The organism is Lactiplantibacillus paraxiangfangensis, from assembly GCF_036246185.1.
Lineage (GTDB): Bacteria > Bacillota > Bacilli > Lactobacillales > Lactobacillaceae > Lactiplantibacillus > Lactiplantibacillus paraxiangfangensis.
Genome location: NZ_BTPW01000011.1, coordinates 1 through 57,671, shown reverse-complemented (window position 1 = coordinate 57,671; position 57,671 = coordinate 1). Strand labels below are relative to the sequence as shown.

The following is a 57,671-nucleotide window of genomic DNA, read 5'->3' as shown; positions in this document are numbered from 1 at the left end:
CTCGACGTTGGGGTTACAAACAAAGCCTGACCTACAGACAATTACAAAAAATCAAAGATGAATGGCATGATACCGACTATGAAATTGCTGATGATTTGGGCCTACAATTAGATTACCTTCATGAAGTCGGCCACACTTATGGGTTACACTTTAAACATGTAAAATAAGAATTATGGGGATTACTACTTTGGGGAAATAAATTTTTTGGAGGATGAAACAATGTCGAAGAAGATTAAAGGTGAAGATGGGAAAGTTTATGTACAGAAAAAGCCATTTTATAAACGAGTATGGTTTTGGATTTTAGTCGTAATCGTTGTTATTGGTTTCGCCAGTTCAATGGGTGGCTCGGGTTCATCCGATTCATCAGACGACTCATCAGCAACTTCCAGTAAGAAAATATCAAAATCAAAGGAATCGAGTAAGAAGCCCAAGACATCTGCACAAAATTTAGCCGCACTTGCAAAAGCAGATACCTATGCTAAAACCATGGATATGTCTGAAAAGGCTGTATACGATCAGCTCACATCAGATGCCGGTGAAGGGTTTTCAAAATCTGCAGCAAAGTATGCCATGGACCATTTAAATGGAGTTAACTGGAATAAAAATGCATTAAAAAAAGCTGAAAGCTATCAAAAAGACCAATCGATGTCCACTAATGCCATTAAAGAGCAACTCACTTCCGAAGCCGGCGAACAATTTACCACAGCACAAGCACAATACGCCGTTGACCACTTGAGTAAATAAGATGATATCAATGATATTAGCATGGATTTTAGTTATCTTTGGAATAGCTTACTGGATTCTAAACAAGTTTGTTAAATTTATGACAATGGGTCACGTTACTCTTAAAGACTTAATCAGGGCAGGCTTGTGGTCAATTATCGCCCTGTTCATCTGGAGAAAACTACATCCAAATGAACCTGTTCCAGACCGCTTTAAAAATAGTACCGAGAAGCTCAAAAAATTACTTGACGATAAAATGAACGGAGGTAATTAACATGGGATTATTTTCAAAGAAAGCAGACTTTATCACTGCCGGTCAAATCCCAGATGGATATGAAATCATCGATGTTGTACTTGGGACGAGCAATTACAACGCAGCCTTTACTAGAAGCAAGGTAGAAATTCGTAAAGGAATAATGGAAGCAAAGAAAGAGCTACTTGATGAAGCCCATAAACTCGGTGGCACGGCAGTTGCCAACTTGCACATTTCTTACAATAACGATGAGGGATATAAAACAGTTCTCGTCTATGGCGATGCCATAAAAAAAATCTAAAAATAAACGCCCAATTCGGGCTTTTATTTATAGCTCAAAAAGAACATACGTTTGCACAACTAACAAAACGGAGGAACACAACATGACAGAAAACAGTTTAAACGATTGGGACCCAGCTAAAATGGCACAACCAACGGAGTTTATGGATTACGGTGAATTTATGCTCCGGTTGAAAAAGGACTTGGGAGAAACTAGCCCCAACTTCTGGATTTTTGATATGCAGACACCACACAACGAAGACGAATATCAGGAAAGTCTGCGAATTGTAAAGATGCTATACAGAATGTCTGATAGCACTAACAAATGAAAGGAGGCCTTATTTAATGGATTTCAATAATCGCTTTGAAGTTGCCCAACATCTTAAATCAGACTTGGGTTATGCCGACTATGGATTTCTAAATACAGATATCCCCTTCCCAAGTGATGAAGAAAGTTATCAACACTTTATTCACAGTCTTCAGTTTATTGATGCAGGAATTATGGACTACGAACGTAAAAGAAAGGAATGATCTAAATGAGAAAATGGACGCCGCTTAAGCGTCACCCCGGCATTTTTACTTATGAGACTCAAAAAGGTAAACGATTCGGGGTCAGACGAGCATATACCGATTCACACCATAAATATAGAAACTGGAGCAAATCAGGATTTACCAATTGGCGTGAGGCTGACATTGAGCTTAAAAAATTTGAGGTTACCTTGAGCACCGGTGAACTTACAGAGTCAATGTCGAATAGAATCACACTTCAAAATTACTTTGATAAATTGATAAAACGCAACGTTGCTTTAAAGATGTGGCGCCCTGCCACTGTAACCCAAAAACAGAACTACTGGAACAACCAGCTGAAACCTATATTTGGTAAACAACTAATCAATGAGATCACTCGCCAAAGTTATCAGAATTTTATTGATCAGATGATTAAAGATGGCTACGCCAAAAACACTATAATAACCACTAACTCCGTTATGCAAATCATCATGAACGACGCTGCCAGAAATGATGTCATAGCTAAAAATAAATTAAGCAGCATCTCCATCGATGGTGGTAAATCTCCTGTTTCAAAATCGCTTAGTGAAAAAGACTATAAAAAGATCATGGATAAAGCCCCGGAAGTGTTAAATAAATACCAATACTGTTTAGTATCTTTGCTCACTCTTGGTGAACGCCGTGAAGAACTAATGGGACTCCAATTCAAGTCTTTCAAATTCCAGCAATGGAATGACGAAGAAATTTGTGCCATTACCTTTTTAAAAGGCCGCACGAACGCTGAACCAGAAGGTGGCAATCTTAAAAATGATGCGAGCTATCGAACTATTTATGTACGTGGAGATATGGCAAATATCTGTAAATATGTGATAACTTACAGTCGAAATATTTATGCTAAGACACACCGAGAATGTACTGATGAAAGCTTCTTATTTGTTAACGAGAAGACTGGAATGCCCATGGGGGTCCAGCAAGCCAATAAGATTCTTAAAAAAGTTGGCGATGCCGTTAAGGTTCACGTTACCCCGCATATTTTTCGGCATTACTTTGCAACCATGGCGTTAACTAACGGACAGGTAGCAACGGACGTCATGCACTGGTTGGGTCACTCATCACTACAAATGACACAAAATTATACTCGTGAAAATGTGCGTGGTGCACTTAATGTTTTCAACGGAATGGAGCCAACTTTACTGGGAGAAAAAAAGGATGAAGGATAGAGTTTGTGAAAATTCGGGTACCGATTATCTTGTACCCGAATCAGTACCCGAATTTGGTCCGTATATATCGGAATCAATCGAAATTGAAAGCACAAAAAAAGACCAAACGCCCCGTCATTACAACGGTTTGTTTGGTCTGATGTCGTTCCTTTAAGTAGATGACTACTTAAGGGTAACAACACCACCAACTTCTTCAAGTTTAGCCTTGATATCGTTGGCTTCGTCTTCTGAAACGCCTTCCTTAACAACTGAAGGTACGTTGTCAACAAGACCCTTAGCGTCTTTTAAGCCAAGACCAGTGATGTCGCGAACGGCCTTAATAGCCTTAACTTTTTGGTCGCCAGATTCAGTTAATTCAACATCGTATGAATCCTTTGCAGCGGCAGCGTCGCCACCAGCAGCGCCAGCAACAGCAACTGGTGCTGAAGCTGAGACATCGAATTCTTCTTCGATAGCCTTAACTAAGTCGTTTAAATCTGAAATTGATGCTTCTTTTAATGAAGCAATAATACTATCTTTATCAAAAGCCATTTTGTGTTCCTCCATTATAGGTGAGATTATTTTTTGTATTTTTTAACACCAACGACAGCCTAAGCTGCGTCTTCGTCGCCCTTTTCAGCAACAGCCTTAACAGCGTATGCCACGTTACGAACAGGTGCTTGTAACAAGTTAGCGATCGTAGCCAATAATTCTTCACGTGATGGCAACGTAGCGTATTCTTGAACTTCTTCAAGACTAGCAACTTTACCTTCGATGATACCACCCTTTAATTGAAGGGCATCGGCAGTCTTCGCGAAGTTAGCCAAAATCTTAGCTGGTGCAACTGGGTCTTCTTCAGAGAAGGCAACGGCAGTAGGACCGGCAAAGACAGGTTTCAAGTCAGGATAGCCAGCTTCGTCAGCAACACGCACCATGATCTTGTTCTTGATAACGCGCATCTTAACGCCAGCTTCGCGTAATTGCTTACGCAAATCCGTAACTTGTTCAACCGTCAAACCACGGTAGTCAACTACGATGGCTGATACTGAACTATTTAAAAGTTCAGTGACTTCTTTAACTTCTTGTGCTTTTACAGCAACAGTTTCTTTACTCAACAGATTCACCTCCCAGAATTTTGGTTCAGGGATTAATAAAAAAATCCCTATGTCCACCAAGACATAGAGAAAAACAATGTCCTCGGCAGGTAGATTGAGGCCATTTGGCCACCTGAGTCTTAGGTAGAGATATTACTTAACCTCTAGTAATCTATCACAGATCACCTACAGGGTCAATTGTTTTCAGAAAATTAATCCTTAAAATGATGCTAAGTCAACACGTACCGCTGGGGTAAACGTTGAAGTAACAACTAAGTTTTGGATGAAAGTCCCACGTACTGAGGCTGGACGAGCTTTAACGATGACGTCTTCAATGGTCTTGAAGTTGCCAACTAACTTGTCAGTATCAAATGATACCTTGCCAACAGGAACGTGGACGTTACCGTCACGGTCAGTCCGGTAAGTCACCTTACCAGCTTTTGAATCGTTAACGGCTTTAGCAACGTCCATCGTAACCGTACCAGTCTTAGGGTTAGGCATTAATCCCTTAGGACCAAGAACCCGACCTAAACGACCAACTTGGGCCATCATGTCTGGAGTTGCGATTGCGACATCAAAGTCTAACCAACCGTCTTGGATCTTCTGAACTAAATCAGCTTCACCAACAAAGTCAGCACCGGCTTCTTCAGCTTCTTTGGCTTTGTCGCCCTTTGCAAAAACGATAACTGTTTGATCTTTACCAGTACCGTTAGGAAGGACAACCGCACCACGAAGTTGTTGGTCGGCTTGCTTTGTATCAACGTTTAATTTGAAGGCAACTTCAACAGTTGCATCAAACTTTGCGAAATCCATTTTTTTAACCAAGTCTACCGCTTCCGTTACATCGTAAGCTTTGTCACGATCAACGAGCTTAGCGGCGTCTTGGTATTGTTTACTTTTCTTTGCCATCTAAGTGTTTTCCTCCTTGCAAATGTGGTTCAAACGGAGATTTCCTCCCACTTGACACATTCATTTTGATGAAGTGTCCGACGTACTCATCAGTATTGAATTAGCCTTCGACAGTGAATCCCATACTACGAGCAGTACCTTCGATCATGCGCATAGCTGCTTCAACATCAGCTGCGTTTAGATCTTGCATTTTAGTTTCGGCGATTTGCTTAACTTGATCTTTGGTTACAGTTGCAACCTTTTTCGTGTTAGGTTCACCGGAACCACTTTCAACACCGGCAGCTTTCTTTAAAAGAACGGCAGCAGGTGGGGTCTTAGTGATGAAGTCGAATGAACGATCTTCGTACACCGTGATCACAACGGGAATGATCATACCTGCTTGATCAGCAGTACGAGCATTAAAGTCCTTTGTGAATCCCATGATATTGATACCTGCTTGACCTAAAGCTGGGCCAACTGGCGGAGCAGGTGTTGCTTTGCCCGCAGGAATTTGTAATTTAACAACGTTAGCTACTTTTTTAGCCACGAGACATTCCTCCTTAGTCCGTGATGTGGTAAATGGAGCTGAGTTTTTGCTCCTCCCACGTGAACGTGCATACGTGACGCACAAATGTCATTGTAGCATATCTACTTTTCACCAGCAACATTTTTTTGTGCGTCCGGATACAGAAATTGAACAATTTGTCGATCAACCTCGTAGTTTTCGTGCAACCGCGAGTGCCGCGCATTTTTTCCGTGCACAACATATTCTTGGTACTGGTTAATAGCTGGGCGCAATAAGAACCGTAATGATAGCGCACTATTTAGTGCGACCGCCCCATCACTTTGCACCGCGTCACCAATATTACCCGCGATATTTAAATACGAAATCGTATTGGGTAACCGTTGTAACGTGCGCAAAAAGTAATTATAAACGGGGGTCGTTTTAGTGGGCCCATTTTTCGTTAGCGGGTGATTTTCAATCGGATAAGTATTCTGACCGACCTCGCTATCGTTAAAGGGCGCACCAATTGTGACGACCTTGCGCACTTCCGGCAGATTCACGAGTTTGGCCGCCGTTGTTAAATACTGAAACAACACGACCCCACCCATTGAATGCGCCACTAAGTTCATCGTTTGAACGTGCTCGTGTGCGATCAAATATTGAACGACCGCTAAAACACCCTCTGCTTGTTGACGAACGGCCACTCGCGGCGTCGCAAAGATCAATTGCACCATCGGCCGGTACGGATCTAAATGACCCGTGACGTGCGGCTGATTGTGGCGATCAATCATGACGACTAACGACTTATTGGCGATACCACTGGACACGAACCGTTGTAGCATCCCGCCAAACGAAAACCGATTGCCCGCATAACCAGGAATAAACAACGTGACCGCACTGTCATCCGCACAACTAGTTGCGGGTGCGTGGGTCAGGTGCTGCGGCCGACCATACTGCCAAAACTTGAGACCGATGCGGGCCACAATTCCAATAATTAAAACGCCGATGATGATCAAAATCATTTCTGCCAAAGTGGCCCACCAGCTTACTTAAATAATTTTATCCGTCGAACTACTTAATTTCGTCGACTTGGTCAAAATCTAATTCAGTACTCGTTTCACGTCCGAACATGTTGATGTTGACCTTTAACTTCATCTTTTCGTTGTCGATTTCCGTAATTTCACCAGACAAGCCAGAGAAGGCACCGTCGATGATCGTAACTTGTTCGCCAACTTGAACATTCAATTCGGTATGGCGTGCGCTCATCCCTAATTGATGCAAGATTTGTTCTGCTTCTTCAGGTAATAGTGGCGTTGGCTTACTCCCTTGACCATGTGACCCTAAGAACCCAGTAACACCAGGCGTGTTCCGCACGATGTACCAAGCTTGGTCGGTCATGACCATTTCAACTAAGACGTAGCCGGGGAAAACCTTCTTCATTTCAACTTTATCTTTACCGTTCTTAACTTCGTGAGCTTCTTCTTCTGGGACAACGACCCGGAAGATGTTATCTTCCATGCCCATTGATTGCACTCGTGATTCCAAGTTAGAACTAACTTTGTTTTCGTAACCAGCGTAAGTATGTAAGACATACCACTTTTTTTCAACAGATTCGACCATGATTGAACTCCTTTAAGGCTTGTTTTGGGTAAAATAAAAAAACTTCGTCAACACGAAGTTTTCTCTCAATAAGGACATTATACCAAATTTTCGGTTAAAAAACCATTAATGTAATGTGGTTAACGTCTGTAGTAACATCTGAATGATCCAGTCAAACAAAGCGAAGAAAGCCACGAAGAACAGTGACGTTGAAATAACCGTCCACGAGTCCCGCCGGTTTTCCCGCCAAGTTGGCCAGGTCACTTTTTTCATTTCATGACCAACTAGACCAAAGAACTTAAACAAGCGCATGTTTTAACCCCCTACCGCGTTTCACGATGAAGTGTGTGTTTACCACAATATTTACAAAATTTCTTAACTTCTAAGCGGTTAGTCCGATTCGGATTGGCGTCGACCGTATAGTTTCGCGAACCACAAACGGTACATGCCAGTGCAACTTTTTTCTGAGCCATCGACAAAACCTCCATAATAATTCAAGCTTAACATTAGCATGGAATTTTTTGAATGTCAATTTCATGTCTGGCTTAGTAACAATCGCCGCAACTTCCGTCGACACCGATCCGCCGCGTTCGTGACTGGCGCAAGCTCCACTTGAAGCATTACCGCGATCCCTTGGGGCGTCATCCCCGTCAGCATCGCTGCAAAGACCTGTGCTTCAAAGTGTGAACAGACCCGTGCAAATTCAACGAGTTGCTCATGAACATAGACCACGTCTACGGCGGACAAGGTGGTTACGAGGACGTTACTTAGCCCGTCCTCTTCCTCCGTGTCCAACGAAACAACCTCCTGCTCAGGACGCCGCTTCTTAGCCTGCGAACGACGAATCAAATCGATGACCTGGTTGCTCAGTAATAGCCGATAAAACGCGCCAAAACTGCACGGTTGCGCGGCATCATACTGCTTAGCTGCGCGATGAATGGCAATGCGCGCCTCTTGCAGCCAATCCTCATCATCAAAATTACGAATGAAATACTGGCGCCTTAACTTTAAAACCACTGGCAAATATTGATCAGCTAACTGGATAATACTCCGATCATCACCTTGTGCTGCTAACGCAATTAATTGCTGCTCGTTCAAATGGCTTTCCTCGTTTCTGTAATTTTCAGAAACCGCACCCCATTGAATCTGTAAACCCAATATACATGGGCCTTTTGAGCAGCACAAGCGAACAAACGTTTTTATTTCATACTAGAAATTAGTTCACCAATTAATTAATTTAAAGTTATCAATCTAGCCATTAAAACTAACGTGCTGACACCCCATAATTCTATTTATGATGATGTTTAACGTGCTCACGTTCTAGTCGTTCACGGTACTGATTCAATTTCGACAATTGATCGTCATCCCACGGTGATTTACGGACCGCACCCAAATCCTGTGTTCTAACGGCAGTGTGGCGAACTTCCTTCAGCTCATCGTGAACCCGTTTGCGAAGTTCTAAGGCCGGCACACGCAGGGCACCTTCCGAAAAGATGACCCACTGTTCCGCCTGGTCACTAGTCGCAACCGTCACTTGTAGCACGCGGGACTGTTTATCCGCCGCGTACTTTTCAATATAGCTGTCAGCCGTCTGGTCCTTGCTGGTCCATACAATCTCTAAATCAGCTTGCCGATAACTCTTCGAATTGCCCGGAACGTACATGGCATCAAAAATCAGGCTAATATTTAGACCCGTAATTTTTTTATACTCCGTTAAAACGTTGATCAGTTCATCCCGCGCTTCGGGTAACCGACCAGCTTGTTTTAACCGGGCAAGTTCCGGCCAATTACCAATCATATTATATGCATCTACAATCAATAATTGTTGTTTCATCACTATTTTCCAAGTGGGTGGCGCGACGTGTAGCCTTGATAAATCAAGAGACTAGCGGCCACACTCGCATTCAAACTCTGAACATGCCCAATCATTGGAATCGTTAGCATTTCATCCACACTCTTCTTGAGTAATGGTGAAATTCCTTTACCTTCATTCCCGATAATCAGTCCAACTGCACCAGACGCATCCCACTGGCGGTAATCAGTCCCATTCATATCCGTCCCAAAGATCCATAGGCCGGCTTCTTGTAACTGTTTAACCGTCTGCACAAGGTTGGTGACCCGGGCCACCTTCACATGCTCAATGGCACCGGTCGACGTTTTGGCCACCGTACTGGTTAAGCCAACGGCCCGGCGCTTAGGAATGATAATCCCGTGGGCACCCGCAGCGTCCGCTGTCCGCATGATTGATCCTAAGTTATGGGGATCTTCGATATTATCAAGGATTAGGAAAAACGGGGCTTCATTTCTTTCCTTTGCGACGGCAAATAAATCGTCAATCGTCGCGTATTCAAACGCCGCGACCCCGACAGCGACCCCCTGATGGTTCGCGTTATCGGTTAAACGATCAAGCTTTTGCTTCGGCACGTACTGCACGATTAAGTTCCGCTTCTTCGCAATCTTTGCAATATCGTTTAAAACGTCGGCCTGTAGCCCACTTTGAATGAAAACTTTATTGATTTGTTGGTCGCTCTTAATTGCGGCCATGGCTGAGTGACGCCCAATGACGAAGTCCCCATTTTCTGGCGTTTGGTTCTGTTCATTATTTGACACTTGAAATCCTCCCTTCATCAACTTGCTGAATGCACCAGTTGGCGAGTTCCGCAATTCGTTCCGTCTGTTGCGTTAACTGCAAGTAACCAAAGACCGCTTCAAACCCGGTTGAAATCCGGTAAGTTAAAACGTCGGTGTGTTTTGCAGACGTATGGCTCTTAGCGTTGCGTCCGCGTTTGAAGACGTCATCTTCAACTGGCGTCAAAACGTCGTCTGTTTGCATCAACGCAATTAAGGCTGCTTGGGCCTTGGCAGAAACGTAGTGGGTCGCATGGTGGTGCAATTTTGTGGGTTTTGTAAACCCAATTTCAATCAAATGTTGGCGAATAAACGGTTCGTACACCGCGTCACCTAAGTACGCGAGGGCGATGCCGTTTAATTGCTGATAATCAACTTGCATATTATTCCTTTCTAAACCGAACCCCTTGGGGCGTATCTTCTAAAATAACCCCTTGGGCTTTTAAATCGTCTCGGATCTGGTCAGCCTTAGCAAAGTCCTTAGCTTGCCGTGCCGCCTCACGGTCATCGATCAATGCTTGAATATCCGCATCGGCGAGTTCGTTACTTGGCGCTTCAAAGGTTACTCCGAAGACCCCTGCCAGGTGCGCCAAAGCATCCCGCAAAGCAGTTACAGTGTCCGCCTGAACGGTCGTTTGAGCTGCGTAGACGTTTGCTAACTTAGCTAATTCGTAGACGGCCGTAATCCCATTTTGCACGTTAAAGTCGTCATCCATGGCGGTCACGAAGTCACCCTTTAAGCCTTGAAGTTGTGCCATCACGTCAGCATCCGTCCCCGCTTCAGCGTCGCTTAGCCGGAAATTCAAGTTACGATAAGCGTTTTGCAACTTACTTAAGTTGTTCGCCGCTTCGTCCAAGTTGCCTTGCGTGTATTGAATTGGCCGCCGGTACTGCGTCGTCGCCATGAAAAAGCGCAAAATCTGAGGATCGATTTTTTTAATGATATCATGAACGGTCACAAAGTTGCCTAAGGACTTACTCATCTTTTCATTATCATCGCCAACCGTCACAAAACCATTATGCAACCAGTAGTTAGCAAACTTTTGACCGGTCTTCGCTTCACTTTGTGCAATTTCATTTTCATGGTGTGGAAATTCCAAGTCTTGACCACCGCCATGAATATCGAACGTGTCGCCCAAGTACTTAGTGGACATGACGGAGCATTCGATATGCCAACCCGGACGTCCCTTACCCCAAGGCGAGTCCCAAGAAATTTCACCCGGCTTAGCGGCTTTCCACAAAGCAAAGTCGATTGGATCTTCTTTACGGTTCGTTTCCTCATCCGCCGTATGTTGACTCGCGCCGACTTCAAGGTCATCGATGCGTTGGTCGGATAACTGACCGTAGTTTTTAAACTTCCGGGTCCGGTAGTAGACGTCCCCTTCAGATTCATAAGCGTAACCTTTATCAATCAATTCTTGAACAAAACTAATAATTTCAGGAATATTTTCCGATGCACGGGGATGGGCGGTTGCTGGTTCAATATTGACCGCAGCCGTGTCTTCCATAAAAGCCTTGATAAAACGGTCGGCCACTTCAGGCACCGTTGTATGGTCTTCAGCCGCACGTTTGATTAACTTATCATCAACATCGGTGAAGTTTGAAACGTAATCAACGTGGTAGCCTGAATATTCAAAGTAGCGCCGAATGGTATCAAACGCAATGGCGGAGCGGGCATTGCCGATATGAATATAGTTATAAACGGTTGGCCCACAGACGTACATTTTAACGACCCCGGGGGTCAGTGGTTTGAATGGTTCCTTTTGACGCGTCAGCGTATTAAAAACATTTAACATGCAGTGGCACTCCTTTCCAGTTCACAATTGCTTTGTTGCTAGTTTACCATGTTCTACCCGTGGGTGAAATTCTTAGTCGGATTAAAGTTAGTCTAAATGGCACATTCCATCGGCCAGCCTTCAACAACGCAATAAAAAACGCCCCCGCACTACGGAGACTCCGCAGCGCCAAAGACGTTTATACGCAAATTGTTATTTAGCGAGTTCCGAGATCATCGCATCAAGATGCTTCATCGTCGTTTCGCGACCTAATAATTCGATGGTTTCTGGTAATTCAGGACCATGCATTTCATGAGAAACGGCAATCCGAATCGGCATGTAAAGTTGACGACCCTTGATCTTAGTATCTTTTTGAATGCTCTTAATCGTCTTTTGAATTTCAGTTGCTTCAAAGACATCGATATCTTCAACGCGTTTCCGGAATTCCTTTAAAACGATTGGCGCAGTTTCATTATCAAGTTCCGCCTTGGCTTCATCGTTAATGTCAGCTGGACCGTTAAAGAACAAGTCAGCTAAGTCGACGATTTGACCCGTGTAACTCATTTGGTTCTTGTAAAGTGAAACTAACGTCCGGGTCCATTCGATTTGACTCATGTCAGGACGTTTTGGTAACCGACCGGCTTTGATCAATTGACGAATTGACATCGCAAAGACTTCGTTTTCGTCAGCCTTCTTGATGTATTGGTTGTTGACCCATTCCAACTTCTTGCCATCAAATGAGGCTGGTGACTTGCTCAAACGCTTTTCATCGTACATCTTGATGAATTCACGCTTCGTGAACAATTCACTTTCACCAACTGGTGACCACCCTAATAGGATGATGAAGTTGAGCATCGCTTCTGGTAAGTAACCCAATTCACGGTATTGTTCGATAAATTGGAGCACCGTTTCGTCACGTTTACTTAATTTCTTACCGGTTTCGGTATTGATAATTAAGCTCATGTGGCCAAACTTAGGTGCTTCCCAACCAAAGGCTTCGTAAATCATTAATTGTTTAGGCGTGTTGGCAACGTGATCATCACCACGGAAAACGTGGCTGATTTGCATCATGTGATCATCAACCACAACGGCAAAGTTATACGTTGGCATCCCGTCACGTTTCTTAATGACGAAGTCACCACCGACCGTCTTGGATTCAAAGGAGACGTTTCCTTTAACCATGTCATCCCAAGCGTAAGTTTTACCTTCTGGGACGTGGAAACGAATAACAGGCTTTAATCCCGCCGCTTTAGCAGCGGCAATCTTAGCTTGTTTTTCTTCTTCGGTCATGCCAGCAAATTCGTACACGTAATGTGGCATTTCTTTGTTGGCTTTTTGGACGTCACGCTGAGCTTTTAATTCGTCTTCCGTCATGTAAGACTCATAAGCTTTGCCTTCATCGATCAATTGTTGAATCAACGGATCGTAAATGGACTTCCGTTCAGATTGACGGTAGGGACCGTAGTCGCCACCAATATCTGGACCTTCGTCCCAATCCATGCCTAACCATTTCAGGTTATCCATTTGACTCTTTTCACCATCAGCGACGTTCCGCTTTAAATCGGTGTCTTCGATTCGAAGAATAAACTTCCCTTTATTATGCCGGGCAAATAAATAGTTAAACAATGCTGTCCGGGCATTACCAATGTGTAAATGGCCAGTTGGACTTGGTGCGTAACGCACACGAATCTTGCTCTTTGCCAATGTGATTAACGCCTCTTTCATTATTTTTATCACTTACTGTGACGATATAAAACCAGTAACGCCCCGCTTCAATAACCGAGACGTCATCCGGTCCACTTGCTTATCCAGTTTACCATGTTTACCGCTAAAAATTAAGTTTCCGCCTTGATTTTCCCACGATAAACTAATCAATCTTAGTGGCGATTATTATGGTTGTTTCCACCGCTTTGCGGATTGTCGTTATTGTGGCTGCTGCGATTATTACTATGTTTATTGCCAGTATGACCGCTCTCGTTTTCGGTATGGTCCGAAATACCACGATTGGCATGTGCTAGCCGTGCAAAGATCATCCGGCCCGCATCCGTCTGCAACGCACTCGTCACAATGACATCCACTTTTTCGTTGATGTAGAATTTTCCATCTTCAACCACGACCATGGTCCCGTCATCAAGGTAACCAACCCCTTGTTGCCGCTCGCTACCGTTCTTAACCACCATGACGTTCATTTCTTCACCAGGAATAACCCGTGGCTTCAAGGACTTAGCCAATTGATTGATGTTTAAGACTTGAACGTTTTGGAATTCGATCACTTTGTTTAAGTTGTAATCGTTCGTGACGATCACACCGTTGACTTTTTTAGCCAACTGGATGAGCTTACTATCCACTTCTGGAATGTCTTCAAAGTCACCCTCGTACATTTCAACGGGGATAATATTTTCATTTTGAAGCTTGTTTAAAATATCTAGGCCCCGGCGACCCCGGACCCGCTTAATACTATCCGCAGAATCCGCAATGTACTGTAATTCGTACAGGACAAAGTTAGGCACCAGCAACGTGCCTTCCAAAAAGCCCGTCTTGACGATGTCGTAAATTCGACCATCAATCAAAATGTTGGTATCCAAAATCTTGTAATGGTGATAGTTTTTGTCCGGCTGAGCATCCGTAATTTCCGGGTCGGCTTCCTTCTCACGCCGCCGAAAATTAAAGACTTTCCGCCATTCATCGATTCGTGTCGTACCGACCCGGGCACCGATATAGCCAAAAAATAGCATCAAAATAATTGGGATGACCGTGTTCAATAAGAATAACGGACTGCGATTGAATAATTGCGAAATCAGAACCGCGATCAGTAACCCAATAATAAAACCGATACTTCCAAATAATAACGTCATTGGATTTTGCTTCGACAGATTTTTTTCAACCCGGTCCACTAGCCGCACCGCGGCATTCGCTAAGAATAGCGACAGAACCCATAAAACTAACGCTCCCAACACAAAGTTGGTTAAGATGTTATTCACTAGTACGTTTGGTTGCGCCCAAATCGTGTCCCATAAAAACGGCAGGTAAGTTAATCCTAACGTCCCACCGACAACGATAAACACGAGTCGCACCGTTAACTTCTTCATCGCGACGACTCCTTTATAAATTAGTTTGGCTGTTGTAATGCTAACTGTAAGGCTTCCTTCAAGGTCGAAACCCCAATGACATTAATTCCCTTTGGAATATCCCAGCCTTGCAGATTATTCTTCGGGATAAAGATTCGTTCAAAACCAAGTTTGGCCGCTTCACCGACCCGTTGTTCGATCCGGTTAACACGCCGAATTTCACCAGTCAACCCAACTTCACCGACAAAACAATCGGTAGGACGGGTCTGCTGATCACGGTAACTCGAAGCGACGCTGACAGCAATCGCCAAATCAATTGCGGGTTCATCAAGTTTGACCCCGCCGGCCGCCTTCAAATAGGCATCCTGATTTTGTAACATCAAGCTGGCCCGTTTTTCAAGCACGGCCATCAGTAACGACACCCGGTTATGGTCCAAACCACTGGCGGTCCGCTTGGCATTACCAAAGACCGTCGGCGTCACTAACGCCTGAACTTCAACTAAAATTGGGCGCGTCCCTTCCATCGAAACCACGATGGCTGATCCGGTCGCATCTTTTAGCCGTTCTTCCAAGAAAATTTCCGACGGGTTAGCGACTTCGTATAAGCCACCCGTCCGCATTTCAAAGATACCAAGTTCATTAGTAGACCCAAACCGGTTTTTTACGGCCCGCAAGATCCGGTAAGTATGGTGCAAGTCACCTTCAAAGTAGAGCACGGTATCCACCATGTGTTCCAAAATCTTGGGTCCGGCAATAGCGCCACCCTTAGTCACGTGTCCAACAATAAAAATTGTAATTCCGTTCGTTTTTGCAATTTGTAAAAGTTCCGCCGTGATCTCACGAATTTGTGACACCGATCCAATCGCGGAATCCACGTCCGGTTCCTGCATGGTTTGAACTGAATCAATAACCACAAACTCTGGCTTCATTGATTCAATCGTTGCCCGGATATTTGACATATCCGTTTCCGGGTAAAGGTAAAAGTCTTCACTATCGACTGCCAACCGGTCGGCCCGCATCTTAACTTGGGACGCACTTTCTTCACCGGTCACGTACAGTACCGAGCCACCCGTTTCAGCGAGTTGCCCTGAGACTTGTAACAGTAAGGTTGACTTCCCGATGCCGGGGTCCCCACCAATTAAAACTAGGGAGCCTGGCACGACACCGCCACCCAAGACCCGGTTAAACTCTTGAAGCTTCGTCTTGACGCGTGGCGTTTTCGTTAAAGAAACTTCCTTTAACCGTTGGGGCTTCGCCGACTTACCGGCAAAACTGACCCGCGACTTGCGGTCCGGCTTTTTATCAAAGTGTTCTTCAACCAACGTGTTCCACTCGCCACAGTTGGGACAACGCCCAAGATAACGTGGGGTCGAATACCCACAATTAGAACAAACAAACTGGGTCTTCACTTTTGCCACTAAAATTGGCCTCCCATCCGTGCACCGTTTCGGCGCTTAATCGACATTCAATGTACATCACTTTATTTTACCATTATTAACCATTAAAGCCGGTAAATCGCATCAGTTTAATGGATTTTTATCTATTACTACCGCTTCGCCAGACAAAAACAGTGAACCACAGGACCAGTTCCGCCTGATTAGCTGCTTCGCCAGACAGAATTGGTGTGCTTATGAGGGAAAGTTTAGTCTGGAATCTCACTTAAAAACCTCAAAAGACGCCTCTTCAAGTCGTTCCGTAATGTAACCTGACCTAAAATTGACTGAAAAATCTCACTTAGCTGAAAGGCGACCATGATGAAACCCGCTGTGAGGGTGGCGTTAAACGGCGAATTTCCGTTTTACACCACCGACGTCTTGAGAGGCATGCTTTTTGGCTCTCAAGCGAGGCCCAAGACCGCTTTTTGGCTTGGACCGGTCGCCACAGCAGGTGCAATCATGGTCGCCCGAAGCGGAAAGTAACCTCTACTTGTTCGTTGACCCAAAACCACCGGAACGGGTGGTTGTGACGTCGGCTTCGTTATCGGCTGTCAGGTAGTGGGTAAAGATGCCTTGCGCAATGCGTTCACCCTTTTTGATGTGGACGTCGCGAATGCCCATGTTGATCAATTGGACGTAGATGGCCCCTTCATTTTTAGCGTTGTTATAGTAGTCCGCATCGATTACGCCAATCCCATTTGGTAAAATCAGGTTGCGCTTCAACGGGTTGCTGGAGCGGTTCGCCATCAACAAATATTCGCCGTCATTCATGTAGGCCTTAATCCCCGTTGGAACTAAAAATGGCTTTAACGTCTTTGCGGCGGCGTCTAAGTCCGCTTCGGAACTTTTTTCGCCGTGGTGTAGCTGCCACAAAATCTTAATGAAGTTCAGTTTCCAAATCGATGGTAACGTAAAGTCTTCCGCTGCCTCAAAGTCGTATCCAGCCGCTTGCTTCGTTGTCCGATAAGGGACGTGTAATCCTTGGTCAGTGTATGCGCTCACAATCTCAAATCCTCGGGCCATTTTAATTCCTACTTTCAAGTTTAATATGTGACCACATTTTACCACACTTCTACCAGTGGATTCGTTGACAAAATAGGCATTTACCGGTTTAATTAGCTTTAGTTATAAAACCCTTTACAAGGTGGTGACAGCAATGGAATTCACGCGTGAACCGCACCGATTTTTCTTCAACGACGATCAGGGAAAATTAGCTGGTGAAATTACTTTTCCAGCCATCAACGATGATCAGACTTGGGTCATTGAACACACCTTTGTGCGCGACGACTTTGGTCATCAAGGTCTCGCTGCTCAACTGACCGAAGCCGTCATTGACGCTGCACGGGCTGAACACAAACAAATTCAGCCCCTCTGTACCTATGCCAAGGCTTACTTTGATCGTCACCCCGAAGCACAGGATATCTTAGTCACTAAGTCTTAAATAAAGGAGCACGTCTACTAATGAATCAGCAGGATCAATTAAAACAGCTAGTTGGCCAAAAAGCTGTTGAATATATTAAAGATGGCATGCAAGTTGGACTCGGTACCGGTTCAACCGTTAAATTTATGGTCGACGCCCTCGGTGAACGTGTTAAAAACGAACACCTTAACATTGTCGGCGTCTCAACTTCCGAACGGACCGAAGCCCAAGCTAAAAGTTTAGGGATTCCAATGAAGTCCGTCGATGAAGTCGACCACCTCGATTTAACCATTGACGGTGCCGACGAAATCTCCGCTGACTATCAAGGGGTCAAGGGTGGCGGGGCCGCCCTTCTCTTTGAAAAGATCGTTGCCATTAATTCCGATAAAGTTATGTGGATCGTGGACGAAAGTAAAATGGTTAAACAACTCGGTGCGTTTGGTTTACCAGTAGAAGTCATTCCTTATGGGAGCCAACACGTCTTTGAAAAGATGGCTGCCCGCGGTTATAACCCGGTCTTCCGTAAAGTTGACGGCGAATTTGTCCGGACCGACTCCAACAACATCATCATTGATTTGCATATCAATCCCATCACTGATCCCCAGGCACTAGCCGAAGACCTGATTCACATGGTCGGCGTTGTTGAACACGGGCTATTCCTTGATATGGTCAACACAGTAATCGTCGGTCATGCCGATGGTCCCGAAGTACTTGAAGCCCGTCCATAAACTTTCCTTTCACGGATTGCTTGTCGACGCCTTCAGAAACCGATACAATGAGAATAAGATTAAAGGAGCGTGATTTTTTGAGTAAAGAAATTAGTATGAACCAGATTGCCAATTTTCAAGCCGATTTAGATCAACACGCCGATGCAAAAGTCATCGAACGTAGCGTGACCAAGAACGGTATCTTAGCAAGCAGTCAGGATATTCAAGCAATGAGCCAAATCACCCCGGTATTTTCAATTGATTTGGACACCGGTGACGTGGCTAACCAAAAGCAAAGTGGCCGTTGCTGGATGTTCGCCGCATTGAACACGATGCGTCACGACTTAGCTGAAAAGTTCAACTTAAAGCATTTTGAATTATCTCAGAACTACACTTTCTTCTGGGACAAGTTTGAAAAGGCCAACTATTTCTACGAAAACGTCTTAGCAACTGCTGACCAACCAACTAGCAGCCGGAAAGTTGCTTGGTTAATGACCACCCCACAACAAGACGGTGGCCAATGGGACATGCTCGTTGCGATCATCCAAAAATATGGGATCGTTCCTAAGAGCGTGATGCCTGAAACCTACAACAGTTCAAAGTCCGCTGAAATCAATGCAACGTTGAACTTAAAGTTACGTAAAGACGCCGTTGAACTCCGTGAATTAGTCGCAGCTGGGACTAGTGCTGACGCTATTCAAGACCGTAAGGAAAAAATGTTGAATGAAGTTTACCGGATGTTATCTTACGCATTTGGCGAACCCGCTACCGAATTCGACTGGGAATACCGCGATGACAACAAACAATATCACATCGACCAAGGCTTGACGCCACAAAGCTTCTTCAAGAAGTACATTGGCTGGAACTTGGACGACTACGTTTCAATCATCAACGCCCCAACCGATGACAAGCCATACAACCACACCTACACGATTGAAATGTTAGGTAACGTTTTAGGCGGCCGTGAAGTTAAGCATTTGAACGTCTCAATGGCAGACTTCAAGCAACTCGCCATCAACCAACTCAAAGCGGGCCAAAGTGTTTGGTTCGGTTGTGACGTTGGTAAGTCTTCTGACCGTCAAAAGGGTGTTATGGCCATGGACGTCTACAACCAAGATGAATTATTCGACGTTGACTTGTCCATGTCTAAAGCAGAACGTTTGGACTACGGTCAAAGCTTAATGACCCACGCAATGGTCATCACCGGTGTCGACCTAGTCAACGGCCAACCAACTAAATGGAAGGTCGAAAACAGCTGGGGTGACAAAGTCGGAACGAAGGGCTTCTTCGTGATGAGTGACGCTTGGATGGATGAATACTGCTACCAAGTCGTTGTTAACAAACAATTCTTACCTGATGAATTGAAAAAGGCACAAGCAGAAGAACCAACAATCTTAGCACCTTGGGATCCAATGGGCGCTTTAGCTTAATCACATTTGCATCATGATAAAAACACACGGGACACTCACTGGCAAACATTGCCGTGAGTGTCCCGTGTGTTTTTTTAATCCTAAAGGTTGCAAGTTAATTTCAAGAATTAATTACAGCTGTATCAATATCTAAGCCATGAGAATAGCGATTCCGGTTGCCACTGATGACATGCGGTCGTGGGACCATCCCCCACAGCATACCAGCCCTGGCCAGCGGAGCGGATAATTTTGGCATAACTACTGTTACTGTTTCAGTACTGATAGAGCCTTTAAGGCTTAGAATTCTTCTTTACCCGTAATGTTCAACTGGTCATCCATGTGGTAACAAATTGGGACTCCGTTGGCCACTTCGACCCCATCAATCCCCGTATCACTAATCTGTTCGAGGTACTTGATCATCGCACGTAACGTACTACCGTGTGCCACGACTAGCTGATTTTGTCCATCTAACAACCGTGGTGCAATCATATTGATCCAGTACGGCATGATACGGTCGTACGCCATCTTTAGGCTTTCACCGCGGGGTTCAATGTTTGGCCCGTACTTCATGTAACGCCGGTCATGATCCAGTTCAGCCGCCGTCAATAATGGGGGTACCGTATAAAAACTTCGCCGCCATTTTTGAACTTGTGCCTTACCGTATTCTTGGCGGGTAGCGTCCTTATTTTGTCCACGCAACGCGCCGTAGTGTCGTTCATTCAGGCGCCACGTTTTATACTCCGGCAACCATGCTTGATCGATCTCATCCAACATAATGTTGGCCGTAACGATTGCGCGCTTTAAAACCGACGTGTGGACTGCGCCAAACTGAATGCCGGTTTCTCGTAGCCGTTTGCCTGCATGGTGAGCCTGCATAATACCAACGTCCGTCAGCGGTACGTCACTCCAGCCCGTATACGTATTATCGCGATTCGCCGTACTCTCACCGTGTCGTACCAATACCAGTTCTGTCATTCTCTACACCTGCCATATTAATTACTTCTAATCATAATCGATTTAACCTGTTTTTCAAAGTCGGAACTGTCTTACTATCAATTAAAAAGAACGGCTAAACTAGCGTCACCACTAAGTTTAACCGTTCTCAAAGCTTTAATTATCAGTCTTCCTGATTCGAAATGGCGTTAGAGTGCTGAGCCAACTTGAGTGCTTCAGCATCCCCATCCGTTTCAGACTGCGCAACCTTGCCCATGGCACTGGCGCGTTCTCTGAACCGATTACCAACAAAGGTCACGACTGACCCAATCAGGATCACAACAATCCCAATCACCGTCGTGAGTACAATTTGTTCCCGTAAGATCAGCGCAGCTAAAATTGGCGCTAATCCCGGTTTGATAAAGAAGACCAGTGAAGCCGTCGACACGTCGGTTTTTTCCATTGCCAAGAAATAAAAGGCAAAGCCACCACCCGTGACACAGACCCCAATAAAGAATAATAACCAGAAATATTGCATATTAACATTTACAAGTACCGGAATAGCAGCAAACTGGCGCAACCCGATGGCGGTTAACCCCGAAGCTACCGCCGGAATTTTTGTAATCAACGCTAGAACCAATAGTTCAAACGCGCCCGCAAAAAATGTGAAACACGTCATCGTCAACCCGTTCAGTCCCCGTTTAACGGAACCGTACCGCGAAACAATACTATATAGACCAAACGTAACGGCTGAACCGATTGCTAAAACCAATCCCAATCCGTTCGTCAAATGGGCTGGGTTCACAATAATTAATAACCCAATCACCGAAATAATCACAGAAATTAAATTAGCTCGGCCTAACCGTTCGTGCAGAATCAGGTAGGAGAAGAGCAACGCAAAGACCGGATTACAGCTGAATAACACGGCCACCGTCGACGCTTTGTCTACCGTAATGGCTAATTGGTACAACGACATGCTGACGATTACACAGATCAACCCAGTCAGAGCAAAGAGTCGCCAGTCGGCTCCAACTAAACGCCGACCTGACTTTTTAAGCGCACTCAGCGCAAATGGCAACAGGACAACTGCCCCAATGAAAAATCGAATTAAGTTCAATTGAATCGGATTAAAGGCGCTACCGGCCATCTTTAGTGCAATCTCCATTGAACTGAACATCAACGTTGAAATTGCAATGTAAAGATATGCTTTCTTCACGAAACGTTCGCTTCCTTCTTAACAAAAATTTAATAGTCACGCGTTTCAGTATAGCACCATTTTCAAAACCTTTTCAAACTAGTTAATGAGATTCGACTGAACAACCACCATTAAAATCGGGATCACGATTAAACTCAGGAGCGTGGTTTCCGTCACCATCACGGCCGCGTAATCGGCATCGGCACCGTAGAGTTTTGACACGACCGGCGCGTTGGTCATAACTGGCATGGCGGATTGTAAGATAAAGACTTGTTTCATTTCAACTGGAATGGACATTGGGATAAGCATTAACGTCATCAGGACGGGCGCAAAGATGAAGCGTCCGAGTAAGATCCCAATACTGTCGCGGTCAAAGCGCATACTGCTCAAGCCAGCGTTAGCCATGGAAATCCCAATAAAGAGCATCGAGAGTGGAACCGTTAAGCCCCCAATGTAAGAGAAGTCATCCATTAAGAAACTTGGCAATTTGATCCGCCATAAGACGATCAGGACCCCGATCATAAAGCCTAACAATGGCGGTGAGAAAATCTTTTTGAGGGTCTGCTTCAAATCAAACTTAGCAGCCCCCACCCCGTCGCGTTGAATCAGGTAAACTCCGATCGTCCAAAAAATCGTCGTGTTAGCCATGTAGTACACCAATACGTACGGTAAGGCACTACTCCCAAACAACGCCTCGTTAACGGGTAACCCGATAAAAACAGTATTGGAGTTAAAAAACATCGACGAGAAAAGCCCCCGATGACTCTTCTTGATGTTTAAAGCCCGCATCACCCCGAACGAGATCCCGAATAAAATTGCCATGTTAAGGACGGGAAAACGCAGTCCAGGCAAGGTATCTAACAACTTTTGCGCGGTGAACTGCTTCGTGATCGTTGCAATCATGTAAGCGGGTAACGCAATCTGTGTGACGAGTCGCGCGACTAATTTAGTTGAATCCTCGCTAAACCAGCCCCAGCGCGCTAATAAATAACCAACGGCAATCATAATGATAATCGTCATGACGCCTTGAATGCTATGTAAAAATGTCTGTAAAACTTGCATTTTTCACACTCCTTTCACTGAAAAATAATAATTCGATGAGAACCTTACCAGTATACCACTGTTTTTTAGGTAGCTAATTGCAATTTCCGTATGAAAACGTTTGACGTTCTGGATAATTTTATTTATAGTGTTCTATAATTGTGTACTGACTGATATGGTTCATTTATTGACCAGTTGATTGTTAAAATCTTATTAAGTCAGCCGTTTTTCAGACCAAAAGTCTGCTATCCGTCCTAGAATAGAATTGGTGAAAATACGAAATGATGAGGAACGATTATGTCAGAAAATAATAACGATAATGGAATGGGGCCCCGCGAGCGGCGCTATCGGCAGCAACAACAACGCAATCCACATTTAAAACCACACAAGAAACGGACTTGGCTAGTCGGCTTACTGATTGCGTTAGGCGTGCTCTTAGTCGCCGGTGCTTACTGGGGAACAAAGACTTGGAACGCCGCTAAAGATACGATGAATACCACGTTTCAGGCAACCGGGGCTTCCAAATCCCGGAACGTCGACGCCGTCATTAAACAGGGGAAGCCGTTTTCAATCCTTCTGTTAGGGACTGATACGGGTGCCTTGGGACGAGGGAAAGATTTCTCGGCCAGAACGGATACGATGATCATCGCAACCATCAATCCTAAAAAGGAAAGCATGTCACTGACTAGTATTCCTCGTGATACGCAAGTGATGATCGATGGTCAGTCCCAGAAGATCAACGCGGCCTATACGGTTGGCGGCGCGAGTGGTGCCGTTAAATCCGTTGAAAAACTAGTTAACGTTCCGATTGATTTCTACGCTTTAATCAACATGGGTGGTTTGAAACAGATCATCAACGCGATGGGTGGTGTGACCATTACGCCAAAGATGACCTTTAAATATGGTCACGTTAACGTTAAAAAAGGTGTTAAGACGAAGTTGAACGGTGCGGCAGCCCTTGATTACTCCCGGATGCGTTACGATGATCCCCTCGGTGACTACGGTCGGCAGAAACGCCAACGCCAAATTATCATGGCGATGGTTAGTCAATCTAACTCACTAGGCTCGATTGCTAACATTGAAAAAATTACGAAGCAACTCTCTAACAACATGCGGACCGATTTAACTTGGAACGACATGGTTACTTTAGATACGAAGTATAAGAACGCGTCTCACCATGCCAAGACTTATACGTTACAAGGAACGGATGCCATGATTGATGGTCTTTCTTACCAAGTTGCTTCCGCTTCCCAACGTTACAAGATTTCTAAGAAATTACGGACTCAATTGCAGCTTTCAACCAGTAGCATCTCTGAATCCGACTTTACGGATACCGCTTCAATCACGACTGGCAGCAGCAGTAGCTCCGACAGTTCTGATTCGTCCAGCACGACCTCGGATAGCACGCAACAAACTACTACTGACAGTACCACAACGCAGGATGCAACAACGACCAAGGACACACAGTATTAAAACTGATTAAACAAACTAGACCACAATTAAGTATCTAAAACTCAAATACCCGTTCAGAAATGTTAACTATTTCTGGACGGGTATTTTTTTATGCACGCTTCATCCTTTAGTTAAATGATTAGGGTGATGATCCAGCCAATACGAATACCAGACCACGGCTGAAGCCCCTGGCACTATGACACTAATCAGAACTACCGGTAGCGCCGCCGTTGGCCACCAACTACTCATAATCAGGCAGAGGACACCGCTGCCAAAAAAGAACCACCCACCTAACACGTTAGTTTTACGCCAAATGATTGGCGAACGATACGTCCAAGGAACCCGAATCCCCAGTATCCCGTTTTGCGGTGCATCCACGCATAGGATCCCCATAAAACTGATTACTAGGCCATTCAACACACCTTGGGGTGATATTTTTAATCCAATGGGCCCAAAAATCACCAAACCACTATAAATAAACCACGCAATCGCCCAGTGCTCCGCGACTTGCCAGGCCGTCCAATGGTAGGTCGAGGCTGCGATAAACGGCGTCACCAAGGAAAGGATATACGTAATTGTCACGACAGCCAAGACTTCAAGCGTTAAATGAAGTTGCCGCCATCCCACCGGTTTCGGGAGCCACAACCAGATCAGCATTAAACTATTTAAGCCGGAAAAAATTAACGCACGCCAGCGCCATTTTTCAATGCTTGACATGCAGACCACCACTTTTCAGTTATGTGCCATGAAGTAAATCGCACCTAAAACGGTCAGGACGGCTACACCTAGCAAGTAACCATAAAACCATTTCTCACTGAGTGAATACGTCTTGACCCCGCTAACCGTTTTCGCCATGCACGCAAAAAAAATGACGATGATTGGATAGATTCCTAAGCCAACCGTGCTAGCGGCCACCCAATTATGACCAGCTGTTGGCTGGCTTGTACTGATACAAAATCCCATAATTAGCGTTCCTAAAAATACCCACGTCGGCAAAACCACACCAATTTTTCGCATTGCTTCGTCCCCCTATGTTTTTAGCTTTACCCAAGCTAAAGATACCATAGTGGGCCTGCGTTGACGACCGTCTGCCTACCCTACCGACTAAATTCCACCGTTTAGCCTAAGTATACGGACATTTTATTCACCCCCCATACATAAAATTTTGTTTGTCTACTTAGCAATCAAACCATTACTAGATATTCAAAACCACGCGCAAAAACAGCTCAGCTTTTGCGCGTGGTTTAATATGCTTTATTCACTTTAATTAATCGGCCAAGCATCCAACAAGTGCTGAAATTTAGCTTCACGTTGGGCAATCAGTGCGGGGCCATCCCACTGACTCAAGTCCCGTAGTTGCGCTTCAATCAAGCTGATTAGGGTGTCCACCAACTTCGGCGTTTCATGCGAAACCACTTGATCGACTAACCCGCGTTCAGTCAGTTCCGTCGCCGTCATGGGCAACAGGTCAATCGCATCGCTAACGGTCTGTTGTCCGTGCAAAATTGCGGCCACGGCTTCGGGCGACGCTACGTTAAATAACGCGTCGTCTAACATGATGATCCGGTTAGCGTTGGCAAAGCCTAACGCACCACCACTGTGGCCTTCCCCGAGAAAAATCACTAAGTTAGGAACCGTTAACTGTCCCGTCGCCGCAATCAAGTCGGCAATCGCTTGGCTCTGACCGAACCGTTCCGACATGGGACTGGCGTCCGCCCCCGGCATGTTGATCAAACTAACGACCGGTAACCCAAACTTTTGCGCGTGCTGAACCACCCGTAAAGCGGTTCGGTAACCAGGGACCGTCAACGCCCCGCCATTTTTATTACGCCGACTGGTGAGGTCACTGCCCCGGTCAACGCCCAAAACGGCTAACTGTTGACCAATCGCCGTTTTGCCAAATCCGGCCGTCAACGCGTCGTCTTGGCCTAATAACCGGTCCCCACGCTGGTACACCATGGTTGGCAGCAACGCCTTGATGATCGTCGGCGCACTGATTCGGTCCGCAGCCCGGAGTCGCTTTAATCGTTCATCCATGGTACTGGTCCCCTTTCAGATCGTAGCTTGCCAAAACGGTCGCTAAATATTGGGAAAGTTGTGGTCGGGCAACGACCGCATCTAGCATCCCATGTTCAAATAAACTTTCCGCCGTTTGAAAGTCTGCGGGTAAGTCGACTGGCATCGTCTGCTGAATCACGCGGGCACCGGCAAACCCAATCTTAGCACCGGCTTCCGCTACGACGACGTCACCCTTGAAGGCGAAACTTGCCGACACGCCACCCATAGTCGGATCGGTCAAAACCGTAATCAGCGGCAAGGGTGATGCGGCTAGGCGGGCGAGTTCTGCCAAAACTAAATTCATCCCGACTAACGCGTAGAGCCCCTCTTGCATGCGAGCACCGCCCGAAGTCGTGACGAGAATCAATGGCAATTGCCGTTTCCGCGCAACCTGGCTCGCCGCCACGATGCGCCGTGTCACGACCGTGTTCAACGTCCCCATCATGAAATAACTGTCCATGACGGCTACGACGGCCGGATGCTGATCAATTGTAGCGACGCCGGTCACAACCGCTTCAGTCGACGTCGTCCGCTCCTGTGCTCGTGCCAATTTTTGGTCATACGCGGGAAAATCCAGCGCATTCACTGGTCGTTCGGGCATCGGTAACGGTTGAAAACTAGCCGCATCGACTAACAGGTCAATGCGTTGCTCTGCTGTCAGTCGTTGCCAGTGTTTGCAGTACGGACATTGCCGAAACGGTCCCCACTGACTGTGATGAACGTGGCGGCCGCAAGCGACGCACGTCGTCCACGTTCCTGTCTTTGGATAGTGCGTCATTTTTCAACCTCCCAACGACCTAAGCTGTGAATCGAATACTGGTCACGTTCATATTCAGGACGGGCAACCGTTGCCCGCAAAAAAGCTAGGTCGGTTTCTGGACCGACTAGCTGAACCGCAGCTAAAGCTCGTTGCAAATTTTGAACCGCAACCTGACGCGTCGGTCCCGTGACCATCAGCTTAGCAATCAGCCCATCATACATCGTCACCAAGTGGTCCCCCACCCGATAACCAGTGTCGACACGGACATCGGGTGACCAGTTCAGTTGCGCAATTTCAGTTTGCCGAATCGGCAGCGTCGCCGAAATCCGCGCTTCAATCGCCGTACACTGTGGGTGTAAACCGACGTTCTCGTCGACTTCAACGGCCAATCCCGCAGCTTGCTTAATTTGCGCCTGCACGATGTCGATGCCCGTTGTTAACTCGGTCACCCCGTGTTCAACTTGCAACCGGGTATTCATTTCCATAAAGTAAAACCGGCCATTTGAGAATAAAAATTCAACCGTTCCTAAGCTTTGATAGTGCGTTCCAGCGAGTAGTTGGCGTGTCAACTGGTACAACTCCTGGCGCTGCTCCGTCGATAAAATACTTGCCGGACTTTCTTCAAACACTTTTTGTTTGTGTAACTGCAAACTGCAGTCACGATCGCCTAGGATCAGTAGCCCCGTCGCCGTTCCAAGCACCTGAACTTCAATGTGCCGGGCGCGGTTAAGGTAGTGTTCTAAGTACATTGAATCATCTAAAAAAGACGCAACGGCTTCTTGGCGCGCCGTTCGTAACTGCTGGTGAAGTTTTTTGACGTCCGCAATTACGCGGATCCCCTTACCCCCGCCACCATGACTGGCTTTCAAGACTAGTGGAAAACCTAATCGTTGCGCAAGGGGCTTAATGCTGGTCCATCCAAGCCCCTGGAGTGAATGCCCAGATAGCACGGGCACCCCCTGTTTGCGCGCAAAATCCTTCGCACGGGATTTATCCCCCATTAACTTAATCTGGGCCGTTTGTGGTCCAATCCACGTAATACCGCACTCGGCACACATTTCAGCAAACTCAGCATTTTCTGACAAAAAACCGTAACCGGGATGAATGGCATCCGCATGCGTGTTCAGGGCCGCCATTAAAATTGCTTCGGCGTTTAAGTACGACGCACTCGCCGCGGCCGGGCCAATGCAGACCACCTCGTCGGCAAGCTGTGTATACCAAGCGCCCCGATCAGCCGTGGAGCAGACCGCGACCGTTTGAATATTTAGTTCCCGGCAGGCCTTAATGATTCGAACGGCAATCTCCCCGCGGTTGGCAATTAAAAGCTTGCGAAACATACTTACCGGTCCTTTCGCACTGTAAATAGCGGTTGTTCAAATTCGACCGCCGTATCATCCGCCACTAAAATGGCCGTTAATTGGCCCGCAACGGGACTCGTTAACGGATTGAATAACTTCATACTTTCAATCTGGCCCAGCTCCTGACCCGCTGTAACGGTCTGGCCAACCTTCAAATCACTGACTAAGTGAACAACACCCACCATTGGGCTTTTAACACTAACCTCAAGATTGTCTGCACTAGTTGCTGGTGTCGTCGACTGTACCGTATCGTTAGTCTTATCGTTTGACTTCGTGACTTCAATTTCAAGTTCGCCAGCTTTGACCCGAATCTGTTGGTAGCCTTCGCGCGCATACTTTTCGACTAGTCGGTCTAAATCTTTCAATTCCATAGTTGCACCCCTACTTTTTAATCAAAACGGAACCATAGGCCAAACCGCCACCAAATGCGGTCAACAAGGTCGGTCCGGTCATGTGATCAAAGACTTCCGCCAAGGCCATCGCCACCCCCGCTGAAGACGTGTTGCCTAGCCGTTCAACGTTATGTGGAAACTTCGCCATTGGTAACGCTAAGTTAGCCGCAATCTTTTCAATAATCCGTAAGTTCGCTTGGTGACAAATAACATATTGAAGGTCACTTGGTTGCACGTTCGCCGTTTTAAGTAACGTCTTCATCTGCTCAGGAACCACGTTAGTTGCAAACTGGAAGACTTCGCGACCATTTTGATAAAACGCGTCGGTTTGCGGATAGTTGCTGGCCGCAACCTTAGTTATCGGGCGCACCCGGCCAGAGTGAATGACTTCCGCGTTCCCCTGCGTCTGTAATTTTTCTGCTAATAGACTATTCTCGTTAGCGTTGGTCGTCGCTTGTAACAACGCACCGCCAGCCCCGTCGCCAAAGAAAACTGCGGCGGTCCGGTCTTGAAAGTCCATCATCTTGGAATTCACTTCGGCACTAATCACCATCACATTTTGATACTGACCGCTACGAACGAACTTATCCGCCGTTGCCAAACCAAACGTAAATCCCGCACAGGCGGCACTCATATCAAACGCAAAGGCGTTGTCGGCACCAATGTTAGCCTGAACGATACAAGCAGTGGCCGGCGTTAACGCGTCGGGCGTAATCGTCGTCACAATGATAAGGTCAATATCGGTTGCGGCCACGCTACTTTTGGTCAATAATTGCTGCGCAACTTGGGTAGCCAGGTCCGAAGTGTTTTCTTGATCCATGGCAAAGTGCCGGGTCTTAATTCCGGTATGCGCTTGAATCCACTCATCATTAGTATCCATGATTGTCGCTAATTCATCGTTATCAACGACCCGTTTTGGAACGTACTGTCCCATCGCCGTGATTTTTGTATAAGTTGGCATTTTATTTATTCCCCGTTGCTTTCTATCTCGTTATCAAATCAATTATATTAATTTTATCAATAAAAGCCCGTTGGTCAAAGCCAGCGACCGCTTTTTTAGGCAAATCCTTATATTCGATCCCCATAATAAATAAAACAGTGACACCAACCGGCATAACGGTCAGCAATCACTGCTCACTTAACTAATTAACGGGTGCTTCAAAGCCATTCTTAGATAGCAATGGCATGACGTCGACTTTTTTATCAGTCGGCACTTTCTGAGCAAAAATTGGTAAGCCCGCGGCATGAATCTTATACAACGCATCGGCTTCAGCTGGGCCGACCGCAATCGCGTTGGTCACCATGACCATCCCAGCCGTATAAGCCAAGCTCCCAATGTCTACCCCGGTCGCGCTAAAATCAATTCCGCCCGCAACTAACCGGGCCATATTTTGTGGCGTGTCCGTTAAAACTAACGGTTTGACCCCGTCAAATAGCGGATTTCGATATATTTCAATCATTTTATCAACCGTAATGACATTCGCCTTGACCCCCGGCGGCGTGGCCTGGACAATCAACATCTTGCGTAACGTATCCTGCGCAACCGTATCCGATACCACTAAAATGCGGTTCGGATTCACACTTCTAGTCCAAACGGTCGCAACCTGACCGTGTAATAGGCGACTGTCAATCCGGGCTAAGCGGATCTCCATCGTCATAGTATCTCATCTTTCTCGCTATCTTGAAGTAAATCGAGATGTTTAATCCCAATCTTACCGGTTTCTTCCAAGTGCGCAATCACTTCGTTCAATGGTTTGTCCCGCACCGTATAAGCTTCAATCAGCATCGGCAGGTTCAAACCGGTAATTAACCCCATCCGATCAACGTGTTCGGCAACGATTCGACTCGCCGCGTTGAACGGTGAGCCTCCCCATAAATCGACCAAAAACAAGACTTGATCATCGGCATCAAAACGAGCAATCGCCGCTGCTAGACTTTTACTTAAATCTTCAGGTTCTTCATCCAACTGGAAGGTCACAACTTGAACTTTCTCTTGTGGCCCAAAAATCATGTAGGAAGAGTCCACTACCCCTTGAGCAAATTTACCATGACTGACTACGACAAACGCTAACATCGAAAATCTCCTCCTTTTGATTTAACCCATTCATAGAAATAACATGCAAGAAACGTGCCAATTAGTGTATCAACTAGCCGCTACTTGCGCTTGATGCGTTTCTAACAATTGCACAATGTAATAATTTTCAGCGTCAGAAAATGTGAGCTGGAGCTGATCACTGATTTGCTGATTGGCTTTTTGAACAACTGGGTACCACTTGGAAGCCATCACACTTGGTAACTCTTCAGTTGGTGCCGTGATTTCGTCTTTAATTGCGGTCCGCTCTAGCGCGCCAGCGAGGTGCATGATGAGGTCAATCCGAAATGCATTGCTCATATCGTTTGCGAGACTCGCTTCAATCGTTTCGCTATACTGCCACAACAAACTGATTAATTTATGCGGGTTTAAGAACGTAAAGTAGTCACCCAAGTAACGTTCGCATAATTCAGGCGTCAACTCTTGACTTTCGACCACGTTGCTTTGAGGCGAATCAATCCCCATCGCCAACTGGTCAATAAACTTCTCGCCGCCACCCTGTAACAGTTCTTCAAGCGAAATAAACGGAACGTCCAGGTTCGGTTGCGTAATACCAGTTGCCGCAATAATCTGATAGGTTTGCCCAATCTGCTTGATTCGAGTGGCCATGTTGACGACAGAAATTGGAAAGACCGTAATGCCTTCAATAAAGTTTTGCGCGAGTAAACTATCTAAGATTGACTTGATTCGTTCAGCGGTCCCAACACCTGTTGCGCAAATCGCCACGATTGCGCGCTGTGCCGTATTATCCGTAGCAGCCGCTGGTTTAACGGACTTTTTCTGATCTTCAGTCGGTAAATTTCGTGAAATCCGTGAGTACCCCTTAAACCCGACCAATTCCTGATAAATCGAATCCAAATCACTGTCGATTAAGCTGGCTTTCCGAACGGCTTCCAATACAACCGGGGTGGTGACCATGTCGATCGTTCGAATGGCAATGCCCGTTTCGGATTGAATCCGTTCGCCAAACGTTGTCAACGACCCCATGTCGACTAACAACAGGACCCCGTTACCAGCATCCAGTGTCTGGACCTGCTTTTTAATGTGCGTGTAAGCAACGGTTGGGTCCATATCCAGTGGCATGTCAAAGGCGCGCACGTCGTAGTCATCCAACAACTGCCCCACCACTTGGGCCATCGACGACGCCGTGCTCATTCCATGGGCTGCAACCAGCACGCCGACTTTGCCATTGAGTTGCATGGACTTTAAAGAAATCAGTAAAATAGCTAAATAATAAACTTCAGATTGCGGAATTGGCAGGTGGTAACGTTCTTCCAGTCCCTGCTTCAAGACTTCGGCAGCCTTGATTTCGGCCGGATACTCCTTGACCATGGCGAGCATATCAGAACTCATCTGCCGCATGGGCTTGCCCGCCTGAATGCGTTTGATGAACGAGCTGACGTGCAAACTAACCGCGTAAATGAAGTTGTCCTTAAAGTTGTACCCGAGCATCTCTTGAATCGTTGCTTGGGCCGTCTTCGTAAAATCAATGACGTCTTGGTCAACGATTTCCGCCAACTTGTTCTCGGGCGAGACTTCCATCTGGGTCTGTTTATAAAACGACTTTAGATGGAGATTAATATCCGTCGTAATGAACCGGTTAATGTGTTCCTTATCGAGTCCCTCACGCCGCAACAGGGACGCTTTATCCCCAATAATTTCGTATAAATTATACGGTAACTCATAGTTATCGTTCTTATTACGCATGGGGGTTGGTCCATCGTTAGGTTTAACGATTAAAATCGGGTCTAATAGTTCTGAAATGGCACCTAACTCGTGGCGGTTAGAAGCCACCGTCATAAGCCCACTACGGATGTTTTGAGGAAGATCATCCATGGTGATGTTGATTTCACTGTCATTTTCCAGACTATTCACAAAGCCCTGAGCACAAACTAATTGGATGTTTGATTTCAACTGACCGACGTTCCCAAACGTTACGGAACCGAGTAACGCCTGAACAACGTCTTCAGTCAGTTTAATTTGCTTATTAATCCGGTTGGCTTCTAGTGATAATAAGGCCTTGAGTAATTCTAACCGTTCCTGCGCCGAGCGATTGTTAAACGCTGGTAATTGGATCGTAATTGGAATCCGCCGAACAAAGGTCTGCAGTAACGTGCTCTCTGGGTCTTCAGTCGTGGCACAGACTAGCCGAACGTTGGCGTGGTGATTCTTTGACGTTTCACCTAAGCGCGAATAGGTCCCGTGATCCATAAAGTAAAAGATCATTTCTTGGCCTTCCGGTGGTAACCGGTGAACTTCGTCAAGGAAGAGCATGCCGCCATCCGCTTCTTGAATCAGCCCGTCCTTATCTTCATTGGCCCCCGTAAAGGAACCCTTTACATAACCAAACAGATGTGACATCAGCAGTTCCGGGTTATGGGCGTAGTCCGCGCAATTGAATGTAATCAATCCCTGAGCATTCGTCAAAACGTCGTTGCCTTCCGCAAAACGATACATGGCGTTTGCAAAGTAAGTTTTCCCGGAACCCGTCGGCCCAATAATCAACGTATTTAATCCCCGCGGTGGGTACAAAATTGCGGCTTTAGCTTGTTCAACTTGATTTGACAGGCTTTCATGCGAGCCAATCATACTATTGAAAATATCCGGTTTCAATGATGAATTGGCATTTAGCTCGACCTGAGAAACGCTATCCTCCCCAGAATTCGCTACGCCAGCGGTCACTGGTTCAGTTTCATCCGGTACTGCGGTGGACGCTTGGACGTAGTGCACTGGCCGACCGCTCAATTTATCAAGCTGGCCCTCTCGCACCAGCGCGTTTAATTCTTTACTGACATTGGATCGAGCTAACATCAAAGCGTTGGCCACCGCTTCGGTGGTTAATCCCTTCGCATCACTATGCTGACAGAGATAGTCAAATATCCGTGCTTTTCTAGTCAACTTCGCCACTCCTTTACTTCACAGCGTATCAGTTTAAATCTATAACTTCAGTTGTGTTTAATCTTACCACAGAGTGTATTGACACACTATCAATATTCTCGAGAATCAGCTCCAATTGAGAACGGTTTCAGTATCACAAAAAAATAAACTATTAGACCAAGATCTAATAGTTTATTCATCCGAATGATTTACTTTAAATAGTCGTCTTTGTTCTTACGTTTGAACGAACGACGTAAAACTTGGAAAAACGTTAACGATTTGACGATTCGATCTGGTTTAATGTACTTACGGACAGCCCGTAATACCCGCTTAGGATCTTTAGATGAGAAAGTAAACAGCCCGTTTTTCTTAGTCTTAAAGGCAAAACGTGGAATCCACTTCCCGCCAAACATTACCGAAACCACGACCCGATCAACTTCATCCCAAGGAATTTGAATATAGTTTTTAACGTTACGATCATCGTAGAACTCAAACCCCTTGTCGCCGACCATAATTTTGCCATAATCGGTTAATCCCATGTGGGAGTTTGCATCCATGACCAAATCAACTTTGTGATTGAGTGATTGAACCATTTATTTAAAACTCCATTTCTTTTATTGATTACACCGATTATACGGCGCAAGCGCCGCCGATGCAAAACCACTATTACGAAAAAGGATGAACTCCATGAGTCCATCCTTTTTCGCCTAAGTCTACGACTCAGATTCAAAAACCATTGATTACATCACACCAATAACGTGCATTACAACCCCAAATACGAAGAGGCCAAGAATGATGATGATTGGTGAAACTTTCTTCTTGAGTAACCACATGCATAAGAAGGTCAAGAGTAAGGCAGCTAACCCAGGAATCAAACTATTTAAGTTATCTTGTAAGGTCGTTACCTTGTATTTATCAAGTGAAAGTCCGGCTTTTTGTTCAGTCAAAGCCTTCTTGATTCCTTCACCGCCTGAAGGCAAGTTAGCCCAGTCGATGAACGCACCCTTAGATTGCTTGATGGTCGAAACCTTGACCGGACTGAAGTCCACGTTAACCCACCGTTCAATTAAGGCGGCTAAGATGAACATCCCTAAGATCGAAGCACCCTTGGTAATGTCTTGTAAGATACCACCAGATAAATCTTCAGTAATCTTAGAACCGGCTTTGTAACCGAATTCCTGAGTGTACCACATGAAGCCCATCCGGATAGCGTTCCAAACAACGAAATACAAGATTGGTCCCATGATGTTACCAGCCATGGCAAGTGAAGCCGCTAAGGCCCCAACAATTGGCTTAACCGTGTACCAGAACACAGGGTCACCAACACCGGCCAGTGGACCCATCATCCCAACTTTAACCCCTTGAATCGTAACGTCATCAATGGGAGCCCCATTGGCACGTTCTTCTTCAAGCGCTAAGGTAACACCAATAACTGGTGAAGCCACGTATGGATGAGTGTTGAAGAATTCCAAGTGACGCTTTAAAGCAGCGGCACGGTCTTCTTTAGTTGTATATAATTTCTTTAATGCTGGAATTAATGAATAAGCCCAGCCACCGTTTTGCATACGTTCATAGTTCCATGAACCTTGGAGGAACGTTGAACGCCACCAAACACGCCGACGATCGGTTTTTGTTAATTTAACTTGATCAGCCATTATTAGTTTCCTCCTTCATTAATACTTGTCGATGATGTCGCCAACTGGATCACCAGTATTGGAGCCACCACCACCGTTGCCAGAATTACCGCTCTTTTCAAGATGTAGGTAAACTAAGGCTAATGACACACCAATAGCACCTAAAGCAATCAAAGTAAGTTCACTGACAGCAGCTAAGACGAAACCTAATGCGAAGAATGGCCACATTTCACGAGAAGCCATCATATTGATAACCATCGCATACCCAACGGCAACAACCATACCACCACCGATTGACAAACCATCAGTCAACCATGAAGGCATTGAATTTAACATTGCTCTAACGGGACCAGCACCAACGGCTAAGATAGCAGCGGCTGGAATGGCAATCCGTAAACCTTGCATGCAGATAGCGATCCATTGCCAAATATCAATCTTGGTAAAACTACCCTCTTCAGCAGCCCGGTCCATAACATGGACAATGGCAGTTGCTAAAGTACGTGCAATGATAGTTAATAGTAAACCGGCAACGGCTAAAGGAACGGCAATCGCAATGGCGGAAGCAACTCCGGCACGGCCTTGGCCACCTAAAACTAAAATAATTGCAGATGCAACAGCGGCTAAAGCAGCATCGGGTGCAACAGCGGCACCGATGTTAGCCCAACCTAAGGCGATCATTTGTAGTGAACCACCTAAGATCATGCATGGTACTAATTGGCCGGTTACTAAACCGATTAACGTACATGCAATAACTGGTTGATGGAAATGGAATTCATCCAAAATACCTTCCATACCAGCTAAAAATGAGACCAGTACGACTAGAATCACTTGAATAAAATTCAAAGTCATGATTTAATCCTCCATTTTTCTTCTGATAATCTATTTTTGTTCGTTCAACATGTTTTGTGCTTTTTTCAAGATGTTATCCATGTTGTCCTTACCATCAGTTGGGACTTTACGAACGTCAAATTCAACGCCGTCAGCTTCCAATTTCTTGTAAGTATCGATATCTTCTTGGCTGAAAGCCAAAACCTTGTTTGGTTGAACTTTACCAACTGAGTGAGCCATTGACCCGATGTTCAAGGTCTTAATTGGAACCCCACCCTCGATAGCAGTCAAAGCATCTTCTGGTGTTTCAAATAACAGTAAGGCTTTTTGACCACCAAAATGCTTGTCATCCTTAGCAATCTTAATCATTTGTTTGATTGGGATAACGTGTGCTTTGATCCCAGCAGGTGCAGCCTGCTTGATCATGCTAGAACGTAATTCGTCCTTAGCAACGTTATCTGAAACAACGATAATCCGCGTTGGATTGATAGTCTTGCTCCAGGCAGTGGCAACTTGCCCATGCAATAACCGTGAGTCGATCCGTGCCAACCCGTATTCGAGTGAGCCAGGACGACCCGTATTGTTTGCGCTAGGAGCGGCGGCTGCCTTTTCTTCCTTAGGCGCTAAGGCTTCTGGACGAACTTTAACCCCGTCCTTAGCCGTTTCAATGATGTGGGTTGCAATTTCGTGAGCCGAGTTCATCGAAAGCCGTGAAGCGTAGGCTTCGATTAACATTGGCAAGTTCAAACCAGCAACAATCGCCCATGTGTCCTTATGTGCTTCGAACAGTCCGTTGACTTGGTTAAACGGAGTTCCGCCCCAAAGGTCAACTAAGAATAAGACTTGGTCTTGATCGTCGAAAGAAGCAATGGCTTTTTCCAACTTAGCCTTGATGTCATCAGGACCTTCGCTAGGCATCAACGTAACCGGTTGAACGTTTTCTTGTTCGCCGAAAATCATTGAACCAGATTGAAAAATGCCTTTAGCGAATTCGCCATGACTAGCAATGATAATGCTTACCATCCTTGTACCTCCTATTTTTCGTTACAGTCATAATAAAACGAATAAATAATATCTAAATAGCCCGTAACGGTTTTGTTTAATACTGAAAGCGCAATCTTTTTTGCCCTCACTAATATATATGCAACTTCCGTGCCAAAATACACTAAAAACAAATTACCGTTATTTCGGCCTTTTAGACTGATACACAGCTGTGATACAGTATTAGTTTGTTCAATTTGTGTATCAAATAGCGTGTTTTTAATACTAACTTACGAAACACTGTACTTTCTTAACCTTTTTTTGCTGATTCACTTAATAACTAAGTGCCCGCCGGCCATTTTGTTGCCAAATTGTTTCAAAATCCTGATTACTGATTGTTTCTCGCCTTCCAGTCCATGGATCATTATAAAATAATTGGTGTGTTTGATAGCCAGTCATCGTTACCGTATGACTCGCAAAGCCATCTAATCCAGTCACCCACACCACCACTGGATGGCGCTTAGCCAGTTGTGCTTTTAGTTGGGGTAAGCTCATTCCACTTAGGTTGACTGCCGTGGGAAGATATTGTCGCACGGTTGCCAGTAATCCTTGAGGATAAACGTAGAGCCCCACCCCCATACTGCTGGTTGGCTCACCAACAAACCCACTGTTCGGGTTCGAGCTGCGCGGAATAGCAGCCGCAAATCTCATTTTGTCGATTTTAACGCCCGCATATTGTAGCATCATGGTCGTCGCCGTCATCTCACACCCCGTTGGCAACTCTGGTAATTGACTGATTAGGGGAACTGCTAATCGGATTGTTGCCGGGGCCACGGGTTTTAAATCACTGGCTAAGACCCAGCCACTTTGTTTAGCGCCGTTACTAATATAGTAGTAACGTTGCTTTTTACCGTTGCGGACAATGTCAGCCTGTTTTGAACGGGTCCAAACTGTTTGGGGGTGCCGTTTTAAATGAAGGTTTACTCGTAATTGGGCCCGGTGTCCCCGTTGCACCGTTAAATGATAGGCTAGACCGTTTAAATTATTGGCGCGGTACGTTTGCTTTGAAACGACCTGAATCCCCGTGATTGGATAAGTCGTCGCCGCTTGAACTGGTTGACTGGCCTGCCAACCAAGACCTAAACCAATGAGGCCGGCCAAGATTCCGCCGCATCTGTTCAATATTTCAACCCACTTTCTTTTCAAGGTATTTAAGCAGTTTTATTATAAGGCTGGAAATAGTGGGATAAAAGCAAAAAATCCGCTAATTTTAATCAACGGATCAGGGCCATATATGACGCCATAATGATAAACGCAAAAAAGTAGCCGATACATCAACGTTTGCACGTCTCAATACCGGCTACTTTTGTTATTCGTTAGTGCGGCCAAGAAGATTCGAACTTCCACCGAGTTGCCCCGACAAGATCCTTAATCTTGCGCGTCTGCCAATTCCGCCATGGCCGCATCATAACTCACAAAAAACATCATACCAAAATTTTGTGAGTCTGACAAGTCTAATTCAAGATTTTTGAACTTTTAAACCGGCTGCATCTACCGGTAACAGGTGATATTGCCCCGTCAACGCCGGATTAGGTTGTAATTCCTGTTGTAGCTCGTTTAACTGTCCGTAATCACCCAGCGTGACAATCGTTGGGCCAGCACCACTCAAATACGTGCCCATGATACCTAGCTGATGCGCCGTCTTGCGAATCGTTGCTAACGCCGGCACCAACTTAGCCCGGTACTGTTCGTGGAATTGATCCGCTTCAAGTAACGGCAACGCCACTTCCCAATTCTGGGTCGCTAAGGCCGCAACTAAGGTGTTTGCCACGCTACTACCCGCAATGGCCTGTTTGAACGGTAAGTTTGCTGGCAAAGCCTCACGACTCGCTGACGTCAGCAACTCTTCGTTAGGTACGTAGACGCTAGCAAAAAGGTTCGGTAATGGCAGTTTGACCGCATGCACCTGTTGTTCGACCGCCGTTGAAACGACTAAGCCACCAAAAATTGCGGGCGCCACGTTATCTGGATGCCCCTCTAGCTGGGTCGCTACGACCAATAATTCATCTAGTGACCGCTGCTGACCGCTCAACTCGTTAGCTAAAGCTAAGCCCGCGACGATGGCCGTCGAACTGCTTCCTAATCCCCGGGCTAGCGGGATTTTTGAATCCACTTGTAAATGTTGGGGCTTTAAATCGGGCGCCAAAGTCAGCGCCGTTTTAATAATTAAATTCCGTTCGTCCGTTGGCACTTCATCACCAAACGGATGATCAATCTGCCAATGATCACTGGGTTGCAAGACTTGCAAAGTTAATTGCATGTCTAACGCAAGCCCAATCGAATCAAAACCTGGTCCTAAGTTTGCTGAAGTTGCAGGGACTGAAATTGTTAACATGTGCTCACCTACTCATTCTTCAAAACTTTATAGCTGGCCAACAGACGCATATTGTCCTGTTCACCAATCGCCGACGTAATCTCGGCCAACTGTTGATCATTCATGGCATGGGTAATAATGACGACCCGTGCGTTACCATCGCTTAACTGGTTTTGAATGATCCGGCTAAACGAAACTTCCGCCTTAGTCATAATCGCAGTCAACTTCATCATCATCCCGGGAACATCACGCATCTTTAACGCGATAAAGTGTGGGTACACGACGTCTTCGGGCGCGGCCAACACGGTTTCTTGCCGATACGAATTAAACGTATTCCCAGTCGTGTTCAACGCGATATTCTTGGCAACGGTCGTAATGTCACTTAAAACACTGTTCGCCGTTGGCAGTTCACCGGCACCTGGACCGTAGAACATCGTATCCCCCACGGCCGTCCCCGTGACCATGACGGCGTTATTTTCATTTTGAACCGTTGCTAAGGGATGGTGGTCAGAAACGAGGACGGGACCGACCGAAACGGCAATCCGGTCATCGATTTCTTCCGCAATTCCCAACAATTTAATGGTGTATCCTAATTGGTTCGCTTCCCGAATGTCTTCGGGACTAATGTTGGTAATCCCTTGAACGTGGACGTGATCCATGGATAAACTCATCCCAAAAGCAAATTGCGTCAAAATAATCATCTTATAGGCCGCATCCAGTCCTTCAACGTCGTTCGTCGGATCCGTTTCAGCAAATCCTAAGTCCTGTGCCGAGCTCAACGCCTGCTCATAGGACCAATTTTTGGTCAGCATTTGCGTCATGATGTAGTTGGTTGTCCCGTTGACGATCCCCATCACCCGTTGGATCTTATCCGCTGCAAAACTGTTGTCGATGGTCCGTAAAATAGGAATCCCGCCGGCAACGCTGGCTTCGTAAAAGAGGTCGCGGTGGTTTTCACGCGCAATCTGGACGAGTTCCCGACCATACTGGGCAATTAAATCCTTATTGGCCGTAACCACGTGTTTACCAGCTTGAAGCGCCCGGGTAATGTATTCCTTCGCCGGGTGAATCGAGCCCATCACTTCAACCATAATCTGAATGGACGGGTCAGATATCAACGTATCAATTTGGTCGGTCAACTGGACATCCCCTAAATCGACTTGTTCGTGCTTTTTTAAGTTGTGGACAACCACACAAGCAAGTTCCAGCTGACGGCCGGTGATTTCTGAGATCTTTTCTTGGTGCGCTTGTAACATTTTTACAACGCCGGTACCAACTGTGCCCAGTCCGACAATCCCAATTTTAATCGTTTCCATGCTAAACCCTCCATTATTTTTAATAGTTAAGCTCATTCTATCGAAAGCCCAGCCGTTAAGCAATCCTTTTCAGACTAATTTGATTGGCCCCCGACACCGTCCACACGTGTAACGCGTCAAGTCCATTCGCCGTTTACGCCGATACACTTGTCCACAATTTTGACAGACATACGTGTACCGGTACGCTTGTTTCGCTGGATGCTTAGGCGCTGGCGCATAGCGCGACCCGCCAACCTGAGCCAGTAATTGCTTAAAGTCAGTATCCCGGTGCCGATATCCCCGGCGAGCTAAGTGCAAATGATAGTGACACAGTTCGTGCTTGATCACACCAATCAACGTTTCTTCTCCAAAATCCGTCAGCATTTTAGGGTTGATATCAATATTATGACTTTCTAACTGATAACGCCCACCCGTCGAACGTAACCGCGCGTTAAAGTAAGCCCGGTGACGAAACGGTTGGCGAAATTCTCGCTCGGATAGATCCATCACCAAGCGTTGGAGTTCTGAATCAGTCATCGCTCGGTGCCACCATGGTCAGCGCAATCCGCTGGCGTTGCCCATCGACACTTTCGACCCAGACCGTCACAATATCACCAACCGCAACGACTCGGCGTGGGTCCTTTAAGAACTTATGACTCAGCTTAGAAACGTGCACTAAGCCGTCCTGTTTAACACCAATGTCCACAAAGGCCCCAAAATCGACGACGTTGCGGACCGTTCCTTGAAGCTGCATGCCCGGCTTTAAATCGCTCATCTTTAAAACGTCTTGTCGTAATAACGGTGCGGGCATGGTGTCCCGGACATCCCGGCCAGGTTTTTGTAAACTATTGACGATGTCTTTTAGTGTCAGTTGCCCAACCCCGGTCGTTTCGGCTAACTGGCCTAAATCTAACTGACTAAGCTGTTGCGCCTTATCCGTCCCAACATCAGTCGATTTTAGTCCCGCCGCCGCTAACAGCGCCTTGGCAGCTGGGTAGCTTTCGGGATGAATATCCGTGTTATCAAATACATTTTTCCCGTCAATGATGCGAAGGAACCCGACCGCCTGCTCATAAGCCTTAGGTCCTAACCGCGGCACTTTTTTCAACTGTGGCCGGCTGGCAAATTCGCCGTTTTCATCCCGGAACGCCACCACGTTCGTTGCAATCGTTTTGGATAGCCCTGAAATGTGGGTCAAAAGCTCAGAACTCGCCGTATTTAAATTAACCCCGACTTGGTTCACGGCCGTTTCAATGACCGTATCCAGCTGGGTGCTGAGTTCCTTTTGGGGCACATCGTGTTGATACTGCCCCACACCGACCGACTTAGGGTCGATCTTAATGAGTTCAGCCAACGGATCTTGCAAACGGCGGCCAATGCTAATCGCACTACGCTGTTCAACGTGAAGCTCTGGAAATTCCTGCCGCGCCTTGTCACTCGCCGAATAAACGGATGCCCCGGCTTCATTCACAATGACGTAGTAAACCGGCCGTTTCAACGTTTTCAAAACTTCAGATACGAACTCTTCGGATTCACGGGAGGCCGTCCCGTTACCAATCGCAATCATTTCAACTTGGTACTTTTCAATGAAGGCCTTAAACTCGCCAGCCGCAGCTTCCCGCTTGGCCTGTGACGCAGGCTTATGCGGATAAATGACTAATTTATCTAGGAACTTACCGTTGGCATCCATGACCGCTAATTTACACCCCGTTCGGTAAGCCGGATCGAAGCCTAATACGACCCGACCTTTCAACGGTGCTTGCATCAGTAAATGATATAAATTGTCACCAAACACTTTAATGGCTTGTTCATCCGCCGCGTCACTTAATTCATTCCGCAGTTCCCGTTCAATGGCAGGTCCAATAAACCGTTTGTACGCGTCTTGATAGGCCGCTTCAACTAACGCCACGGCTGGTCCTTGGTGCTGACCAACAAAGCGAAAATGACAGTAACGGTCGATACCCGCTTGGTCCACTTGGATGCCAACGCGTAACACCTTTTCCTTTTCCCCACGGTTAAGCGCTAGTACTCGGTACGAAACGAGCTGCTTAATGGGGCTGGTGAAGTCGTAGTACTGCTGGTAAACGCCCTGTTCATCGAGCGCCTTACCCTTAGGCTTCACCTTTGCGACTAACATCCCGTGATCCCGCGTATCATTACGAATCCAGTTACGTAACTGCGCGTTGTCACTAAATGCCTCCGCTAAAATTTCGTGGGCACCAGCCAGTGCGGCCGCGCTATCGCTCACGTCTTTTTCAGCATTCACAAATTGACGCGCCTTTTCTTGAATCCCATCTTTAGGAAACTTCAGTAACCAGGCGGCCAACGGTTCCAAGCCGGCGTCCTTCGCAATCGTCGCCTTGGTCCGCCGCTTTTGCTTATACGGTAAGTAAAGGTCTTCCACGTCTTGTAGTTTGGCCGCTTTTTTAATTGCCGCGGTCAACGCCGGCGTTAACTGCCCCTGTTCATCAATCAGCTTCAGTACATCAGCCTTCCGACTTTGCAAATTAGCCAACCGGTCGTAATTTTCTTTGATCTCACGAATTTCCACTTCGTCGAGTTCGCCGGTACGTTCTTTCCGGTAACGCGCAATGAAGGGAACGGTGTTGCCCTCGTCCATCAAACCTAACACGGCCTTGATTTGTTGCGGTTTAAACTTGGTCAGTGTCTGATTGACTAACGTTAAAATTTGATTATCCATTTTTTCACCCAATCTCTATAAGACTCATACCTTCTATTATACCCGGTAAAGATGACAAAAAGGACCTGGAAAAACCAGATCCTTTTTCGTCGTTAATTTTATGAAAGACGCTACATCACGACGCTCATGATTCGTTGAACATCGCCTGAGACCCGTTCCATGGCAGCTTCTTGGTCTTTTTCCGCCTGGTTGAAAGTGTCAACGTCAATGGTTTGATCTTCGATGTTTAAACTAGTCGTCATGGCGGCACAAGCGTTGGTATACGTTTCGTAGGCCGCTAACAAGTTGCGGTGGCGCCCAATCAAACGAACGGGTACTTGCACTTCTTTCAGTTGTGCTAAGTTCTTTTGGTACTGTTCGGTACCGTCGCTAAATTCCATTTGGATATCGTTGAATTCAGCAGGGACCATTTGGGCCACTGCATCATCATCGACAGCTTTACGTAGTTTTTCAAATAATGGGTTTAATTGTTCCCCCATCTTTTCCGTACTTTCAATCACCTTAGATAATACCGGCATGTAGGTCTGAACCGTTGCTTTACGCATCATTCACAGCTCTTTTCTTTGTTTTTAGTTATCCTTATTCTACCAGTAACTGGCCACTTATGCGCGACGCATGTGGCGACGTTGGAAGAACTTAACAATTTCCACGATAACGACCATGGACAAGGAAGCCACGAAAACAATTCCCCATTGGTAAGCATCCAGGCTAGTCACGTGGAACAAGCCGTTCAAGCCTGGCACCATGATCGTCATTGCTAACATGGCAAACGCAATTAAAATTGCCCAGTTGAAGAACTTGTTTCTAAAGAGTCCCACCGTAAACAAGGATTCGTGAATCGACTTCGAGTTAAACGCGTGGAACAACTGAATCAAGCCTAAAGTTGCAAAGGCCATCGTTAACGCGTCGGCGTGCACCATGGAAGCACTGGCGTGAACCGGGTAAGTCAAGGCTAGCCAGTAAACAAGTAACGTAATGCCACCTTCAAGTAAACCTTGGTAAATAATACTGCTGAAGACGCCACCCGAGAAGAAGTTTGAATTCCGGCCCCGTGGTTGGTGCTTCATGATGTTCTTTTCAGTCGGTTCAACCCCCAGCGCAATGGCTGGTAAGGTGTCGGTAACTAAGTTGATCCATAAGATATGCACTGGCGCTAAAATTTGCCAGCCAAGCATCGTCATCATGAATAGAGTCAAAACTTCCCCTAAGTTAGCCGACAGCAAGTATTGAATGGCTTTTTGGATGTTGGCAAAGACCTTCCGACCTTCCTCGACGGCCACCACGATGGTCGCAAAGTTATCGTCGGCTAAGACCATATCACTGGCCCCTTTAGAAACTTCGGTCCCGGTAATTCCCATCCCGATACCAATGTCGGCCGCTTTCAACGCTGGCGCATCGTTTACACCGTCACCGGTCATGGCAACGACTTTACCGCGTTTTTGCCATGCGTTTACGATTCTAACCTTATGTTCAGGCGCAACCCGGGCGTAAACGGAATATTGGCTAACTTGCTTATCAAACTGGGCGTCGGTTAAAGCATCTAATTCGGCACCGGTAATTACGGCATCGTCATCACCAGGTTCGATAATTCCTAACCGTGCCGCAATGGCTTCGGCCGTATCACGGTGGTCACCGGTAATCATCAACGGACGAATTCCCGCTGACTTCGCGTCCGTTACGGCTTGTTCAACTTCTGGACGTTCCGGATCGATCATCCCGACCATCCCGGCAAAGACTAAGTCGTTTTCCATCGTATCAGAATTGACCGTTGCGGGAACTGCGTCGATAACCTTGTATGCAAACGCTAAAACCCGTAACGCCTGGGTCGCTAACTCATGGTTTGTCGCTAAAATTTGGTCCCGAATTGGCTGGGTTAATGGGCTCACGTTGCCATCGGTTTCGACCTGGGTGACCCGTTTCAATAACTCGTCGGGCGCCCCCTTAACGGCAACTAAGAACTGACCATCTGATAACGGGTGGACCGTCGACATTAATTTTCGTTCGGAGTCAAACGGCACTTCGTTGACCCGGGGTTTATCAGTCAACAGTTGGTCAACTGGGTAACCCTGATCTAAATTATATTGAATCAACGCCGTTTCGGTTGGATCACCGGCTAACCCGTCCGCCATAATCTTCGTATCGTTACTTAAAATCATGACTTGGGCTAAGTGGCTATCAATTGGTAATTCCGTTGTCCGCGCGTCCACTAACTTTTGGTTTAAGACGAGTTTTTCAACGGTCATTTTATTTTGGGTTAAAGTCCCAGTCTTATCCGACGCGATAATGTCGGTACTCCCCAACGTTTCAACGGCGGGTAACTTCCGGACTAACGCGTGGCGCTTGGCCATTCGTTGCGTCCCTAACGCTAACGTAATCGTCACGATGGCAGGTAGCCCTTCTGGAATGGCGGCAACGGCTAAGGAAATCGCCGTGAGTAACATGTCAATCAATCTTTCAGAGCCACGCAACATTCCGATACCAAAAACGATGGCTGCGATGACCAAAATCAAAATAGTCAACGACTTCCCTAATTGGGTCAAGTTCGCTTGTAATGGTGTCGTCGTTTCATCAGCGGCTTCGATCATCCCGGCGATTCGACCAACTTCGGTCTGCATCCCGGTCGCAACGACGATTCCGTTCGCTCGGCCATAAGTTACGTTGCTATTCATGTAGGCCATGTTTAAGCGGTCACCAATGGGAAGGTCGCCGGCTTCAAGCGTAGCGGCGTTCTTTTCCACCGGCACGGATTCACCGGTCAAGGCGGATTCCTCAACTTTAAGTGACGCACTTTCAATCAGACGTAAGTCGGCGGGCACAATGTCACCCGCTTCAAGCGTGACCACGTCACCGGGGACGAGTTCGTCACTCTTAACGGTCTGTAACTGACCATCCCGTAAAACAGTCGCGTCCGGAGCCGCCATTTCCTTAAGGGCGTTGATGGCTTCTTCAGCTTTGGATTCCTGAAAGACACCGAACACGGCGTTCAAGATGACCACTAGTAAAATAATCACGGCGTCGACGACTTCACCACTAAATGCAGCGACTAAGGCGGCGACTAACAATACGATGATCATGAAATCCTTGAACTGCGCCAAGAACTTTTGCAACATCGAAGTCGTTTTCTGCTGGTTCAGTGCGTTTTTGCCGTACTGTTCCAACCGCTGCTGGGCGTCGGTTTGTTGTAAACCGTGTTCATCCGTTTTGAGTTCGGCGTAAATGGCCGATAACGGCTGTTGGTACTTAGGTTGTTTACTCATAATAAGCTCCTCCTGGCATCTGAATCTCATTTTCTAAATGGTCTGGATATAGAAAATGAGACCCATGTATGCACGCAAAATGTGTGAACATACATAAGTCTCACTATTTAAGACAATACCGGATTGGCTTCTTGCTGACGATATTGCCGCGAATTTAACTCCGCTAGTTACTCCCTTATGATTATACCGTTAGTATAACGGATTCATATTGAACTGTCTACTAATAATCTTTTGAGCTTATTTCCAAAAATCATCGTAAATGTTAATGGCCGCGTGCCGCTTATGTGCCGTTTTAAGGTACCACGCTTCAATCTTTTCAGCGGCGTCGTCAGCGATTGCTTTGCCTTCCAAGTAGTCATCGATGTCGTCATAGTGCACGCCAAGTGCGACTTCGTCCGGTAAAGCGGGACGGTCTTCTTCTAGGTCTGCCGTTGGGACTTTCTCGTAAAGGTGCTTAGGGGCATCTAGAAAGGCCAACATTTGCTTGCCTTGGCGCTTGTTAAGCCGCCATAGTGGCACGATATCGGCACCACCGTCACCATACTTCGTGTAAAAACCGGTCACGGCTTCCGCCGCATGGTCGGTTCCCACAACGGCACCGTGCATTTCGCCCGCAATCCCGTACTGAACGATCATTCGTTGCCGGGCTTTGATATTACCCTTGTTAAAATCATGAATCGTTAAGTCGTTGGCTTCGAGCGCTTGTACCATGGCATCAGTTGGTGCCTTGATATCAACGCGGTCAGTCACATCGGCGTTCATAAACTGAATGGCTTCCATCGCGTCCGACTCATCGGCCTGGTTGCCATATGGTAAACGAACTGCGATGAACTGATACTGAGCATCCCCAGTTTCAGTCCGCATTTCATCGATTGCCATTTGCGTTAATTTACCAGCTAAGGTGGAATCTTGCCCGCCCGAAATGCCCAATACGTACGTCTTTAAAAAGGTATTCTTCTTCAAATACGCTTTCAAAAAATCAACACTGCGCCGAATTTCTGTTTCGGGATCAATGCTTGGCGCAACGTGTAATGCTTCAATAATTTCTGTTTGTAATGGTCGCATCGGCCAAATCCTCCTAATAATCGATTTTGTTCACCCAACCGCGAACAGAATTGATAATGTTCATTTTATGATCATACAATTTTTGTGATAGGTCAACGGGATAATCTTGTGGATTTAAGTCCCGTTTATACTCATCCCACAACGAATCAAGACTGTCATAAGCATACTGCTTAATCGCGTCGAGGCTCGGTAAATCGTAGACTTGCTTCCCACGATCATAGATTGGGATCAATACCGGTCGCGCGTCAAAATCGCTGACCGTTTTATTAATATAAGTGTAGCTCGGGTGGAACATGTAAATGGCGTCTTCGTTGCGGGGATCTTCGTCGTACAGGGTAATGTAATCCCCTTCTGATTTACCGTCGGCCCGTTTCGTAATGCGCCAAATTTGTTTTTGCCCGGGGGTTGAAACCTTTTCGGCGTTGTTCGATAGTTTGATCGTATCGACCATCTTATGGTGATCATCTTCGATCGATACCATTTTATAAACGGCGCCTAATGCGGGTTGGTCAAACGCCGTGATCAGTTTGGTCCCAATGCCCCAAACACTGATCTTGGCCCCTTGCATCTTTAAGTTTTGAATCGTTTTTTCATCTAAGTCGTTGGAAGCGTAAATCTTCGCATCGGGAAAACCAGCTTCATCCAATTGTTCACGAACCCGTTTGGACAAGTAAGCCATGTCACCACTATCGATCCGCACCCCTTGGAAGTTGATCTTGTCGCCCATTTCCTTAGCAACTTTGATTGCACTAGGTACCCCACTGCGCAACGTATCGTAAGTATCTACTAAGAAGACGCAGTCGTGGTGCGTTTCCGCGTAAGCTTTAAACGCCAAGTAGTCATCCCGATAAGTCTGAACTAACGCGTGGGCGTGGGTCCCACTAATTGGAATCCCAAAAATCTTACCGGCGCGGACGTTACTCGTCGCATCAAAACCACCGATGTACGCTGCCCGGGTGCCCCAAATTGCGGCGTCAAATTCTTGCGCACGCCGGGTCCCAAATTCCAGTAAGCCGTCTTCACCGACAACTGACTTGATACGGGCCGCCTTAGTGGCAATCAGGGTTTGGTAATTAATAATATTCAGTAACGCCGTCTCGATCAGCTGACAGGTTGCCAGTGGTCCTTCAACTTGTAGTAAAGGTTCATTGTTGAAGACCAAGTCCCCTTCACGGGCTGAACGAATCGTCGCATCAAACTCAAAGTTCTTTAAGTAATCCAAAAAGCCGTCAGAATAGTTACCAGTCTCGCGAAGGTAGGCAATATCTGTATCCGTAAAATGTAAATTATTGATATAATTAACTACCCGTTCCAGGCCAGCAAAAATCGCATACCCATTTTGGAAGGGCATCTTGCGAAAGAAGACTTCAAACACCGCGTGCTTGTTGTGAATTCCCTCTTCCCAATAGGTCTGGATCATGTTGATCTGATAAGCATCCGTATGCAAGGTTAAACTATCATCCGGATAGATTTGCGTCATGAGTTTTTTCTCCATTTCGTCATTGTAAAGATGTTTACAGTAAGATAAGCCTATTTTAGCATTTTTTATAATAGTAATGAATGTAAGCACCAGAAAAAGTTGCAGAAATCTATGATTTACCTATACTTTAATTATGATTAGAAAGTGAGGTCGCTTATGTCAGCCCCTTTTGACACGGTTTCAATTTTGAACGTTCCGTTTATTAATACGACTAACACCGCCTTTGTCAATCAACTTCAACAAGATATTGACCACCACGCGAACCGTTTCGTTGTGACGGCCAACCCTGAGATTTTGATGTACGCGCGCGAACACCCGGATTATCAGCAGGTCTTTCGCCAGGCTGATTACATCGCTCCAGACGGCATTGGCGTCATTCAGGGTGCCCAAATCCTGGGCACGCCGCTCCCCGAACGCATCACTGGTTACGATACGCTCCTAGAATTACTTAAATGGGGTGGGCAAACACACCGACGCATCTTTTTGCTGGGCGCTAAACCGGCCGTCCTAAAACAAGTCACGGCCACCATTCAACGCGACTACCCTGGCATTGAAATTGTCGGCGCGCGTGACGGGTACTTCGACGATGAGGCGGCGGTTGCAGCCCAGATTGTCGCGGCTAAACCCGAGATGGTCTTTGTCGCAACTGGTTTTCCTAAGCAGGAGCTCTTCATCGCCAAATATCGTCAACGCTACGCAGCCCTCTGGATGGGTGTTGGTGGTAGTTTTGACGTGATTGCCGGTGCCGTCAAACGGGCCCCGCAATTTTGGCAAAAACATCACATTGAATGGCTCTACCGGTTGATTCAAGAACCGAGCCGTTTCAAACGAATGTTAGTTTTGCCCCGCTACTTGCGCTTGGTGAAAAAAATCGCCAAACAAAAACATTAGTCCGTATTTACTAAAAAACGACCCTGATTCTTTACGGAATCAAGGTCGTTTTATTATTTCAATAGTTATTTTTCGAGGTAAAATTCAAACCGGTTACCCACGTACTGAGTACGTACGTATTCGAACGGTTCCCCAGTCTGCAAATACGAAATCTGTCGTAACCGCAATAGCGCGTCACCGCGACGGACGGATAAGAACTCCGCAATCCGTTCCGATGCTGACATGGCGGATACCGTCTGTTGGGCTTTGCCAGGAACAAACCCAGCCTTTTCTTCTAACGTCCGGTATAACGAACTTGTGATTTCATCCTTTGTAAACTGTTTAACGAGTCGTTCGGGCACGGTTGCAACTTCAAAACAAATTGGCACATCGTCCCCGTAGCGAATCCGTTCCATCCGTAAAACTTGTTCGTTAGGCTTCAACGACAACTTTTCACTTTCGGATAATGAAGGACTCGTCACGTGGTACGAAATGGTTTTACTGGACGGCACCTTGCCTTGAGCCAGCATCAAATCAGTGAAGCTAGTGACACCGGACATCTTTTCTTGGACCTTTTGATTGGCCACAAACGTCCCGGCACCAACTCGCCGTTCTAAGATTCCTTCATCAACCAAGGTCTGAATCGCTTGGCGGAGTGTCATTCGACTGACGTCAAACTGACTCGCCAGCTCCCGTTCAGACGGAATCCGATCACCAACGGCCCACCTTCCGGCTTCGATGGCTTGCTTAATTTGGTTGTGAATTTGAATATAGATTGGCGAACTCATGGTACTCATCCCTTACTTCTAATTTATTTAGTTGCTTTTTTACCGTAGCTATAAGTTGCGACTAAGTCTTGGTTTGCGTCTAAGACGTTGATATCAGCGTCTTTACCCGCTTCCAAGCTACCTTTTTTGGTCAAACCGAATTCACGTGCTTGGTTGACAGAAGACATCTTAACGGCTTCTGCAATCCCACAGCCAGTGAATCGTTGAACGTTCTTGAAGGCGTTAATATAAGTTAACACAGAACCCGCTAAGTTACCAGCTTCAAGGCGTGCTTGGCCGTCCTTAACGATCACTTTTTGACCGCCAAGTTCACTGACACCATCTGGTTCACCCTTCGCACGCATTGAGTCTGTAACTAACTCAATCCGGTCGGCACCTTTTTGTTCGTAGGCCAATTTGATCATGTCAGGGACGATATGGAACCCGTCACAGATCAATTCGCAGTACATGTTGTTTTCAAGCATGGCATGACCAGTGACGCCGGGTTCGCGGTGCTTGAATTCACGTTGGGCATTATATAAATGCGTGACGTGGGTTGCTTTACTTGCTAATAATTGTTCACGGGTCGCATTGCTATGACCAACTGAAGGGACGATGCCATTTTCAAGACAGTACTTTTCAAAATCACGCGAACCAGGATCTTCTGGTGCGTAAGTAATTAACTTCACGCGACCACCAGATAACTTATTCCAGTTGTCTAGTAATTCCACGTTAGGATTTTTGATGTACTTTTCAGGTTGAGCACCCTTAAAGGTTGCTGAAATGAATGGGCCTTCCAAATGAACCCCTTGAATAACGGGATTTTCTTGGGCCGCCTTGTTGATTCCTTCCATCGAATGATTTAAGTTTTCGTTGGATTGGGTCATTGTCGTACAGAAGTATGAGGTAATCCCTTCACGGGCCACCATATCGTTGACCATTTCGTTAATTTCAGCTGGATTTCCATCCATTGAATCAAAACTATAACCACCATGGCTATGAACATCAATAAAGCCCGGTACAATCGTCTTGCCACTGACAAATTCGATGTCGTCATCGGGTTGGGCAACGTATTCGTCCATTGGACCAACCGCTTCAATTTCCTTACCAAAACGAATGTAGCCGTCATCGATCTTTTCTAGACCGGTATAGATGATGGCATGTTTTAACACTTTGCTCATGAACAATTCCTCCTTGGATTTACTGGTTCAATTATAATCGGTATAGACCAAACATGCAACCGCTAGCACCAAGTTATTTCTTATTCACCGAGTTCTTTGGCAATCGTCGCGTCGATTCCTTTGACGACAGACGTCATAAATCCGGCTTCTTCCATGGCTAATAACCCCGCAACGGTCGTTCCACCTGGAGAAGAAACTTGATCGATCAGGTCAAACGGAATCTTATCCGATTTGAGTACCATTTCAGCACTTCCTAAGGTCGCTTGGGCCGCAATCTTAGTCGCGGCGGCTTTGCTTAAGCCGTGTTTGACACCGGCACGCGCCATCGCGTCAATAAAGAAGTAAACGTAAGCGGGCGAACTTCCGGCTAAGGCAGAAAAGGTACTGAAATCTTTTTCAGCAACTTCACTGGTGGCCCCGATAGCGTCGAATAATTTTTGTCCGGCGGCGTACTGGTCAGCGGTCAACGCTGCGTTACCGATGAGGGCGGTCATCCCGGCACCGATGGCCACGTTAACGTTGGGCATGATGCGTAACACGGGAACATCGGGGGCAACCGTTGCGTAGTCAGCAAGGCTGAGGCCAGAGACCATCGTGATGACCCATTTGCCAGCTGTCAGCGCTGGTTGAACCGCTTTTAAAGTGTCCAAGGCAATGTTGGGCTTGATTGCCAAGACAACCACGTCAGCGGCCTTAGCCACGGCTAAGTTGGAATCCATGGCATTTAACCCGTTGGCCTTCGCGTAAGGTTCGTAACTAGTCGCGTGCGCACTGTGCACGTAAATGTCCGCTGGTGCGACGACTTTCATCTTCAACCAACCATCAATAATGGCGCGCCCCATGTTGCCGGCGCCGATAAATCCAATCTTCATAAGCAATTGCTCCCTTAAAGTAGAATATAGGTTTTGTTACCTCTAATTTACACTATCCTAAGTGGCAACGCCAAACGTTCAGTGTATTTATCTGATATGCAAACAAAAATTAAACTAGCGCCACGGATAAAAAATAATTAAATAATTTTTCTCACTATAAAATAAGCTCTTATTCTAGTTATCATTCCAATCACTATCAACTGTAGTAACTTTCAAGTACCATCCCCGTCGAATAAATATATTTATGTCTACTTAGTGAACATTATGACTAGCGTTGACAATGACTACCCGCACGTATACCCTACATACTAATAACGACCCGTTCCAACAGCGTTGCATCCGAACACGGCTGTCTAAAAACAAAAAAGGAGTTTTTTATCATGAATAATAGTACCAATCAAGATTCAAGTCCGAATTTGCAGCAACTAGCTTCCCGGCTTAAAAGCGATTTAGCTAGTCTCCCCGCTGCCATCCGCGCGGTTTTTGACTTAAAACGTAACGTGACTGAGCTGCGGACCCTTCGCTCCTCCACTAAAATCATGATGAGCTTAATGCTACTGGCAAATATCATCGGCTTCATTTTAGGGAAAGATTTCAGTTTTAACGGCTGGATTGGCCTCATTACTGGGCTAGCCGTTGTGTTAAATCTCATTTTAGTCGATCAGGGTCGTCTGACTAATTACAGCTGGGGCATTTTAGGCTGTGCCGTCTGGCTCGTTATTGCCATTAATAACCGCTTAATCGGGGATATCGCCGCACAATCCTTCTATCTCATCATGCAATTCGTAGGAATCGCAGTCTGGCATCGCAAAATCAGCGAGCAAACGGATACCCATGAGCTGGCTTCGCGGAGCTTTAGTAAGCTAGCAGGATTTTGCTGGCTTATTACAACCATTATTATTTACATGGTCGTGCTATATTTCAGTAAACGTTTGAACGGTACCCAAGTTTACTTAGACGCTACCTTACTTCCGCTGGGAATTGTCGGGATGGTATTGATGGTCTACGGTTACCGTTCGCAATGGTACGCTTGGATCACCCTTGATGTGATCAACGTCATCATTTGGTTTAACCAATTAAAGGGCTTTAGTCCCGCTTCCGCATCAATGTTTGCCCTTCAACTCGTCATGCTGGCAAACGGCCTCTACGGCGATTACCTGTGGTTCTACGGACAAAAACGCACAACGACCACTAGTTAGGTAAACAACTGGAACGGGGCCCGTTATTTCACACTAAAAAAGTAACCCACGTGGATCTTTCTGCACGTGGGTTTTATTTGACCGATTGAACATACGCAATCCGTCAAAAAATATGGATTTTTATACACAAAAAAAACGACTATCATGATGATAGTCGTTAGCCGCTTTGGTATTAATTGGGCTAGCTGGGTTCGAACCAGCGCATCACGGGATCAAAACCCGTTGCCTTACCACTTGGCTATAGCCCAAAAATGAAATGGAGGGGAGTGGATTCGAACCACCGAACCCGAAGGAGCGGATTTACAGTCCGCCGCGTTTAGCCAGACTTCGCTACCCCTCCGTAAATCATTCAACTATATTAGAATACATAATTTTGAATAAAAAATCAAGGCTTTTTTCAAACTTTTTTTGATTTTAATTTAAATCAAGCACCTGAGTCTCCTGATACCATTCCGCCATGAAACTAGTTGTTTGCCATTCATTAATCCGTTTCAAACCATATCCAACCGCCTGATCATAATACGTTGTGCGGTTGAACGTCCGTGGCTGCGGGTGGATGTGCAAGTGGCCAAACAGGACGTGGGCCACGTCAAACTGTTCCAGCAACGTTCCCATCCGTGGTGTTCCCATCAGGGCATTCGCCATGTTCCAGAAGCGGTTATCATCTGAGAACCGCAAATAATCCACCCGTGGCACAAAGTGGGTCATAAAGACGACTTGCTTCTGTTCCGCCTGAGCCAAAGATAACTGTGCTTTAACTTGATTTAAAACTAGGTCGGTCCGTTCCAGATCACTTAACGGCTGTTCAATCGCCCGGTCAATCCAGAAGGCCCGTTTCCAATGTAAAAAGTCTTCAGTGGTTGTATCAGGGACACTCGCCGCAAATTGGTAGTCGTACCAGCCATTGTTGCCGATGATCCGCCAGTTCGTATTCGGGATATCAACGTAACGATTATGCAAATAACCGGCGAAGCGCCCATTTTCAAGCTCGTCAAACGATACGCCGTGCACCATGTCATGATTTCCCGCAATCCAGCGAACTTGCGTGTGAGCGCCTAACATGGCCTGTAAATCGACAACAAATTGCTGGCTTTTTTGAAAGTCATTGAATAGGTCCCCCGCAATGAGGTACCACTGGACCCCATTTTGTTCTAAGTACGCTGCCTGAGCACGCATCATCGCGTTAGAATCGACGCGGTTAACGTCAAAATGATTATCACTACTAAATGCTAAACGAACGATGACGATGGCCTCCCTAATAAAAAAAGATACGTTATCAATAAGATAACATATCTTTCAATAAAATTCGTTTTATAGAATCCCCTTCATCGACCGTTTAATCGACGGTACCATGGCAAAGAGAATAATTCCTAAGATCACACTTGAAATCCCAATGATTGCAAAATATGGGACTTCAGTCTGTGTTGAGTAGAATTTAACAATCTGAGCATTCAAGGCACTACCGACAGAATCGGTTAGGAACCACATACTCATCATTTGTGAAGCGAAGGCTTTTGGCGCTAACTTAGTCGTAACTGATAAACCAATTGGTGAAATCAACATTTCGGCAATTTCTACCAAGGCCCAGCTACCAACTAACCAGAGTGGGCTAACTTTGCCACCCGTTCCGAATAACGCACCAGGCATTGCCATCAGCAAGTATGATGCCCCGGCAAAGACCAACCCAACGGCGAACTTCGTTGGCGAGCTAGGTTGCTTCTTACCCCACTTCGTCCATAACAAGACAAATGGTGTGGTGTACAACATGATGAATAATGGGTTCAACGTCTGGAAGTCAGAAGCTTGTAAGTGCATGAACCCAATGTTCAAGTTAACCCGGTTAGCCGCAAATAAAGCTAATACGGCTGACCCTTGTTCTTCAATCGCCCAGAACAATGCTGCGGCAATAAAGAGTGGAATGTAAGCACGAACACGGGAACGTTCCGTTGAGCTAGTCTTTTCAGACGTTAGCATCAAGATGAAGTAGACCACTGGTGTGACAAGAACCAGAATCGTAATCAAGTTGATAATATGTGACAATGTCAACATATTCATTAATTGCATTAAGAGTAGGACTAAAGCTAATCCAATAACCCCAATCAGAACCCGACGGACTAATTTCTTAACGTCTTTTGGTTCCAATGGATCAGTTGGGTATAAACTTGCAGCGCTCAAGTTCTTCTTACCATCAAAGTAATATTGTAGTAATCCGAAGAACATCCCGATTGCGGCCAATGAGAAACCTAAGTGGAAGTTGATCTGTAAACCAACCCGACCAACTAAGATTGGCGAAATCAGAGAACCTAAGTTAATCCCGAAGACGAAGACGCTAAACCCAGCGTCCCGTCGAGTATCTTCTGGCGCGTAGAGTTGCCCAACCATGTCTGAGACGTTAGGTTTTAATAACCCAGTCCCAATAACGATTAAAGCGATTGAGCCAAACAGAGCGGGCGCACCAAATGGTGTTGATAGAACGATGTGCCCGACCATGATCAAGATCCCACCGTAGAAAACAGTCTTACGACTCCCCCAGACCCGGTCACTTAAGAAGCCACCAAGCACACTAGAGACGTAAACTAACGCTGAGTAAATTGACATAATGGATGCCGCCGTAACTTGGTCAAAGCCAAGGCCACCCTTTGCCACACTGTAGTACATGTAGTAAATAAGTAGGGCGCGCATACCGTAGTAACTGAATCGTTCCCACATTTCAGTGAAGAACAACGTACGCAATCCACGTGGTTGGCCAAAGAACGACCGATCCAGTTTTTGCTGATTATCCAATTGAATTTCCTCCAAACTTAATCATACAGCTTGTCTTTCGTTTAAAAGTAACAAAATTTGTTTCTTAATTAAACATAATAACTATTATACTAGCCTTAATCTTAATCAACAATACACTTAATCATTTTCTAATCTAACGGTCATTAATCAAAGTGCTTACCTTGCATTATCAGGTGATAACAAAGCCCGGCAACTCGCACAAAACTACGTAGCGTTGACATTACCGAGTTTTTAATTATATTTACAATGACATTAATTTCTAATTTAATATAAAAAAATTAATGTTAAGTAAACGTTTTCTGAATGACAAATTCGGCTAAAATCTAATTAATAAAACGGATTGTGACCAGTCTATTTTCGTCTGAATGACCGGTTGAATTGTATCGTTTAAACGAAAAACGGAGAACTGCACGTTCACACGCGCAAGATTCTCCGTTCCATTAAAAGGCTTTAATTATCTAAAAAGACGAGAACACGTCTCGTCTTCAATAGTGCCGGCTACCAGAGTCGAACTGATGACCCTCGGTTTACGATACCGATGCTCTACCAACTGAGCTAAGCCGGCATGATATAAAAAGAGATGTCAACATTAATGCCAACATCTTGTCACTCCGACAGGCGGGCTCGAACCGTCGACATCTTGATTAACAGTCAAGCGCTCTACCAACTGAGCTATGTCGGAATAATCGCATGGCAACGTCCTACCCTCGCAGGGAGCGATCCCCCAACTACTCT

61 protein-coding genes, 5 tRNA genes and 1 other annotated feature (1 of these 67 running past the window's edge) are annotated in these 57,671 nt (G+C 46.1%); of the genes, 13 read left to right on the top strand and 53 right to left on the bottom strand.

The features are described from left to right. The 7 genes from AAA939_RS07450 to AAA939_RS07420 form a co-directional block, all read left to right on the top strand. Nucleotides 1–167 carry the 3' end of a hypothetical protein gene (locus tag AAA939_RS07450; protein WP_338230679.1) on the top strand. 235 nt of this gene lie to the left of the window's left edge, so 167 of the gene's 402 nt are visible here — the last part of the coding sequence; its start codon lies beyond the left edge, outside the window; it ends in the stop codon at nt 165–167. Nucleotides 168–219: 52 nt separating this feature from the next. Beyond that, entirely contained in the window at nt 220–744 is a 525-nt protein-coding gene (locus AAA939_RS07445) for an Ltp family lipoprotein (RefSeq protein ID WP_338230677.1), read from the top strand. Nucleotides 745–754: 10 nt separating this feature from the next. Next, nucleotides 755–997 carry a hypothetical protein gene (locus AAA939_RS07440; RefSeq protein WP_338230675.1) on the top strand — a complete coding sequence of 81 codons (243 nt, stop codon included), beginning with the start codon at nt 755–757 and terminating at the stop codon, nt 995–997. A gap of 1 nt (nt 998) precedes the next feature. Beyond that, a complete protein-coding gene (locus tag AAA939_RS07435) occupies nt 999–1,277 on the top strand; it encodes a hypothetical protein (RefSeq protein ID WP_338230672.1) in 279 nt (92 codons plus the stop codon). Nucleotides 1,278–1,359: 82 nt separating this feature from the next. Beyond that, a complete protein-coding gene (locus AAA939_RS07430; protein WP_338230670.1) occupies nt 1,360–1,584 on the top strand; it encodes a hypothetical protein in 225 nt (74 codons plus the stop codon). A gap of 16 nt (nt 1,585–1,600) precedes the next feature. Beyond that, nucleotides 1,601–1,786, top strand: a complete 186-nt coding sequence (locus AAA939_RS07425) for a hypothetical protein (protein ID WP_338230668.1) — start codon at nt 1,601–1,603, stop codon at nt 1,784–1,786. Nucleotides 1,787–1,791: 5 nt separating this feature from the next. Continuing rightward, entirely contained in the window at nt 1,792–2,982 is a 1,191-nt protein-coding gene (locus AAA939_RS07420) for a tyrosine-type recombinase/integrase (RefSeq protein WP_338230665.1), read from the top strand. Nucleotides 2,983–3,144: 162 nt separating this feature from the next. Here the strand turns inward: AAA939_RS07420 and rplL are convergent, their stop codons facing one another. The 17 genes from rplL to AAA939_RS07335 all read right to left on the bottom strand — a co-directional run bounded on the left by rplL (nt 3,145) and on the right by AAA939_RS07335 (nt 16,977). Further along, nucleotides 3,145–3,513, bottom strand: a complete 369-nt coding sequence (gene rplL, locus AAA939_RS07415; protein WP_057706897.1) for a 50S ribosomal protein L7/L12 — start codon at nt 3,511–3,513, stop codon at nt 3,145–3,147. A gap of 59 nt (nt 3,514–3,572) precedes the next feature. Continuing rightward, complete coding sequence (gene rplJ, locus AAA939_RS07410; RefSeq protein ID WP_338210291.1) at nt 3,573–4,076, bottom strand: 50S ribosomal protein L10; 504 nt, start codon at nt 4,074–4,076, stop codon at nt 3,573–3,575. Nucleotides 4,077–4,105: 29 nt separating this feature from the next. Next, nucleotides 4,106–4,218 (bottom strand) — a sequence feature (ribosomal protein L10 leader region). A gap of 56 nt (nt 4,219–4,274) precedes the next feature. After that, on the bottom strand, nt 4,275–4,964 hold the full coding sequence (rplA, locus tag AAA939_RS07405; RefSeq protein WP_125070611.1) for a 50S ribosomal protein L1: 690 nt from the start codon (nt 4,962–4,964) through the stop codon (nt 4,275–4,277). A gap of 100 nt (nt 4,965–5,064) precedes the next feature. Continuing rightward, entirely contained in the window at nt 5,065–5,490 is a 426-nt protein-coding gene (rplK, locus tag AAA939_RS07400) for a 50S ribosomal protein L11 (protein WP_003640942.1), read from the bottom strand. Nucleotides 5,491–5,591: 101 nt separating this feature from the next. Next, nucleotides 5,592–6,470, bottom strand: a complete 879-nt coding sequence (locus AAA939_RS07395; RefSeq protein WP_338210325.1) for an alpha/beta hydrolase — start codon at nt 6,468–6,470, stop codon at nt 5,592–5,594. A gap of 49 nt (nt 6,471–6,519) precedes the next feature. Further along, complete coding sequence (nusG, locus tag AAA939_RS07390; RefSeq protein WP_057706901.1) at nt 6,520–7,068, bottom strand: transcription termination/antitermination protein NusG; 549 nt, start codon at nt 7,066–7,068, stop codon at nt 6,520–6,522. A gap of 105 nt (nt 7,069–7,173) precedes the next feature. Beyond that, the gene (gene secE / locus AAA939_RS07385) at nt 7,174–7,359 is read right to left on the bottom strand and encodes a preprotein translocase subunit SecE (protein ID WP_057706902.1); all 186 of its coding nucleotides are present in this window, start codon (nt 7,357–7,359) and stop codon (nt 7,174–7,176) included. An 11-nt stretch (nt 7,360–7,370) separates the two neighbouring features. Next, nucleotides 7,371–7,520: a 50S ribosomal protein L33 gene (gene rpmG, locus AAA939_RS07380; protein WP_057706903.1), complete on the bottom strand. Its 150-nt coding sequence runs from the start codon at nt 7,518–7,520 to the stop codon at nt 7,371–7,373. Nucleotides 7,521–7,581: 61 nt separating this feature from the next. Next, nucleotides 7,582–8,145 (bottom strand): sigma-70 family RNA polymerase sigma factor, encoded by a 564-nt coding sequence (locus AAA939_RS07375; protein WP_338210283.1) that lies wholly within the window; start codon nt 8,143–8,145, stop codon nt 7,582–7,584. Between the two features lie 190 nt (nt 8,146–8,335). Further along, entirely contained in the window at nt 8,336–8,881 is a 546-nt protein-coding gene (locus AAA939_RS07370) for a YacP-like NYN domain-containing protein (RefSeq protein ID WP_057706904.1), read from the bottom strand. Nucleotides 8,882–8,883: 2 nt separating this feature from the next. Next, on the bottom strand, nt 8,884–9,675 hold the full coding sequence (gene rlmB / locus AAA939_RS07365) for a 23S rRNA (guanosine(2251)-2'-O)-methyltransferase RlmB (RefSeq protein ID WP_338230758.1): 792 nt from the start codon (nt 9,673–9,675) through the stop codon (nt 8,884–8,886). Then, nucleotides 9,647–10,057 (bottom strand): Mini-ribonuclease 3, encoded by a 411-nt coding sequence (locus AAA939_RS07360; RefSeq protein WP_338210279.1) that lies wholly within the window; start codon nt 10,055–10,057, stop codon nt 9,647–9,649. The genes rlmB and AAA939_RS07360 overlap by 29 nt, the downstream gene beginning before the upstream one ends. A gap of 1 nt (nt 10,058) precedes the next feature. Beyond that, nucleotides 10,059–11,471, bottom strand: coding sequence for a cysteine--tRNA ligase (gene cysS / locus AAA939_RS07355; protein ID WP_338210277.1), 1,413 nt, complete (start codon nt 11,469–11,471; stop codon nt 10,059–10,061). Nucleotides 11,472–11,663: 192 nt separating this feature from the next. Then, nucleotides 11,664–13,154, bottom strand: a complete 1,491-nt coding sequence (gene gltX, locus AAA939_RS07350; RefSeq protein WP_338210324.1) for a glutamate--tRNA ligase — start codon at nt 13,152–13,154, stop codon at nt 11,664–11,666. A gap of 173 nt (nt 13,155–13,327) precedes the next feature. Continuing rightward, on the bottom strand, nt 13,328–14,539 hold the full coding sequence (locus AAA939_RS07345) for a PIN/TRAM domain-containing protein (protein WP_338210275.1): 1,212 nt from the start codon (nt 14,537–14,539) through the stop codon (nt 13,328–13,330). A 20-nt stretch (nt 14,540–14,559) separates the two neighbouring features. Continuing rightward, entirely contained in the window at nt 14,560–15,936 is a 1,377-nt protein-coding gene (radA, locus tag AAA939_RS07340; RefSeq protein ID WP_057706910.1) for a DNA repair protein RadA, read from the bottom strand. A gap of 504 nt (nt 15,937–16,440) precedes the next feature. Further along, nucleotides 16,441–16,977: a dCTP deaminase/dUTPase family protein gene (locus AAA939_RS07335; protein WP_338210272.1), complete on the bottom strand. Its 537-nt coding sequence runs from the start codon at nt 16,975–16,977 to the stop codon at nt 16,441–16,443. A 121-nt stretch (nt 16,978–17,098) separates the two neighbouring features. On the opposite strand from AAA939_RS07335, the gene AAA939_RS07330 reads away from it, so the two are divergent. From AAA939_RS07330 to AAA939_RS07320, 3 genes are all read left to right on the top strand, one after another. Then, nucleotides 17,099–17,395 carry a GNAT family N-acetyltransferase gene (locus tag AAA939_RS07330; protein WP_338210270.1) on the top strand — a complete coding sequence of 99 codons (297 nt, stop codon included), beginning with the start codon at nt 17,099–17,101 and terminating at the stop codon, nt 17,393–17,395. Nucleotides 17,396–17,415: 20 nt separating this feature from the next. Further along, nucleotides 17,416–18,102 (top strand): ribose-5-phosphate isomerase RpiA, encoded by a 687-nt coding sequence (gene rpiA / locus AAA939_RS07325; protein WP_338210268.1) that lies wholly within the window; start codon nt 17,416–17,418, stop codon nt 18,100–18,102. A 77-nt stretch (nt 18,103–18,179) separates the two neighbouring features. Then, nucleotides 18,180–19,511: a C1 family peptidase gene (locus AAA939_RS07320; protein WP_338210266.1), complete on the top strand. Its 1,332-nt coding sequence runs from the start codon at nt 18,180–18,182 to the stop codon at nt 19,509–19,511. A gap of 276 nt (nt 19,512–19,787) precedes the next feature. Here the strand turns inward: AAA939_RS07320 and AAA939_RS07315 are convergent, their stop codons facing one another. The 3 genes from AAA939_RS07315 to AAA939_RS07305 form a co-directional block, all read right to left on the bottom strand. Then, nucleotides 19,788–20,465 carry a 2,3-bisphosphoglycerate-dependent phosphoglycerate mutase gene (locus AAA939_RS07315; protein WP_338210265.1) on the bottom strand — a complete coding sequence of 226 codons (678 nt, stop codon included), beginning with the start codon at nt 20,463–20,465 and terminating at the stop codon, nt 19,788–19,790. Nucleotides 20,466–20,607: 142 nt separating this feature from the next. After that, on the bottom strand, nt 20,608–21,639 hold the full coding sequence (locus AAA939_RS07310) for a DMT family transporter (RefSeq protein WP_338210263.1): 1,032 nt from the start codon (nt 21,637–21,639) through the stop codon (nt 20,608–20,610). Nucleotides 21,640–21,717: 78 nt separating this feature from the next. Beyond that, a complete protein-coding gene (locus tag AAA939_RS07305) occupies nt 21,718–22,680 on the bottom strand; it encodes an AEC family transporter (RefSeq protein WP_338210261.1) in 963 nt (320 codons plus the stop codon). Nucleotides 22,681–22,956: 276 nt separating this feature from the next. Here AAA939_RS07305 and AAA939_RS07300 point away from each other — a divergent pair, with 276 nt between their 5' ends. Next, complete coding sequence (locus tag AAA939_RS07300; protein WP_338210259.1) at nt 22,957–24,132, top strand: LCP family protein; 1,176 nt, start codon at nt 22,957–22,959, stop codon at nt 24,130–24,132. Nucleotides 24,133–24,231: 99 nt separating this feature from the next. Here the strand turns inward: AAA939_RS07300 and AAA939_RS07295 are convergent, their stop codons facing one another. The 24 genes from AAA939_RS07295 to AAA939_RS07180 form a co-directional block, all read right to left on the bottom strand. Then, on the bottom strand, nt 24,232–24,828 hold the full coding sequence (locus AAA939_RS07295) for an SdpI family protein (RefSeq protein WP_338210257.1): 597 nt from the start codon (nt 24,826–24,828) through the stop codon (nt 24,232–24,234). A 15-nt stretch (nt 24,829–24,843) separates the two neighbouring features. Beyond that, nucleotides 24,844–25,128: a LasU family protein gene (locus AAA939_RS07290; protein ID WP_338210255.1), complete on the bottom strand. Its 285-nt coding sequence runs from the start codon at nt 25,126–25,128 to the stop codon at nt 24,844–24,846. A gap of 246 nt (nt 25,129–25,374) precedes the next feature. After that, nucleotides 25,375–26,148, bottom strand: a complete 774-nt coding sequence (locus AAA939_RS07285) for a carboxyl transferase domain-containing protein (protein ID WP_338210253.1) — start codon at nt 26,146–26,148, stop codon at nt 25,375–25,377. After that, nucleotides 26,141–26,947: an acetyl-CoA carboxylase carboxyltransferase subunit beta gene (locus AAA939_RS07280; protein WP_338210251.1), complete on the bottom strand. Its 807-nt coding sequence runs from the start codon at nt 26,945–26,947 to the stop codon at nt 26,141–26,143. The genes AAA939_RS07285 and AAA939_RS07280 overlap by 8 nt, the downstream gene beginning before the upstream one ends. Next, nucleotides 26,944–28,266, bottom strand: coding sequence for an acetyl-CoA carboxylase biotin carboxylase subunit (locus AAA939_RS07275; RefSeq protein ID WP_338210250.1), 1,323 nt, complete (start codon nt 28,264–28,266; stop codon nt 26,944–26,946). The genes AAA939_RS07280 and AAA939_RS07275 overlap by 4 nt, the downstream gene beginning before the upstream one ends. 2 nt (nt 28,267–28,268) lie before the next feature. Next, nucleotides 28,269–28,658, bottom strand: a complete 390-nt coding sequence (locus AAA939_RS07270; protein WP_338210249.1) for an acetyl-CoA carboxylase biotin carboxyl carrier protein — start codon at nt 28,656–28,658, stop codon at nt 28,269–28,271. Nucleotides 28,659–28,668: 10 nt separating this feature from the next. Then, the gene (locus AAA939_RS07265) at nt 28,669–29,640 is read right to left on the bottom strand and encodes a ketoacyl-ACP synthase III (protein ID WP_338210247.1); all 972 of its coding nucleotides are present in this window, start codon (nt 29,638–29,640) and stop codon (nt 28,669–28,671) included. Nucleotides 29,641–29,821: 181 nt separating this feature from the next. Beyond that, a complete protein-coding gene (locus tag AAA939_RS07260; RefSeq protein WP_338210246.1) occupies nt 29,822–30,337 on the bottom strand; it encodes a PTS sugar transporter subunit IIB in 516 nt (171 codons plus the stop codon). Then, a complete protein-coding gene (locus AAA939_RS07255) occupies nt 30,334–30,753 on the bottom strand; it encodes a PTS sugar transporter subunit IIA (protein WP_338210244.1) in 420 nt (139 codons plus the stop codon). The genes AAA939_RS07260 and AAA939_RS07255 overlap by 4 nt, the downstream gene beginning before the upstream one ends. 69 nt (nt 30,754–30,822) lie before the next feature. After that, a complete protein-coding gene (locus AAA939_RS07250; RefSeq protein ID WP_338210242.1) occupies nt 30,823–33,669 on the bottom strand; it encodes a sigma-54-dependent transcriptional regulator in 2,847 nt (948 codons plus the stop codon). Nucleotides 33,670–33,857: 188 nt separating this feature from the next. Next, nucleotides 33,858–34,241, bottom strand: coding sequence for a DUF956 family protein (locus AAA939_RS07245; protein WP_338210240.1), 384 nt, complete (start codon nt 34,239–34,241; stop codon nt 33,858–33,860). 147 nt (nt 34,242–34,388) lie between these two features. Further along, entirely contained in the window at nt 34,389–35,303 is a 915-nt protein-coding gene (locus tag AAA939_RS07240; protein WP_338210238.1) for a PTS system mannose/fructose/sorbose family transporter subunit IID, read from the bottom strand. 18 nt (nt 35,304–35,321) lie between these two features. Further along, on the bottom strand, nt 35,322–36,131 hold the full coding sequence (locus AAA939_RS07235; RefSeq protein ID WP_338210236.1) for a PTS mannose/fructose/sorbose transporter subunit IIC: 810 nt from the start codon (nt 36,129–36,131) through the stop codon (nt 35,322–35,324). Between the two features lie 30 nt (nt 36,132–36,161). Then, nucleotides 36,162–37,133, bottom strand: a complete 972-nt coding sequence (locus AAA939_RS07230) for a mannose/fructose/sorbose PTS transporter subunit IIA (RefSeq protein WP_338210234.1) — start codon at nt 37,131–37,133, stop codon at nt 36,162–36,164. 291 nt (nt 37,134–37,424) lie between these two features. Continuing rightward, on the bottom strand, nt 37,425–38,273 hold the full coding sequence (locus AAA939_RS07225; RefSeq protein WP_420914931.1) for a C39 family peptidase: 849 nt from the start codon (nt 38,271–38,273) through the stop codon (nt 37,425–37,427). Between the two features lie 198 nt (nt 38,274–38,471). Next, nucleotides 38,472–38,555, bottom strand: a tRNA-Leu gene (locus AAA939_RS07220). A 55-nt stretch (nt 38,556–38,610) separates the two neighbouring features. Next, nucleotides 38,611–39,486: a homoserine kinase gene (gene thrB, locus AAA939_RS07215; protein ID WP_338210232.1), complete on the bottom strand. Its 876-nt coding sequence runs from the start codon at nt 39,484–39,486 to the stop codon at nt 38,611–38,613. Between the two features lie 8 nt (nt 39,487–39,494). Beyond that, a complete protein-coding gene (locus AAA939_RS07210; RefSeq protein ID WP_338210231.1) occupies nt 39,495–40,781 on the bottom strand; it encodes a homoserine dehydrogenase in 1,287 nt (428 codons plus the stop codon). Nucleotides 40,782–40,850: 69 nt separating this feature from the next. Then, nucleotides 40,851–41,297, bottom strand: a complete 447-nt coding sequence (locus AAA939_RS07205) for a SprT family protein (protein ID WP_338210229.1) — start codon at nt 41,295–41,297, stop codon at nt 40,851–40,853. Beyond that, the gene (locus tag AAA939_RS07200) at nt 41,290–43,461 is read right to left on the bottom strand and encodes a Tex family protein (RefSeq protein WP_338210227.1); all 2,172 of its coding nucleotides are present in this window, start codon (nt 43,459–43,461) and stop codon (nt 41,290–41,292) included. The genes AAA939_RS07205 and AAA939_RS07200 overlap by 8 nt, the downstream gene beginning before the upstream one ends. A 110-nt stretch (nt 43,462–43,571) precedes the next feature. Then, nucleotides 43,572–44,009, bottom strand: a complete 438-nt coding sequence (locus AAA939_RS07195; RefSeq protein WP_338210225.1) for a hypothetical protein — start codon at nt 44,007–44,009, stop codon at nt 43,572–43,574. A gap of 54 nt (nt 44,010–44,063) precedes the next feature. Continuing rightward, entirely contained in the window at nt 44,064–46,718 is a 2,655-nt protein-coding gene (locus tag AAA939_RS07190) for a cation-translocating P-type ATPase (RefSeq protein ID WP_338210224.1), read from the bottom strand. Between the two features lie 237 nt (nt 46,719–46,955). Next, entirely contained in the window at nt 46,956–47,783 is an 828-nt protein-coding gene (gene nadE, locus AAA939_RS07185) for an ammonia-dependent NAD(+) synthetase (protein WP_338210223.1), read from the bottom strand. A gap of 13 nt (nt 47,784–47,796) precedes the next feature. Next, nucleotides 47,797–49,263: a nicotinate phosphoribosyltransferase gene (locus tag AAA939_RS07180; protein WP_338210222.1), complete on the bottom strand. Its 1,467-nt coding sequence runs from the start codon at nt 49,261–49,263 to the stop codon at nt 47,797–47,799. Between the two features lie 156 nt (nt 49,264–49,419). Here AAA939_RS07180 and AAA939_RS07175 point away from each other — a divergent pair, with 156 nt between their 5' ends. Further along, entirely contained in the window at nt 49,420–50,154 is a 735-nt protein-coding gene (locus AAA939_RS07175; RefSeq protein ID WP_338230662.1) for a WecB/TagA/CpsF family glycosyltransferase, read from the top strand. Between the two features lie 65 nt (nt 50,155–50,219). Here AAA939_RS07175 and AAA939_RS07170 read toward each other — a convergent pair whose 3' ends face one another. The 3 genes from AAA939_RS07170 to proC form a co-directional block, all read right to left on the bottom strand. Next, the gene (locus tag AAA939_RS07170) at nt 50,220–50,921 is read right to left on the bottom strand and encodes a GntR family transcriptional regulator (RefSeq protein WP_338210320.1); all 702 of its coding nucleotides are present in this window, start codon (nt 50,919–50,921) and stop codon (nt 50,220–50,222) included. Nucleotides 50,922–50,944: 23 nt separating this feature from the next. Beyond that, nucleotides 50,945–52,081: an N-acetylglucosamine-6-phosphate deacetylase gene (nagA, locus tag AAA939_RS07165; RefSeq protein WP_338210220.1), complete on the bottom strand. Its 1,137-nt coding sequence runs from the start codon at nt 52,079–52,081 to the stop codon at nt 50,945–50,947. 80 nt (nt 52,082–52,161) lie between these two features. Continuing rightward, complete coding sequence (gene proC / locus AAA939_RS07160; protein WP_338210219.1) at nt 52,162–52,953, bottom strand: pyrroline-5-carboxylate reductase; 792 nt, start codon at nt 52,951–52,953, stop codon at nt 52,162–52,164. A 380-nt stretch (nt 52,954–53,333) separates the two neighbouring features. Between proC and pnuC the strand changes: the two genes are divergently transcribed. Beyond that, a complete protein-coding gene (gene pnuC / locus AAA939_RS07155; RefSeq protein ID WP_338230660.1) occupies nt 53,334–54,152 on the top strand; it encodes a nicotinamide riboside transporter PnuC in 819 nt (272 codons plus the stop codon). Nucleotides 54,153–54,328: 176 nt separating this feature from the next. On the opposite strand, the gene AAA939_RS07150 is transcribed toward pnuC, so the two are convergent. The 6 genes from AAA939_RS07150 to AAA939_RS07125 form a co-directional block, all read right to left on the bottom strand. After that, nucleotides 54,329–54,400, bottom strand: a tRNA-Gln gene (locus AAA939_RS07150). A 9-nt stretch (nt 54,401–54,409) separates the two neighbouring features. Continuing rightward, nucleotides 54,410–54,492 (bottom strand) — tRNA-Tyr (locus tag AAA939_RS07145). A gap of 74 nt (nt 54,493–54,566) precedes the next feature. Beyond that, on the bottom strand, nt 54,567–55,400 hold the full coding sequence (locus AAA939_RS07140) for a metallophosphoesterase (protein ID WP_338210318.1): 834 nt from the start codon (nt 55,398–55,400) through the stop codon (nt 54,567–54,569). A 63-nt stretch (nt 55,401–55,463) separates the two neighbouring features. Next, a complete protein-coding gene (locus tag AAA939_RS07135; RefSeq protein ID WP_338210217.1) occupies nt 55,464–56,936 on the bottom strand; it encodes a peptide MFS transporter in 1,473 nt (490 codons plus the stop codon). Nucleotides 56,937–57,428: 492 nt separating this feature from the next. After that, nucleotides 57,429–57,501: transfer RNA gene (locus tag AAA939_RS07130), tRNA-Thr, on the bottom strand. Between the two features lie 44 nt (nt 57,502–57,545). Further along, nucleotides 57,546–57,618, bottom strand: a tRNA-Asn gene (locus AAA939_RS07125). Between the last annotated feature and the right edge of the window lie 53 nt (nt 57,619–57,671).

Coding starts and splice junctions, on each gene's coding strand:
- pnuC (WP_338230660.1), top strand. CDS start 53,334: ATGAATAATAGTACCAATCAAGATTCAAGTCCGAATTTGCAGCAACTA.
- AAA939_RS07345 (WP_338210275.1), bottom strand. CDS start 14,539: ATGAAGAAGTTAACGGTGCGACTCGTGTTTATCGTTGTCGGTGGGACG.
- rlmB (WP_338230758.1), bottom strand. CDS start 9,675: ATGAAGGGAGGATTTCAAGTGTCAAATAATGAACAGAACCAAACGCCA.
- AAA939_RS07240 (WP_338210238.1), bottom strand. CDS start 35,303: ATGGCTGATCAAGTTAAATTAACAAAAACCGATCGTCGGCGTGTTTGG.
- AAA939_RS07280 (WP_338210251.1), bottom strand. CDS start 26,947: ATGACGCACTATCCAAAGACAGGAACGTGGACGACGTGCGTCGCTTGC.
- secE (WP_057706902.1), bottom strand. CDS start 7,359: ATGCGCTTGTTTAAGTTCTTTGGTCTAGTTGGTCATGAAATGAAAAAA.
- AAA939_RS07245 (WP_338210240.1), bottom strand. CDS start 34,241: ATGGTTCAATCACTCAATCACAAAGTTGATTTGGTCATGGATGCAAAC.
- AAA939_RS07260 (WP_338210246.1), bottom strand. CDS start 30,337: ATGACGATGGAGATCCGCTTAGCCCGGATTGACAGTCGCCTATTACAC.
- cysS (WP_338210277.1), bottom strand. CDS start 11,471: ATGTTAAATGTTTTTAATACGCTGACGCGTCAAAAGGAACCATTCAAA.
- AAA939_RS07175 (WP_338230662.1), top strand. CDS start 49,420: ATGTCAGCCCCTTTTGACACGGTTTCAATTTTGAACGTTCCGTTTATT.
- AAA939_RS07285 (WP_338210253.1), bottom strand. CDS start 26,148: ATGGATGAACGATTAAAGCGACTCCGGGCTGCGGACCGAATCAGTGCG.
- proC (WP_338210219.1), bottom strand. CDS start 52,953: ATGAAGATTGGATTTATCGGCGCCGGCAACATGGGGCGCGCCATTATT.
- AAA939_RS07315 (WP_338210265.1), bottom strand. CDS start 20,465: ATGACAGAACTGGTATTGGTACGACACGGTGAGAGTACGGCGAATCGC.
- nusG (WP_057706901.1), bottom strand. CDS start 7,068: ATGGTCGAATCTGTTGAAAAAAAGTGGTATGTCTTACATACTTACGCT.
- AAA939_RS07360 (WP_338210279.1), bottom strand. CDS start 10,057: ATGCAAGTTGATTATCAGCAATTAAACGGCATCGCCCTCGCGTACTTA.
- AAA939_RS07265 (WP_338210247.1), bottom strand. CDS start 29,640: ATGCCAACTTATACAAAAATCACGGCGATGGGACAGTACGTTCCAAAA.
- AAA939_RS07210 (WP_338210231.1), bottom strand. CDS start 40,781: ATGGAAACGATTAAAATTGGGATTGTCGGACTGGGCACAGTTGGTACC.
- AAA939_RS07275 (WP_338210250.1), bottom strand. CDS start 28,266: ATGTTTCGCAAGCTTTTAATTGCCAACCGCGGGGAGATTGCCGTTCGA.
- AAA939_RS07270 (WP_338210249.1), bottom strand. CDS start 28,658: ATGGAATTGAAAGATTTAGACCGACTAGTCGAAAAGTATGCGCGCGAA.
- rplA (WP_125070611.1), bottom strand. CDS start 4,964: ATGGCAAAGAAAAGTAAACAATACCAAGACGCCGCTAAGCTCGTTGAT.
- AAA939_RS07205 (WP_338210229.1), bottom strand. CDS start 41,297: ATGACTGATTCAGAACTCCAACGCTTGGTGATGGATCTATCCGAGCGA.
- AAA939_RS07180 (WP_338210222.1), bottom strand. CDS start 49,263: ATGACGCAAATCTATCCGGATGATAGTTTAACCTTGCATACGGATGCT.
- AAA939_RS07445 (WP_338230677.1), top strand. CDS start 220: ATGTCGAAGAAGATTAAAGGTGAAGATGGGAAAGTTTATGTACAGAAA.
- nadE (WP_338210223.1), bottom strand. CDS start 47,783: ATGCGACCATTACAAACAGAAATTATTGAAGCATTACACGTTGCGCCA.
- AAA939_RS07200 (WP_338210227.1), bottom strand. CDS start 43,461: ATGGATAATCAAATTTTAACGTTAGTCAATCAGACACTGACCAAGTTT.
- AAA939_RS07290 (WP_338210255.1), bottom strand. CDS start 25,128: ATGCGAAAAATTGGTGTGGTTTTGCCGACGTGGGTATTTTTAGGAACG.
- rpiA (WP_338210268.1), top strand. CDS start 17,416: ATGAATCAGCAGGATCAATTAAAACAGCTAGTTGGCCAAAAAGCTGTT.
- AAA939_RS07295 (WP_338210257.1), bottom strand. CDS start 24,828: ATGTCAAGCATTGAAAAATGGCGCTGGCGTGCGTTAATTTTTTCCGGC.
- nagA (WP_338210220.1), bottom strand. CDS start 52,081: ATGAGCAAAGTGTTAAAACATGCCATCATCTATACCGGTCTAGAAAAG.
- AAA939_RS07305 (WP_338210261.1), bottom strand. CDS start 22,680: ATGCAAGTTTTACAGACATTTTTACATAGCATTCAAGGCGTCATGACG.
- AAA939_RS07335 (WP_338210272.1), bottom strand. CDS start 16,977: ATGGCCCGAGGATTTGAGATTGTGAGCGCATACACTGACCAAGGATTA.
- AAA939_RS07235 (WP_338210236.1), bottom strand. CDS start 36,131: ATGACTTTGAATTTTATTCAAGTGATTCTAGTCGTACTGGTCTCATTT.
- AAA939_RS07195 (WP_338210225.1), bottom strand. CDS start 44,009: ATGATGCGTAAAGCAACGGTTCAGACCTACATGCCGGTATTATCTAAG.
- AAA939_RS07425 (WP_338230668.1), top strand. CDS start 1,601: ATGGATTTCAATAATCGCTTTGAAGTTGCCCAACATCTTAAATCAGAC.
- AAA939_RS07370 (WP_057706904.1), bottom strand. CDS start 8,881: ATGAAACAACAATTATTGATTGTAGATGCATATAATATGATTGGTAAT.
- AAA939_RS07440 (WP_338230675.1), top strand. CDS start 755: ATGATATTAGCATGGATTTTAGTTATCTTTGGAATAGCTTACTGGATT.
- thrB (WP_338210232.1), bottom strand. CDS start 39,486: ATGTTAACAATTTCAGTCCCTGCAACTTCAGCAAACTTAGGACCAGGT.
- AAA939_RS07395 (WP_338210325.1), bottom strand. CDS start 6,470: ATGATTTTGATCATCATCGGCGTTTTAATTATTGGAATTGTGGCCCGC.
- AAA939_RS07230 (WP_338210234.1), bottom strand. CDS start 37,133: ATGGTAAGCATTATCATTGCTAGTCATGGCGAATTCGCTAAAGGCATT.
- AAA939_RS07420 (WP_338230665.1), top strand. CDS start 1,792: ATGAGAAAATGGACGCCGCTTAAGCGTCACCCCGGCATTTTTACTTAT.
- AAA939_RS07430 (WP_338230670.1), top strand. CDS start 1,360: ATGACAGAAAACAGTTTAAACGATTGGGACCCAGCTAAAATGGCACAA.
- AAA939_RS07255 (WP_338210244.1), bottom strand. CDS start 30,753: ATGTTAGCGTTTGTCGTAGTCAGTCATGGTAAATTTGCTCAAGGGGTA.
- AAA939_RS07300 (WP_338210259.1), top strand. CDS start 22,957: ATGTCAGAAAATAATAACGATAATGGAATGGGGCCCCGCGAGCGGCGC.
- rplL (WP_057706897.1), bottom strand. CDS start 3,513: ATGGCTTTTGATAAAGATAGTATTATTGCTTCATTAAAAGAAGCATCA.
- AAA939_RS07170 (WP_338210320.1), bottom strand. CDS start 50,921: ATGAGTTCGCCAATCTATATTCAAATTCACAACCAAATTAAGCAAGCC.
- AAA939_RS07190 (WP_338210224.1), bottom strand. CDS start 46,718: ATGAGTAAACAACCTAAGTACCAACAGCCGTTATCGGCCATTTACGCC.
- AAA939_RS07435 (WP_338230672.1), top strand. CDS start 999: ATGGGATTATTTTCAAAGAAAGCAGACTTTATCACTGCCGGTCAAATC.
- rpmG (WP_057706903.1), bottom strand. CDS start 7,520: ATGGCTCAGAAAAAAGTTGCACTGGCATGTACCGTTTGTGGTTCGCGA.